The sequence below is a fragment of the Arthrobacter sp. Y81 genome (assembly GCF_002929335.1).
GTDB lineage: Bacteria > Actinomycetota > Actinomycetes > Actinomycetales > Micrococcaceae > Arthrobacter.
In genome coordinates this window covers 1-56,123 of record NZ_PJIL01000011.1, presented here as the reverse complement: position 1 = coordinate 56,123, position 56,123 = coordinate 1, and the positions used below count along the sequence as shown (strand labels likewise).

At 66.6% G+C, this 56,123-nt stretch carries 52 protein-coding genes (1 of these 52 running past the window's edge); 31 read left to right on the top strand and 21 right to left on the bottom strand.

The genetic code is table 11. The features are described 5' to 3' along the window. Both CXQ91_RS15235 and CXQ91_RS15230 read left to right on the top strand, forming a co-directional pair. On the top strand, positions 1–838 hold the 3' portion of the coding sequence (locus tag CXQ91_RS15235; RefSeq protein WP_104174744.1) for an MFS transporter. The gene continues 527 nt to the left of window position 1, outside the view; the window shows 838 of its 1,365 coding nt (coding positions 528–1,365); its start codon lies beyond the left edge, outside the window; the stop codon is at positions 836–838. A 42-nt stretch (positions 839–880) separates the two neighbouring features. Further along, complete coding sequence (locus CXQ91_RS15230; protein WP_104174743.1) at positions 881–2,452, top strand: long-chain fatty acid--CoA ligase; 1,572 nt, start codon at positions 881–883, stop codon at positions 2,450–2,452. A 101-nt stretch (positions 2,453–2,553) separates the two neighbouring features. Here CXQ91_RS15230 and CXQ91_RS15225 read toward each other — a convergent pair whose 3' ends face one another. Continuing rightward, positions 2,554–3,177, bottom strand: coding sequence for a LysE family transporter (locus tag CXQ91_RS15225; protein WP_104174742.1), 624 nt, complete (start codon positions 3,175–3,177; stop codon positions 2,554–2,556). A gap of 161 nt (positions 3,178–3,338) precedes the next feature. After that, the gene (locus CXQ91_RS24515) at positions 3,339–3,539 is read right to left on the bottom strand and encodes a hypothetical protein (protein ID WP_146072351.1); all 201 of its coding nucleotides are present in this window, start codon (positions 3,537–3,539) and stop codon (positions 3,339–3,341) included. Between the two features lie 79 nt (positions 3,540–3,618). On the opposite strand from CXQ91_RS24515, the gene CXQ91_RS15220 reads away from it, so the two are divergent. After that, positions 3,619–4,143 (top strand): PKD domain-containing protein, encoded by a 525-nt coding sequence (locus tag CXQ91_RS15220; RefSeq protein ID WP_146072350.1) that lies wholly within the window; start codon positions 3,619–3,621, stop codon positions 4,141–4,143. A 42-nt stretch (positions 4,144–4,185) separates the two neighbouring features. Here the strand turns inward: CXQ91_RS15220 and CXQ91_RS15215 are convergent, their stop codons facing one another. Continuing rightward, a complete protein-coding gene (locus CXQ91_RS15215) occupies positions 4,186–5,001 on the bottom strand; it encodes a class I SAM-dependent methyltransferase (protein WP_104174740.1) in 816 nt (271 codons plus the stop codon). A gap of 128 nt (positions 5,002–5,129) precedes the next feature. Here CXQ91_RS15215 and CXQ91_RS15210 point away from each other — a divergent pair, with 128 nt between their 5' ends. Beyond that, positions 5,130–6,416: an APC family permease gene (locus CXQ91_RS15210; protein ID WP_258074016.1), complete on the top strand. Its 1,287-nt coding sequence runs from the start codon at positions 5,130–5,132 to the stop codon at positions 6,414–6,416. Here CXQ91_RS15210 and CXQ91_RS15205 read toward each other — a convergent pair. After that, a complete protein-coding gene (locus tag CXQ91_RS15205; protein WP_258074015.1) occupies positions 6,310–6,873 on the bottom strand; it encodes a MarR family winged helix-turn-helix transcriptional regulator in 564 nt (187 codons plus the stop codon). The two genes, CXQ91_RS15210 and CXQ91_RS15205, sit on opposite strands and share 107 nt — an antisense overlap. Positions 6,874–7,037: 164 nt before the next feature. Here CXQ91_RS15205 and CXQ91_RS15200 point away from each other — a divergent pair, with 164 nt between their 5' ends. Continuing rightward, positions 7,038–9,254 carry an efflux RND transporter permease subunit gene (locus CXQ91_RS15200; RefSeq protein ID WP_104174737.1) on the top strand — a complete coding sequence of 739 codons (2,217 nt, stop codon included), beginning with the start codon at positions 7,038–7,040 and terminating at the stop codon, positions 9,252–9,254. 22 nt (positions 9,255–9,276) lie between these two features. Here the strand turns inward: CXQ91_RS15200 and CXQ91_RS15195 are convergent, their stop codons facing one another. Further along, complete coding sequence (locus CXQ91_RS15195; RefSeq protein ID WP_181038905.1) at positions 9,277–10,206, bottom strand: NAD-dependent epimerase/dehydratase family protein; 930 nt, start codon at positions 10,204–10,206, stop codon at positions 9,277–9,279. A 182-nt stretch (positions 10,207–10,388) separates the two neighbouring features. On the opposite strand from CXQ91_RS15195, the gene CXQ91_RS15190 reads away from it, so the two are divergent. The 11 genes from CXQ91_RS15190 (at position 10,389) to CXQ91_RS15140 (ending at position 22,424) form a co-directional block, all read left to right on the top strand. Continuing rightward, positions 10,389–11,195, top strand: a complete 807-nt coding sequence (locus CXQ91_RS15190) for a TetR/AcrR family transcriptional regulator (protein ID WP_146072349.1) — start codon at positions 10,389–10,391, stop codon at positions 11,193–11,195. A 179-nt stretch (positions 11,196–11,374) separates the two neighbouring features. Further along, positions 11,375–12,706, top strand: a complete 1,332-nt coding sequence (locus CXQ91_RS15185) for an extracellular solute-binding protein (RefSeq protein ID WP_258074013.1) — start codon at positions 11,375–11,377, stop codon at positions 12,704–12,706. Positions 12,707–12,788: 82 nt separating this feature from the next. Beyond that, positions 12,789–13,742, top strand: coding sequence for a carbohydrate ABC transporter permease (locus CXQ91_RS15180; RefSeq protein WP_104174736.1), 954 nt, complete (start codon positions 12,789–12,791; stop codon positions 13,740–13,742). 2 nt (positions 13,743–13,744) lie between these two features. After that, a complete protein-coding gene (locus tag CXQ91_RS15175; protein ID WP_104174735.1) occupies positions 13,745–14,644 on the top strand; it encodes a carbohydrate ABC transporter permease in 900 nt (299 codons plus the stop codon). Positions 14,645–14,708: 64 nt separating this feature from the next. Then, on the top strand, positions 14,709–16,244 hold the full coding sequence (locus CXQ91_RS15170) for an alpha-N-arabinofuranosidase (RefSeq protein ID WP_104174734.1): 1,536 nt from the start codon (positions 14,709–14,711) through the stop codon (positions 16,242–16,244). Between the two features lie 208 nt (positions 16,245–16,452). Then, entirely contained in the window at positions 16,453–16,932 is a 480-nt protein-coding gene (locus tag CXQ91_RS15165; protein WP_181038904.1) for a hypothetical protein, read from the top strand. A gap of 385 nt (positions 16,933–17,317) precedes the next feature. Continuing rightward, positions 17,318–19,186 carry a molecular chaperone DnaK gene (gene dnaK / locus CXQ91_RS15160; RefSeq protein ID WP_104174733.1) on the top strand — a complete coding sequence of 623 codons (1,869 nt, stop codon included), beginning with the start codon at positions 17,318–17,320 and terminating at the stop codon, positions 19,184–19,186. Positions 19,187–19,188: 2 nt separating this feature from the next. After that, positions 19,189–19,875 (top strand): nucleotide exchange factor GrpE, encoded by a 687-nt coding sequence (locus CXQ91_RS15155; RefSeq protein ID WP_181038903.1) that lies wholly within the window; start codon positions 19,189–19,191, stop codon positions 19,873–19,875. A gap of 161 nt (positions 19,876–20,036) precedes the next feature. Further along, complete coding sequence (locus CXQ91_RS15150; RefSeq protein WP_104174732.1) at positions 20,037–21,023, top strand: DnaJ C-terminal domain-containing protein; 987 nt, start codon at positions 20,037–20,039, stop codon at positions 21,021–21,023. Between the two features lie 34 nt (positions 21,024–21,057). Further along, positions 21,058–21,480, top strand: a complete 423-nt coding sequence (locus CXQ91_RS15145; protein ID WP_104174731.1) for a heat shock protein transcriptional repressor HspR — start codon at positions 21,058–21,060, stop codon at positions 21,478–21,480. 110 nt (positions 21,481–21,590) lie between these two features. Next, positions 21,591–22,424, top strand: coding sequence for an alpha/beta fold hydrolase (locus tag CXQ91_RS15140; RefSeq protein WP_104174730.1), 834 nt, complete (start codon positions 21,591–21,593; stop codon positions 22,422–22,424). A 43-nt stretch (positions 22,425–22,467) separates the two neighbouring features. Here the strand turns inward: CXQ91_RS15140 and CXQ91_RS15135 are convergent, their stop codons facing one another. Further along, positions 22,468–23,403, bottom strand: a complete 936-nt coding sequence (locus CXQ91_RS15135) for a ketopantoate reductase family protein (protein WP_104174729.1) — start codon at positions 23,401–23,403, stop codon at positions 22,468–22,470. Between the two features lie 244 nt (positions 23,404–23,647). On the opposite strand from CXQ91_RS15135, the gene CXQ91_RS15130 reads away from it, so the two are divergent. Next, on the top strand, positions 23,648–24,034 hold the full coding sequence (locus tag CXQ91_RS15130) for a hypothetical protein (RefSeq protein ID WP_104174728.1): 387 nt from the start codon (positions 23,648–23,650) through the stop codon (positions 24,032–24,034). Between the two features lie 34 nt (positions 24,035–24,068). On the opposite strand, the gene CXQ91_RS15125 is transcribed toward CXQ91_RS15130, so the two are convergent. Continuing rightward, positions 24,069–27,548: a DEAD/DEAH box helicase gene (locus CXQ91_RS15125; protein ID WP_104174727.1), complete on the bottom strand. Its 3,480-nt coding sequence runs from the start codon at positions 27,546–27,548 to the stop codon at positions 24,069–24,071. 177 nt (positions 27,549–27,725) lie between these two features. Here CXQ91_RS15125 and CXQ91_RS15120 point away from each other — a divergent pair, with 177 nt between their 5' ends. Then, positions 27,726–28,685 (top strand): hypothetical protein, encoded by a 960-nt coding sequence (locus CXQ91_RS15120; RefSeq protein ID WP_104174726.1) that lies wholly within the window; start codon positions 27,726–27,728, stop codon positions 28,683–28,685. 145 nt (positions 28,686–28,830) lie between these two features. After that, positions 28,831–30,789: a glycoside hydrolase family 32 protein gene (locus tag CXQ91_RS15115; protein WP_104174725.1), complete on the top strand. Its 1,959-nt coding sequence runs from the start codon at positions 28,831–28,833 to the stop codon at positions 30,787–30,789. Here the strand turns inward: CXQ91_RS15115 and CXQ91_RS15110 are convergent. The 4 genes from CXQ91_RS15110 to CXQ91_RS15095 form a co-directional block, all read right to left on the bottom strand. Then, complete coding sequence (locus tag CXQ91_RS15110; protein ID WP_104174724.1) at positions 30,762–31,751, bottom strand: carbohydrate kinase; 990 nt, start codon at positions 31,749–31,751, stop codon at positions 30,762–30,764. The two genes, CXQ91_RS15115 and CXQ91_RS15110, sit on opposite strands and share 28 nt — an antisense overlap. A gap of 70 nt (positions 31,752–31,821) precedes the next feature. Beyond that, positions 31,822–32,616, bottom strand: coding sequence for an ATP-binding cassette domain-containing protein (locus tag CXQ91_RS15105; RefSeq protein ID WP_104174723.1), 795 nt, complete (start codon positions 32,614–32,616; stop codon positions 31,822–31,824). Beyond that, a complete protein-coding gene (locus CXQ91_RS15100) occupies positions 32,613–33,659 on the bottom strand; it encodes an ABC transporter permease (RefSeq protein ID WP_104174722.1) in 1,047 nt (348 codons plus the stop codon). Before CXQ91_RS15100 ends, CXQ91_RS15105 begins: the two co-directional genes overlap by 4 nt. Before the next feature lie 112 nt (positions 33,660–33,771). After that, the gene (locus tag CXQ91_RS15095; protein ID WP_104174721.1) at positions 33,772–34,890 is read right to left on the bottom strand and encodes a substrate-binding domain-containing protein; all 1,119 of its coding nucleotides are present in this window, start codon (positions 34,888–34,890) and stop codon (positions 33,772–33,774) included. A gap of 165 nt (positions 34,891–35,055) precedes the next feature. Here CXQ91_RS15095 and CXQ91_RS15090 point away from each other — a divergent pair, with 165 nt between their 5' ends. Then, positions 35,056–36,051 (top strand): LacI family DNA-binding transcriptional regulator, encoded by a 996-nt coding sequence (locus tag CXQ91_RS15090; protein WP_104174720.1) that lies wholly within the window; start codon positions 35,056–35,058, stop codon positions 36,049–36,051. Between the two features lie 72 nt (positions 36,052–36,123). Next, positions 36,124–36,417: a putative quinol monooxygenase gene (locus CXQ91_RS15085; protein WP_104174719.1), complete on the top strand. Its 294-nt coding sequence runs from the start codon at positions 36,124–36,126 to the stop codon at positions 36,415–36,417. A gap of 75 nt (positions 36,418–36,492) precedes the next feature. On the opposite strand, the gene CXQ91_RS15080 is transcribed toward CXQ91_RS15085, so the two are convergent. After that, positions 36,493–39,135 (bottom strand): GH32 C-terminal domain-containing protein, encoded by a 2,643-nt coding sequence (locus CXQ91_RS15080; RefSeq protein ID WP_104174831.1) that lies wholly within the window; start codon positions 39,133–39,135, stop codon positions 36,493–36,495. A gap of 186 nt (positions 39,136–39,321) precedes the next feature. Next, entirely contained in the window at positions 39,322–40,548 is a 1,227-nt protein-coding gene (locus CXQ91_RS15075; RefSeq protein ID WP_104174718.1) for a pyridoxal phosphate-dependent aminotransferase, read from the bottom strand. A gap of 137 nt (positions 40,549–40,685) precedes the next feature. Between CXQ91_RS15075 and CXQ91_RS15070 the strand changes: the two genes are divergently transcribed. Continuing rightward, positions 40,686–42,416, top strand: coding sequence for a cell wall metabolism sensor histidine kinase WalK (locus CXQ91_RS15070; protein ID WP_104174717.1), 1,731 nt, complete (start codon positions 40,686–40,688; stop codon positions 42,414–42,416). 34 nt (positions 42,417–42,450) lie between these two features. Here CXQ91_RS15070 and CXQ91_RS15065 read toward each other — a convergent pair whose 3' ends face one another. After that, positions 42,451–42,795 (bottom strand): hypothetical protein, encoded by a 345-nt coding sequence (locus CXQ91_RS15065; RefSeq protein ID WP_258074012.1) that lies wholly within the window; start codon positions 42,793–42,795, stop codon positions 42,451–42,453. 178 nt (positions 42,796–42,973) lie between these two features. Here CXQ91_RS15065 and CXQ91_RS15060 point away from each other — a divergent pair, with 178 nt between their 5' ends. From CXQ91_RS15060 to CXQ91_RS15050, 3 genes are all read left to right on the top strand, one after another. After that, entirely contained in the window at positions 42,974–43,615 is a 642-nt protein-coding gene (locus CXQ91_RS15060) for a protein tyrosine phosphatase (RefSeq protein ID WP_104174830.1), read from the top strand. A gap of 130 nt (positions 43,616–43,745) precedes the next feature. Further along, positions 43,746–44,303 (top strand): RNA polymerase sigma factor, encoded by a 558-nt coding sequence (locus CXQ91_RS15055; RefSeq protein WP_104174716.1) that lies wholly within the window; start codon positions 43,746–43,748, stop codon positions 44,301–44,303. Next, positions 44,296–45,114, top strand: a complete 819-nt coding sequence (locus CXQ91_RS15050; RefSeq protein WP_104174715.1) for a hypothetical protein — start codon at positions 44,296–44,298, stop codon at positions 45,112–45,114. The genes CXQ91_RS15055 and CXQ91_RS15050 overlap by 8 nt, the downstream gene beginning before the upstream one ends. A 47-nt stretch (positions 45,115–45,161) precedes the next feature. On the opposite strand, the gene CXQ91_RS15045 is transcribed toward CXQ91_RS15050, so the two are convergent. After that, on the bottom strand, positions 45,162–45,695 hold the full coding sequence (locus tag CXQ91_RS15045; protein WP_104174714.1) for a hypothetical protein: 534 nt from the start codon (positions 45,693–45,695) through the stop codon (positions 45,162–45,164). A gap of 215 nt (positions 45,696–45,910) precedes the next feature. Between CXQ91_RS15045 and CXQ91_RS15040 the strand changes: the two genes are divergently transcribed. The 3 genes from CXQ91_RS15040 to CXQ91_RS15030 are packed head-to-tail and all read left to right on the top strand — an operon-like array spanning position 45,911 to position 48,403. Then, the gene (locus CXQ91_RS15040; RefSeq protein WP_104174829.1) at positions 45,911–46,411 is read left to right on the top strand and encodes a sigma-70 family RNA polymerase sigma factor; all 501 of its coding nucleotides are present in this window, start codon (positions 45,911–45,913) and stop codon (positions 46,409–46,411) included. Continuing rightward, entirely contained in the window at positions 46,408–47,187 is a 780-nt protein-coding gene (locus CXQ91_RS15035) for an anti-sigma factor (RefSeq protein ID WP_104174713.1), read from the top strand. The genes CXQ91_RS15040 and CXQ91_RS15035 overlap by 4 nt, the downstream gene beginning before the upstream one ends. A 31-nt stretch (positions 47,188–47,218) precedes the next feature. After that, complete coding sequence (locus CXQ91_RS15030) at positions 47,219–48,403, top strand: pyridoxal phosphate-dependent aminotransferase (RefSeq protein WP_104174712.1); 1,185 nt, start codon at positions 47,219–47,221, stop codon at positions 48,401–48,403. Here the strand turns inward: CXQ91_RS15030 and CXQ91_RS15025 are convergent. Further along, entirely contained in the window at positions 48,393–48,872 is a 480-nt protein-coding gene (locus CXQ91_RS15025; RefSeq protein ID WP_104174711.1) for an SRPBCC family protein, read from the bottom strand. The genes CXQ91_RS15030 and CXQ91_RS15025 overlap by 11 nt on opposite strands. Before the next feature lie 32 nt (positions 48,873–48,904). Then, positions 48,905–49,663, bottom strand: coding sequence for a DUF1206 domain-containing protein (locus CXQ91_RS15020; protein WP_104174710.1), 759 nt, complete (start codon positions 49,661–49,663; stop codon positions 48,905–48,907). 318 nt (positions 49,664–49,981) lie between these two features. Here CXQ91_RS15020 and CXQ91_RS15015 point away from each other — a divergent pair, with 318 nt between their 5' ends. Together CXQ91_RS15015 and CXQ91_RS15010 are read left to right on the top strand one after the other, a co-directional pair. After that, complete coding sequence (locus CXQ91_RS15015) at positions 49,982–51,559, top strand: hypothetical protein (RefSeq protein ID WP_104174828.1); 1,578 nt, start codon at positions 49,982–49,984, stop codon at positions 51,557–51,559. 71 nt (positions 51,560–51,630) lie between these two features. After that, positions 51,631–52,077, top strand: a complete 447-nt coding sequence (locus CXQ91_RS15010) for a hypothetical protein (protein ID WP_104174709.1) — start codon at positions 51,631–51,633, stop codon at positions 52,075–52,077. Positions 52,078–52,085: 8 nt separating this feature from the next. Here the strand turns inward: CXQ91_RS15010 and CXQ91_RS15005 are convergent, their stop codons facing one another. From CXQ91_RS15005 to CXQ91_RS24510, 3 genes are all read right to left on the bottom strand, one after another. Further along, positions 52,086–52,481 carry a hypothetical protein gene (locus CXQ91_RS15005; RefSeq protein WP_104174708.1) on the bottom strand — a complete coding sequence of 132 codons (396 nt, stop codon included), beginning with the start codon at positions 52,479–52,481 and terminating at the stop codon, positions 52,086–52,088. 6 nt (positions 52,482–52,487) lie between these two features. Continuing rightward, positions 52,488–53,477: a tRNA (guanosine(46)-N7)-methyltransferase TrmB gene (gene trmB, locus CXQ91_RS15000; protein ID WP_258074011.1), complete on the bottom strand. Its 990-nt coding sequence runs from the start codon at positions 53,475–53,477 to the stop codon at positions 52,488–52,490. A gap of 87 nt (positions 53,478–53,564) precedes the next feature. After that, positions 53,565–53,963: a hypothetical protein gene (locus tag CXQ91_RS24510; RefSeq protein ID WP_146072348.1), complete on the bottom strand. Its 399-nt coding sequence runs from the start codon at positions 53,961–53,963 to the stop codon at positions 53,565–53,567. 127 nt (positions 53,964–54,090) lie between these two features. Here CXQ91_RS24510 and CXQ91_RS14995 point away from each other — a divergent pair, with 127 nt between their 5' ends. Then, positions 54,091–55,404 (top strand): MFS transporter, encoded by a 1,314-nt coding sequence (locus CXQ91_RS14995; protein ID WP_374953664.1) that lies wholly within the window; start codon positions 54,091–54,093, stop codon positions 55,402–55,404. Between the two features lie 116 nt (positions 55,405–55,520). Here the strand turns inward: CXQ91_RS14995 and CXQ91_RS14990 are convergent. Beyond that, positions 55,521–56,123 (bottom strand): ABC transporter substrate-binding protein (locus CXQ91_RS14990; protein ID WP_181038902.1); only part of this gene is annotated, 603 nt, incomplete at its 5' end.

Below are 56,123 nucleotides of genomic sequence, written 5' to 3'. Positions count from 1 at the left end.
CACGTTCATCATGGGAGCGTTCTCTTCACTGCCGAACGACCAGTTCCTCGCCTGGGGCTGGCGCGTGCCGTTCCTCCTCTCCTTCGTGCTGCTGGGCGTGGGCATGTTTGTCCGCCTCAAGGTCTCCGAGAGCCCCATCTTCAAGGCCGCGCTGGAGCAGGAGCAGCGGGAGCAGGCCGAAGGGACACCAGGGACCGGCGGCGCTGCCCCGGCCCGCCGTGAGATTCCCCTCCTCCAGGTGCTCCGCCGCCCCAAGACGCTGGTCTTCACCATGCTGGCCGGAGCCGCGGGGTTCGCCCTGCAGGTGGTGCTGGCAACCTTCGCGGTGACGTTCGCCGTCTCCAAGGGCGCCGACCGCCAGGGCGTGCTCTACGCCTACGCCGCAGCCTCCCTGGTCTCCATCGTTTTTGTGGTCCTGGGCGGCAGGCTCTCGGACAAGCTGGGCCGGCGGCCGGTGATGGTGGGCGGGCTCGTGCTGTTCATCGCCTACCTCGTGCCGATGTTCCAGCTGCTGTCCTCCAACAACATCATGCTGATCTTCGTGGCGTTCGCCGTGGGCCTGATGATCCACTCCACACTGTTCGGCCCGCTGGCGGCCTTCGTCTCCGAACAGTTCGGCACCACGTCCCGCTACACGGGCGCATCGCTGGGCTACCAGCTGGCAACGCTGCTCGGTGCAGGGTTCACGCCCGGCATCGTGGCGCAGATCTTCAAGGATTCCGGCCAGAACACCGGTTCCGTGGTCTGGTACCTGGCCATCATGTCGGTGGTCTCGATCGTCTTCATCCTGCTGACCCGGGAACCCAAGAACAACGATCTCGAGACTGTCCGGCCCTGATCCGGCCGCCAAGGACTACCGTCTAATTAGAAAGGATTTGCCGTGGAAAATTTTGGCATCGGCTCGTGGCTGCAACGGCGCCGCCCGAAGTCGGGCAACAAGACAGCAATCATCGCCGGGGACCGGGAGCTCAGCTACGAGCAGCTGGCCGAACGCTCCGCCCGGCTCGCCAACGCCTTCCGGGACCGCGGCGTGGGCCGCGGGGACCGGGTGGCCTACCTCGGGGAGAATGATCCGTCCTTCCTGGAGACACTCTTCGCCTGCGGCACCCTGGGCGCCATCTTCGTCCCGCTCAATACACGGCTGGCCCCGCCCGAAATCCAGTTCCAGCTGCAGGACTGCGATGCCGTCCTGCTGGTGCACGCGGATAGCCTGTCGGAACTGGCGGTCCGCGGCGGTGCAGGGACCGCGGTGCGCCGGCGGATCGCCGTCGACCGTTCCCCCGGTGACACCCGGGAGGAAGGCACGACGGCGGCAGAGGACTATGAGGACGTCGTCGCGTCCGGCGCCGAGGTAGCCCCGGACGAGCCGGTGGGCCTGGACGACGGCGCCATGATCCTCTACACCTCGGGAACCACCGGGCATCCCAAGGGCGCCCTGCTGACGCACGGCAACATCACCTGGAACTGCATCAACGTGATTGTCGATTTCGACTTCGCCTCCACGGACGTTGCCCTGATGATCTCCCCGATGTTCCATGTGGCGTCCCTGGACATGGGCGTCCTGCCCACGTTGCTGAAGGGCGGCACCGTGGTCCTGGAGCCCAAATTCGATCCCCTCCGGACCCTGCAACTCATCGAACGGCACCGGGCCACCACCATCAGCGGGGTGCCCACCACCTACCAGATGCTCTGCGAACATCCCGCCTGGGACGCCACGGATCTCAGCTCCCTGAACAAGCTGACCTGCGGCGGGTCCGCCGTGCCGTTGCGCGTCCTGGATGCCTACGAGAAGCGCGGGCTGCGGTTCTCGAACGGCTACGGGATGACTGAGACGGCACCGGGTGCCACCACGCTGCCGGCGGCACGGTCCCGGGACAAGGCCGGATCATCCGGACTGCCGCACTTCTTCACGGACGTCCGGATAACCGACCTGGCTGATCCGGATGAAGGCTCCGCGGAACCGGGCACGGTGGGTGAGATCCAGATCAAGGGCCCCAACGTCATCCACGAATACTGGAACCGGCCCGACTCGACCGCCGACTCCTACACCGGGGACGGCTGGTTCAAGTCCGGCGACATGGGCTACAAGGATGACGGCGGCTTCGTCTTCATCTCGGACCGGCTCAAGGACATGATCATCTCCGGCGGCGAGAACATCTATCCGGCCGAGGTGGAGCAGGCCATCACGGAGCTCGACGCCGTCGGCAGTGTGGCGGTAATCGGTGTGCCGGACGAAAAGTGGGGCGAAGTGCCGCGGGCCGTGGTGCTCCTGCGGGACGGGGCGCAGCTGAGCGAAGAGCAGCTGCGGGCACACCTGGACGGCCGCCTGGCCCGCTACAAGATCCCCAAGTCGGTGGTGTTCGTGGACGAGATGCCCAGGACCGCGAGCGGCAAGATCCGGAAAGCGGACCTGAGGAAGCTCACGCCCGCGAACGGACAGTTGCAGCCGTAACCAAACAGCCCGAACCCGGATCCTGGCATGGATCCGGGTTCGGGCCGTCTGGTCTTAAAGCGCGAACGGACAGTTGCGGCCCCGCTTTTGTAACCCTGCTGCTAGTGGATCAGGGCGAGCATGATCCCGACGGCCACGAACAGCACGCCGAACGTCCGGTTCAGGATCTTCTGCCCGCGCGCGTTGTGCGTGAACCGCTGGAACGATTTGGCCGCGGCGGCGAAGAAGAACCACATGACCAGGATGTCGATGATCACCACGGTGGCAGTCAGGACCAAATACTGGGGCAGCAGCGGCTGTTCCGGCCGGATGAACTGCGGCATGAAGGCCAGGAAAAAGATGATGGCTTTGGGGTTCAGCAGATTGACCCACAGGCCGCGGCGGAACATGGAGGGGGCCGGTTCGTTGCGGAGTTCGGCCGCTTTCTCCTGGTCCAGGTCGGGCTTGTGCAGGAACTGCCGGATGCCAAGGTAGACCAGATAGGCGGCCCCTGCATACCGGATCACGTTGAATGCCACGGGGGAGCTGGCCACCAGGACGCCCACGCCCAATGCCACGATCAGCACGTGGACCACCAGTGCAGCCTGCTGGCCCAGGATTCCCCAGATGGACCGCCGGAATCCCGAATTCAGCGAGTTGCTCATGGTGTTGATGGCACCGGCCCCGGGAGTGAAGCTGATCAGGACGCCGGCGCCGGCCAGGGCCAGCCAAAGGGAGGATTGCACCAATCCAGTTTAGGGGCGGGATGCGTGGGGTAATTCTCTCGCTACTGGAGCCGTCCGCGGCTGCAGACGATGGTCTCCGCTACAGACATACGGGCCGTGCGAAGCTACGATTCATTCAGCCGCCCTCGGTTTCCCGGGTGCAGCGGCACAAGGCTGCTTCGCTATGGTGCCGCCCATGACTTGGGGGAGTCGATGAACAGGATTGTCGGAACCATTTTCGCAGGAGCGGTCCTGATGGCGGCGGCCTCCTGCGCGCTTCCTGATGCAGCGTCCAGGCAGAGCCCGGAGGAGCAAACGACAGCGGCCTCCTCCAGCCCGGCCCGGGGTCCGGCCGCCACCCAGGGTCCGATTACGGACATCATGAACAAAGGGGCCGCGGCGGACTCTGAGCCCGCTGCACCACTCCCTCAGGCGGCGTTCCGCCACCCTGACTATTACGCCATGCCAGGCCAGAAGATCACCTTCGACGTCTCCCCGTCCTTGCCGGCGGGGGTCAGTGCTGCGCGATACGAATGGGACTTTGACGGCGACGGCGTGATTGACGAGGTCGGTCCGGTTCCGGTGGCGGCGCATACGTTCAATCAAGCGTTTGAAGGAACCGCGGAAGTCAGGATCACCTTCTTCACGGGAGGGTCGTCGACGGCGTCCGCCGCCGTGCACATCGGACGGGGACCCAGGGACGGGCTGCCGGCGGCGCCCCTCAACGTCACCGTTGTAGTCACTGCGGACGCCGGAGACGTGAGCACCGTCCAAATTTCATGGGAGCCGAGCGGAACGGATGAACCCTACCGCTGGGGCCTGACCGTGGACGGCATTCCGGCCGGGATGGTGGAGGGCAACGAGCGGACTGCGTCCATGACGGATGTCCACCGGGGCAGGGCGGTCGAAATCGGGGTCGTCGGGTTCACCGCCGGCATGGGAATAGGAGAGTCCGCGAGCGTGACGCTTCCCGCACGGGAAGGCTAGCCCGGTCCGCCGGAAGCCGGGTCCCGGATCGAGCCGATGAAACTAGGCCCGCGCGATGATTTCGCCGTTGGGGATCAGGAACCAGCCGTCGTCCGTGGAGCCCCAGCGGTGCCATCCCGCCGAGATCCGGGCCAGGTCCGCCGCGTTGGCGAAGCCGTATTCCAGGGCCTGGTCCGCGAATGCCGAGTGCAGCACACGCTCGCCCCAGACCCGGGCCTGCCATCGGCGCTGCTGGCCGGTGGCATACAGCCAGTTGCTGCTGGTGGGTGCCACGTCGGTGAACCCTGCGGCCTGCGCCCAGGAGACCAGCCGGCGGCCGGCATCGGGCTCCGCGCCGTTGCGCCGGGCAATGCGCTGGTAGAGCTCCATCCACTCGTCCAGTTCCGGGATGGCGGGGTACCAGCTCATCCCGTGGAAATCGGCGTCCCGCACTGCCACAATGCCGCCCGGTTTTGCCACCCGGCGCATCTCGCGCAGGGCCTCGACGGGATCCGTCAGGTGCTGGAGCACCTGGTGGGCGTGGACGACGTCGAACGTTTCGTCCTCGAAGTCGAGGTCATAGATGTTGCCGGCCAGGAACTCGACATTCTCCACCCCGCGCTCGGAGGCAAGGGCGGTGGCGTGGGCGATCACATCCGGGGAGCGGTCCAGCCCGGTCACGTGCCCCGGCGCCACCAGGCCGGCGAAATCGCAGGTGATGCTGCCCGGTCCGCAGCCGACGTCCAGCACGGACGCCCCCGGTGTGAGGTAGGGGATGACGAACGCGGCTGAATTCTCGGCGGTCCGCGAGGCATGGGCACGGACCACTGACTCGTGGTGGCCATGCGTGTACACATCTTCAGGCTGCTGCGCACTCATAAGGAAACGCTACAGCGCCGTGGGGGAAAATGCGCGGCAGCCGGGCGGAACGAAAACAGGCAGTTTATGGTGCCTCGTCGTCAGTTTCCCCGCTTCTGCGGCCCGACGTTCTGCGGAAGATTGGAGGAGTGGGAAACAACAAATCCAGCAATCCGGCAGGGCTCGGGCTGTTCAGGGCAACAGGCATCTACGTGGGAGCAATCCTCGGATCGGGCATCCTGGTGCTCCCGGCCATCGCCGCCCGGGAAGCGGGCCCGGCCTCGCTGCTCGCATGGGCCGCCCTGCTGGTGTTCTGCACGCCCGTCGCCTTCAGTTTCGCTGAGATGAGCCGCCAGGAGCCCGACGCCGGCGGGATCGCCCACTTTGTCACCAGGGCCTTCGGGCGCCGCGCCTCCGTGGTGGCCGGCTACCTGTTCTACTTCGCCATCCCGTTCGGCGCGCCCGCCACCGCGGTGATCGGCGGCAACTACATCGCCAATGCGCTGGGCGGCGGACACGGGACCGCGCTGGTGGCCGCGGCGCTGCTGCTGGCGGCCGGATTCGCGAGCAACGCCGTCGGAATCAAGCTGTCCAGCCGCCTCCAGCTGGTGCTGATGGTCCTGCTCGTGGCGCTGCTGGCGCTCGCCGTTGCCGTGGCCGCACCCTTTGCCAAAGCGGAGAACTTCCAGCCCTTCGCGCCGCAGGGCTACTGGGCAGTGGGCGGAGTGGCGAGCCTGCTGTTCTTCTGCTTCGCGGGATGGGAGGCGGTGACGCACCTGGCGGCCGAGTTCCGGGATCCCGGCCGAGACCTCAAGCGCGCCACGTGGCTGACGCTCGTCGTCGTTGGGGTGGTGTACATCGGCGTCGTGGCAGCCTCGGTGGCCGTGCTGGGCCCGGCCCTGCCCGGAAGCCCGGTGCCGGTCGCCGACCTGCTCGAAAAGGGGCTGGGGCCGCTGGCGGCCCCGCTGACCGCGGTTGCCGCGGCTGTGCTGACGTTCGGCCCGCTCAACACATTCATCGCCGGCGCGAGCCGGCTCGGTGCCCGGCTGGCGGCCGACGGCGTGCTGCCGCCGGCGATGGCGCGCGGCGGCGGGCCGGGCGAGGTGCCTTCCGTGAGCCTCGCTGTCCTGGCCGGGATGACATTCCTGTCCTTCGGGGCGGCGGTCGCCGGGCTGGCCAGCATGCAGTTCCAGATCGGCGCTGCCTCGGCGTGCTTCACAGCCGTGACGGCCTTCGGCCTCGCGGCGGGCACCCGGCTGCTGCGGCCCGGAACGCCGGCCTGGTATGGCGTTATCGTCGCTGCGGGGGTGATGCTGCTGATCCTGCTGTTCAGCGGCTGGGCGCTGGCGGTTCCGGCGCTACTGGCCGCGGCTGCGGTGTGGTCGGGGGCGCGGTTCCTGCGGGTTCCTGCGCGGCCGCTTCCTGTGCTGCGCTGATAGTCGCCCCGATCATGGATTCCATGAAGCGGGCGGCGACGTCCAGCTCCGCCGCGGTGAACTCCGCCATGGCGGCGCCCATGTGGCGGGCGAGCGGCAGGAACATGGCGCCGCCGTCGCGGTAGGCCTTGGGTGTCATGCGAAGCTGGACCTGCCTGCGGTCGGCTCCCTGGCGTTCGCGCACCACGTGTCCCGAGCCGTAAAGCCGGTCGATCAGCGCCGTGGTGGCCGGCGAGCTGAGGTTCAGTTCCTTCCGGAGCACGCCGGGGGTGACGATCTGGTCCTTGGCCGTGTGCCGCATGATCACGGCCAGGGCGTTGAGGTCCGTGCGGTGCATGTCATTGCGCGCACCGGCGGAGTCCACATACCGGTTGGCCTCAAGGGTGAACTCCTGCAGCAGCCGGACAAGGCCCTGGGGTGCAGCCGGTTCGGGCCGTTCGGATGACTCTTCTGACACGGCGACCCTCCTTCTGCAGTGGCTTCGCAAATGCTCCGGCCTAGCGAAGATTCTCTCACTCAAAGCCCGTCCGGCACGATTTCCGGCCTTCACTTATCTCTATGATAGAGATAGTCTATTGTGGAGTTGATTCTACCCGGCCGAGGCAAACACCAGAAGGACACATGAAACAGAGACATCCCGGCGCTGCGCGCGTTCCGTTCTGGCTCCGCTGGCTGGTCCCCGTGTTGCTGGTAATCACCTGGCTGGCTATCGCCGGCGTCGGCGGCCCCACCTTCGGCCGGCTCGACGAAGTGTCGTCCAACGACCAGGCTGCGTTCCTGCCCTCAGGTGCGGAAGCCACGGAGGCCCAGGACTGGCAGGCAAAGTTCAGGGACTCGGATGAGATCCCGGCCGTCATCGTCGTCGAAAGCGGTTCCGCCTTCACTCCTGCGCAGCTGGGCGAGGCCGCCGTCCTCAAGGGCAAGCTCGAGGAAGTGCAGGCAGGCAGCGCGGTCGTCGGCCCCATCCCGTCGGAGGACGGCAAGGCGGTCCAGTTTGTTGTACCTATATCTTCCTCGGGCGAGGTCAAGGAGATCGTCCAGGAGCTTCGCGATGAGGTGCAGGCTTCGGCTCCGGAGGGAATGCAGACGTTCGTTACGGGTCCCGCGGGGCTGACCGCGGATCTGGTGAGCGCCTTCGCGGGCATCGACGGCATCCTGCTGCTCGTTGCCCTTGCCGCCGTGTTCATCATCCTGCTGATCGTCTACCGTTCCCTGCTCCTGCCCATCGCGGTGCTTTTCACCTCGGTGTTCGCGCTGTGTGCGGCCATCCTGCTGGTGTTCGGCATGGCCAAGCTCGGCTGGATCCAGCTAAGCGGCCAAAGCCAAGGCATCCTCTCCATCCTGGTCATCGGTGCCGCGACGGACTACGCGCTGCTGTACGTGGCCAGGTTCCGGGAGGCGCTGACTCACACCTCCAACCGCACCGCCGCAGTCCTAACTGCCTGGAAGGCCTCCTTTGAACCCATCCTGGCCTCCGGCGCCACGGTGATCATCGCCCTGCTGTGCCTGCTGTTCTCCGACCTCAACTCCAACAAGGCGCTGGGCCCGGTGGCGGCCGCCGGCATCCTGTGTTCGCTCTTCGCGGCCCTCACGCTGCTTCCGGCCCTGATGGCATTGCTGGGCCGTGCCGCCTTCTGGCCGTTCCGCCCCAAACTGGTGCCCGAAACCGAGCGTGAACCGCAGCTGGTCACCGGCCTCGAAGGCCAGAAGGGGCTGTGGCGCGCCACCGGCTCGCTGGTCTCCCGCCAGCCCCGGACCGTCTGGGTGGCCTCCGTGCTGCTGCTCCTGGTGGCTTCCGGCGGCATCCTGCAGCTCAAGGCCAACGGTGTGCCGCAGACCGACGTCATCCTGACGGCGTCCAACGCGGTGGACGGCCAGGACGCCCTGGCGCGCCATTTCGACGCCGGCTCCGGCAGCCCCGTGGTGATCGTCGCTGACGCGGCGAAGGCGGAGGATGTGCTGGAGGAAACCAAGGCGACGGACGGCGTCGGCGACGCCTACCTGCTGGCGGACGGCGGCGTCCCCATCATCAGCGGTTCGCAGGCCGCGCCTGGCGCACCCACGGCGCCCGGCGTCCGGGACGGCAAGGTGCTGATCAACGCGACCCTGAACTATGCGGCGGACTCCGGTGACGCCGAGAACGTTGTGGTGAAGCTGCGCGAGAACGTCAAAGCGGTCGACGACGGCGCCTTGGTGGGCGGCGTGACGGCCACGGCGCTGGACACCAACACCACGGCCCAGCGGGACCTGGTGACCATCATCCCCGTGGTGCTCGCCGTCATCCTGGTGATCCTGATGCTGCTGCTGCGCTCGGTGCTGGCCCCGGTCCTGCTGGTGGCCTCGGTGGTTCTTTCCTACGCCGCCGCCATGGGCGTGTCCGCCCTGGTGTTCAACAACATCTTCGGGTTCCCGGGCGCCGACGCCACGGTGCCGCTGTTCGGCTTTGTGTTCCTGGTGGCGCTGGGCGTGGACTACAACATCTTCCTGATGAGCCGGGTCCGCGAGGAGTCCCTCAAGCACGGCACCAGGCCGGGAATCCTGCGGGGCCTCGGCGTGACGGGCGGCGTCATTACCTCCGCGGGCGTGGTGCTCGCCGCAACGTTTGCGGCGCTGGGCGTCATCCCCATCATGTTCCTGGTCCAGCTCGCCTTCATCGTCGCGTTCGGTGTCCTGCTGGACACTGTTTTGGTGCGCTCGCTGCTGGTCCCGGCCCTGTCCTATGACCTGGGCCGTCGGATCTGGTGGCCCGGCAAGCTCAGCGGGCCGGAGCCGGATAAGGCGGTACAGCTGGACGCCGGCACCCAGGAACCCGAACCGGAGGCCGCCGGCCGCCGCTAGGCACGGCCGACCGTCCGGAGCCTCAATCCTGCGCCCGCCACCAGTCCACCGTGGCAGCCGCTGCCTCCGGCAGGGGAGTCGGATGCAGGCCCAGGCTGGCTTCGCTCACCCGGGAGTCCATCACGAACGGCCGCTCGAACTGGTAGAGCATCTCGGCAACCTCCCGCATTCCGGGGGCGAACACACCGATTATCCGCAGCAGCCAGCCGGGGATGGCGCCAACTTTGGGGGCAGCCACGCCGCCGGCTTCCGCGAAGGCGAAGGCGAGCTGTCGCTGGGTGAGGGCCGGGCCTGTGGGGGCATGCCACACCCGGTTCCACAGCCCCGGCGTCTGCGCCGCCCGGATCATGGCTGCGGCAAGGTCCGGTATGTACGTGAAGGAGTGGGGCTGGTCCGCGCTGCCGATCACCAGCAGCCGCTTTCCGGCCAGCACCGCCGGCACGATGCGTTCGCCGGCGTGGGAGGTCCGCACCCGCGGACCGAAGAAGTCGCCCGCCACGACGCTCACGGTGTTCGTGGGGGAGGCTGCACGTGCCTTCAGTAGTTCGGTGCGCACACCGCGCTTGCCGCCCTGCGCCTCCCGGGGGCTGCCTTCAGCCATGACGGCATCCGGCTGGCTGTAGGAATACAGGCTTTCAGGAAATACGACGACGGCGCCCGCCTTACCTGCCGCCGCCAGTACGGCCTCCTCGGCTTGCGGGAGTTCCTTTCGCCACGCTTCCGCTGCGTAGGCGGAGCCGTGGATGCAGTGGAACACGGCCGCCGCCCCGTCAAAAGCCTCGCCAAGCAGCCCGGGGCTGGAAACGTCCACGGACATCCTGTCGATGAGGGGGTGCTCGGGACCGCTGCCGGAACGGGTCAGGATCCGCACCCGTTTGCCTTGGCCGGCAAGTTGCTCCGCGACGGTCCAGCCAACGGGACCGGCGCCGGTGACCACATACATTTCGGGCATTGGCTTCTCTTTCCTCTGGAATGTCATTCTGCTCTTCATCGGGCAGTCTGCGGTTGGCCCGCCAGCCTGCTCTCGCTCAAGAGAGCAGTGCTCTCGAAACAAGGATGCTCCTGGAGGGCCGGCATGTCAAGAGCACTGCTCTCAATTGTTGACAGTGCTCTGATACGTGGAATGCTGGACGCATGCCAGTCCCTGATTCCTCCGCCCCCGCACCCGGCCATCCCCGCTCGGCCGGCGCGGCCGCCGGCGAAGCCATCGCACCGGCGCCCCGCACGCCGCGGGAGCGCGCCAGGGCGCAGACCATCGCCGATATCGTCCGGCTGGGCCGGGAGCACCTGGCCGTCCACGGCGCCGCCGCGCTGTCGCTCCGGGCCGTGGCCCGTGACCTTGGTGTTGTCTCTTCCGCGGTGTACCGGTACGTGGAAAACCGGGACGAACTGCTGACACTTCTGCTGATCGACGCCTACGGCGAGCTCGGTGACGAGGTGGATGCCGCCGTCGGCCGCGTGGCGGAAGCGGACTTCATGGGGCGTTTTCAGGCGCTGGGCCGCGCCGTCCGCGGCTGGGCCGTCCGCGAGCCCGCCCGCTATGCTCTGCTTTTCGGCAGCCCGGTACCGGGATACCGGGCCCCGGCTGAGCGCACTACCGGACCGGGGACCCGGGTGATCTTTAGCCTGATGGCCATCTTCGACGCCGCCTGGCGGGCAGGCGCGCTGGGCGCCGAGGCGGCGCCGGCTGACGGGGCGCCCGCAGGTGGGGTTCCTGTGGTTCCCGGCCTCCTCGCGCCAGACCTGCTCGCCATCCGGGAGGAGTTCGGCCTGGCCATGCCCGATGACCTGCTGGCGCGCGGGGCACTGGCGTGGACGTCGCTTTTCGGAGCCGTCAGCTTCGAAGTCTTCGGGCAGTACGGAGCAGGCACCTTCTCGGCCCCGGACGCGCTTTTTGAACATCATCTCCGGGTGCTGGGCGGACTGGCCGGGCTCGGCTAGGGGGCCAATGTGGCCGCAAGGACCAGCGGTTTCGTACCAATTGTGAACGCTAACAATAAAGTCTTGTCTGCGCTTCTACAACGATGTAAAGTGTGGTCCAGCCCACGGTCGCGCAGACCGGCTTCCGGTCATCCGAAGGCGGCTACAAGTTTTGTCCGGCTACGTCCAAAGGAGTGACGGTGAAGCATCAGGATTTCGGCAGTACCCATTTGAACCGCAGGCAATTGCTGCTGAGCGGAGGTGCCCTGTTCGGCGGGCTCGCCCTCGCCGGTGGCCTGACCGGCTGCGGCGGTGCAGCCCAGGCCGCCGCGGACGACATCCGCTTCTGGCACCTACTCTCCGGCGGAGACGGCATCAAGATGATGGCCATGATCGACAAAGCCAACGCGGACCACACCGACTTCAGGATCAAGCCCACTGTGCTCGCCTGGGGCGCGCCGTACTACACCAAACTGGCCATGGCATCGGCGGGCGGGCGGCCGCCCGAGGTGGCCATAATGCATGCGGCCAGGGTGCCCGGCTACGCTCCCGGCGGCCTGCTGGATGCCTGGGACCTGGACCTGCTGGCGGAGTTCGGGGTGCGGCCGGAAGACTTCGGCCCGAGAATCTGGGAGAAGAGCCAGTTCAACGGCAAGGTGTTTTCGCTGGCCCTGGACTCGCACCCGTTCGTGATGCTCTACAACACGGACGTGGCGGGCAAGGCAGGCGTGCTGGGGAACGACGGGAAGCTGGCAAGTATTTCCTCGCCGTCACAGTTCCTTGAAGTAAGCCGTGAACTGCAGCGCGTCACCGGCAGGCACGGGCTCTCCTACGGATACCTGGGCGACGGCGCGCAGATGTGGCGTCTGTTCTATACCCTCTACCGCCAGCACGGCGCGGACTTCGTCCTGGATCCCGGCAAGCCCGCCCAGGTGGAGCGGGATGTGGCCATCGACTGCCTGGAGTTCATCAAGTCCCTGCTGGATAACACCATTTCCACAAGAAGCGGCGACGGCGGCACGGCCATCGCGGAATTCGCCAGCCAGGGGTCGGGGCTGCTTTTCACCGGCGTTTGGGAACTGCCCACCATGAAGACGGCGGGTGTTCCGCTCGGAGCAAGCACCATCCCCACCCTGTTCGGAACGCCGGCGGCCTTCGCCGACTCGCACTCGTTCGTGCTGCCGCACCAGGCGAAGCTCGACGAATCCAAGCGCCGCGGTGTGTACCAGTTCGTTGCGTCGATGCTCAAGGGTTCCCTGAGCTGGGCGGAGGCCGGCCACATTCCGGCCTACCAGCCGGTGGTGAAGTCCAGAGAGTACGCGGCATTGGATCCGCAGGCGGACTATGCGAACGCGGCGGACATCATCAACTACGATCCCGAGGCCTGGTTCACGGGCTCCGGATCCGACTTCCAGAGCTATTTCGCCGAGAACGTCCAGAACGTGTTCCTCGGACGGGACAAGGCCACCGACGGTTGGGACGCCTTCATGAAGCGCATCAACGCGGTCCTCGCCATGCCTAACCCGGTGTGAGCACCGACCCCGGCAGTACTGCCGGAGCACGCATCGCCGAATCCCGATTGAGCACCGCCCCGTTCGTGACAAAGGAGTCCTCATGAGCACCGCCCCCACAACCGCGCCCGCCGGGAAATCAACCCGCAGCCGGCGCGACGACATCCCAGCGCCCGCGGCGAAATCTTCCCGCTCCAGGCGAGACAACATTCACGGCTGGGCCTTCGCTGCCCCGTTCCTGGCCTTCTTCCTGACGTTCCTGGTCTGGCCCATGATTTCCGGGGCCGTCATGAGCCTCACCGGAAAGTCGCTCACCGGCGCCAACAGCGGGTTCATCGGCCTGGCCAACTACACCGAGGCGTTCGCCGACCAGGACATGTGGCGGTCACTGGGGAACACCCTGTACTTCACGCTGATCAGCACCGTGCCGCTGGTAGTCATCGCCCTGGCCCTGGCAGCACTGGTCAACATGGGCCTTCCCGCGCAGTGGCTGTGGCGGCTCTCCTTCTTCTCCCCGTTCCTGCTCGCCTCCACCGTGGTCTCGCTCTTCTTTGCCTGGATGTACAACCCGGAGCTTGGGCTGTTCAACGATTTGCTCGCCAACCTGGGCATTCCGCCGGTGGCCTGGCTGAACGACCCGTCCGTGGCGATGTGGGCCATCGTGATTGCGACGGTCTGGTGGACCGTGGGCTTCAACTTCCTGCTGTACCTGGCCGCGCTGCAGAACATCCCGCAGCAGCACTATGAAGCGGCATCGCTCGACGGCGCCGGCGGCTGGCGGCAGTTCTTCTCCATCAGCCTTCCCCAGCTGGGCCCCACCACAGTGATGATCGTTATCCTGCAGATCCTCGCGTCCCTGAAGGTCTTTGACCAGATCTACCAGATGACCGAAGGCGGACCGGGCGGAGCGACCCGCTCCATCGTGCAGTACATCTTCGAGGCCGGATTCACGGGCTACCGGCTGGGCTACTCCGCAGCCATTTCCTACATCTTCTTCGGCCTGATCCTGCTCATCGCACTCGCCCAGGTCTTCACCGCACGGAAAAGGAGCGCCTAGCCATGGCCACCACCACACTTTCCAAGCCTGCACTCCGGCCCAAGGGCTCCGCCGAAACCGTGCCAAACCGCCGGCCGAAGACGCCGCTTTCCCGCATCCTGGCCACCGCCGTCGTCTCGGTCCTCGCTGTGGCGTGGCTCGTGCCCTTTGCCTGGGCCACCGCCACCGCACTGAAGACCGAAACGGATGCCGCGTCCACCCCCATCAGCTGGATCCCGGCGTCGGGCTTCACCTTCGATGCCTTTGCCAAAGTGCTGCAAAGCGGCAACATCCCCACCTGGACGCTCAACTCACTGTTCACTTCCGCGGCGATCACCGCCATCACGCTGGTGATTTCCGCGTCCGTGGCCTACGCCATTTCGCGGATCGACTTCCGCGGCAAGAAAATGCTGATGGGTGTGATCGTGGCCTCCATCATCATTCCGCCGCCGGTCCTCATCATCCCGCTGTTCCAGCAGATGCAGTCGCTGAACCTGATCGACACGTACTGGGCGCTGATCCTGCCGCAGGTGATCCACTCGCCCATGGTGTTCGTGCTCAAGAAATTCTTCGACCAGATTCCGCGTGAACTCGAGGAAGCAGCCCTCATGGACGGCGCGGGCCGGCTGCGGATCTTCACCACAATCGTGCTCCCGCTGTCCCGACCGATCCTTGCCGCCGTGGCCATCTTCGTGTTCATCGGGGCGTGGAACAACTTCCTGTGGCCGTTCATTGCCACGAACGAGAGTTCCCTCCTCACCCTGCCTGTGGGCCTGCAGACCATCAAGAGCGCCTACGGCATCCAGTACGCCCAGAACATGGCCTCGGCCCTGCTGGCCGCACTGCCCCTGATCGTGGTGTTCCTGTTCTTCCAGCGGCAGATCATCCGGGGCGTGGCCACCACCGGCCTGGCCGGCACCTAGGCCATCGCCGGACCTCAACACCCTGCGCCATCCACACCAAGCCAAACACCAGGTCAGGAGCAAAATGTCCCGCGCACGAATCACCATTGACCGCGACTTCACCGTAGGTGAAGTTCCCCGCCGGATCTTCGGATCCTTTGTTGAGCACATGGGCCGCTGCGTCTACACCGGCATTTACGAGCCGGGCCATCCCCGCGCGGACGACCGCGGTTTCCGCCGCGACGTCATGGACCTCGTCAAGGAACTCGGCGCCACTGTCGTCAGGTACCCCGGCGGAAACTTCGTCTCCGGCTACAACTGGGAGGACGGCATCGGGCCGGTCGCGGACCGGCCCCGCCGGCTGGACGGCGCCTGGCACACGCTGGAAACCAACGCCTTCGGACTGCACGAATTCGTGGACTGGTCCCGTGAAGCCGGGGTTGAGGTCATGGAAGCCGTCAACCTCGGCACCCGCGGCGTCGATGCCGCCCGCGAACTGGTGGAATACGCCAATATCCCGTCCGGCACCCGGCTGTCCGACCTGCGCCGCAAGAACGGGCATGAGGACCCCTTCAACATCAAGCTGTGGTGCCTGGGCAACGAGATGGACGGGCCGTGGCAGATCGGGCACAAGACTGCCGAGGAGTACGGCCGGCTGGCGCAGGAAGCGGCGAAGGCCATGCGCTTCGTGGATCCGGACATTGAACTCGTGGCCTGCGGCAGCTCGAACTCGGGCATGCCCACGTTCGGCGCGTGGGAGCAGACCGTCCTGACCCACACCTACGAACAGGTGGACTATGTCTCGCTGCACGCTTATTACCAGGAACACGATGGCGACGCCGGCAGCTTCCTGGCCAGCGCCGTGGACATGGACTACTTCATCGAATCCGTGATCGCCACGGCGGACGCCGTCCGGGCCAAGGGCAAGCACAAGAAACACATCAACCTCTCGTTCGACGAATGGAACGTCTGGTACACCCGCCCCGGAGATGCCGACAGCCCCGCGGAAGTGGGCAAGCACGGCTGGCGCGAGCACCCCCGCGTCATCGAGGACCAGTACAACGTGACGGACGCCGTCGTCGTCGGGACCTTCCTCAACTCCCTGCTCCGGCACGGGGACCGCGTCAAGATCGCCAACCAGGCGCAGCTGGTCAACGTGATCGCCCCCATCCTGAGTGAGGAAAACGGGCCCGCGTGGAAGCAGACCATCTTCCACCCGTTCGCCCGCATGGCCGAGCTGGCCCACGGCCAGATCCTCCGGCTGGCGGTCGATTCGGATAAGTACAGCAACGCCAAATTCGGCGACGCCGACCTCGTGGACGTCAGCGCCACATGGAACGAGGAGACGGGGCGCATCGCGCTGTTCCTCGCCAACCGCGGGCTGGAAGAAGCGGCGGACATCGAAGTGGTGCTCCGCGGCTTCGAAGCCCGGCAGGTGGTTCGGGCCGAAGTCCTCTGCGTTCCTGACGGCGCCGACCGTTTCATCACCAACACGCAGGAGAACCCCGGCGCTGTCGGCCTCACCCCGCTGGAGGGGGTCAAGGCCGCCGGGGGCGAAGTCCGCGCGAGCCTGCCCGCCCTTTCGTGGGCGGCCATCGAACTGGAGGTCGTGCGCAACTGAGGTGAACTGCTGACACAGTGACGGACGACGGCGGGCGGCACGTTTTCGTGGCCGCCCGCCGCATGCTTGCGGGCGGCACGAGCGGGAAGCGGCGCCTGGGAACGGGCCGGGGAACGGGGCCCGTTCGGCCCTGTTGGACGGCTGGGCGGATGGATAGACTGCCCCTGCGCCCGTCCGGGCGTCCGATGCTTCCAGGAGGGATCCGTCAGTGTCAGAGAACAGTGAATTTGAAGCACAAAAGCAGCCCCGCACCGAGCCCGCGCCGGCAGACGAAGCGGACAGCGGCCAGTACGTCGACGGCGACTACGGCAAAGCGGGAATTGCTCGTGAGGACGAAATGACGGCCGGCGACGGCGAGTATCCCGAGGGTGATTACGGAGCGGCCGGGGCTGTCGAGGAACCGGCCGGCGCCGTCGAAGGAGAGTACGAGGCCGGCGACTACGGCAAGGCCGGCACGGCGGGGGAGAACCTCGTCACGGTTGAGGAAGCCGAGTATCCGGACGGCGACTACGGTGCGGCTGGCACGGCCGGCGCTGTGGGTGCTGCGGGCAACGGCACGGCGGGCGCTGCCGGGAGCGCCGAGGGCATTGAGAGTGTGCCCGCGGAACACCGGCTCGTCGAGGATGAAGAGCCCGTGGAAGACGAGGCCGACGAAGAGGACGAGGATCAGCCGCGCGACCCCGCCTGAAGAAGCCCGCCTGAAGAATCCTGCCTGCACCCGCCCTGCCCCGTGGCTGGTTTCCAGCTGGCCGGGGCTTGTCCGCGCGTCCTGGCCTTGAACGTTATGAACCGCGGACAAGCCTAGGAAACTGCCCGGGACCCGTTCACGCACAGCGAAACCCGACCGCGGCCGCCGTCGTAATGCCTGTAAACCGCTGGACTTCCGGGTCCTTCGCCGGGATCCCACGCCGTCGGAATCCAAAGTTGAGTCGATCTGACTCAACTTTGGATTGACTTAAATCCGGGCATGGGTAAAGTTGAGTGTAGATCGCTCAATCAGTGGGCGTGCCTGAATTTCGGCCAGCCCGGACACCGGGCCCGGGATCGTTTCCAAGGAAAGAAGGAAGCAACACATGTCACGTGCAGTAGGTATCGACCTCGGAACCACCAACTCCGTCGTCTCCGTTCTCGAAGGTGGCGAGCCCACCGTCATTGCCAACGCCGAGGGTGGCCGCACCACGCCGTCCGTCGTTGCGTTCTCCAAGTCCGGCGAAGTCCTGGTCGGCGAGATCGCCAAGCGCCAGGCCGTCAACAACATCGACCGCACCATCGCCTCCGTCAAGCGCCACATGGGCACTGACTGGTCCGTGGCGATCGATGACAAGAAGTACACCGCGCAGGAAATCTCCGCCCGCATCCTGATGAAGCTGAAGAACGACGCCGAGTCCTACCTGGGTGAAAAAGTCACCGACGCCGTGGTCACGGTACCGGCCTACTTCAACGATGCCCAGCGCCAGGCCACCAAGGAAGCCGGAGAAATCGCCGGCCTGAACGTCCTGCGCATTGTCAACGAGCCCACCGCGGCCGCCCTGGCCTACGGCCTGGACAAGGGCAAGGAAGACGAACTCATCCTCGTCTTCGACCTCGGCGGCGGAACCTTCGACGTCTCCCTCCTCGAGGTGGGCAAGGACGAAGACAACTTCTCCACCATCCAGGTCCGCTCCACCGCCGGTGACAACCACCTCGGCGGCGACGACTGGGACCAGCGCGTCGTTGACTACCTGCTGAACCAGCTCAAGGTCAAGGGCATCGACCTGTCCAAGGACAAGATCGCCCTGCAGCGCCTGCGCGAGGCCTCCGAACAGGCCAAGAAGGAACTTTCTTCCTCCACCAGCACCAACGTCTCCCTCCAGTACCTCTCCGTCACCCCCGACGGCCCGGTCCACCTGGACGAGCAGCTGACCCGCGCCAAGTTCCAGGACCTCACCAAGGACCTGCTGGACCGCACCAAGAAGCCGTTCCAGGACGTCATCAAGGAAGCCGGCATCAAGCTCTCCGAGATCGACCACATCGTCCTGGTGGGCGGTTCCACCCGTATGCCCGCCGTGTACGAACTGGTCAAGGAACTGGCCGGCGGCAAGGAGCCCAACAAGGGCGTCAACCCGGACGAGGTCGTCGCCGTCGGCGCCGCACTGCAGGCAGGTGTCCTGAAGGGCGAGCGCAAGGACGTGCTGCTGATCGACGTCACCCCGCTGTCCCTCGGCATTGAAACCAAGGGCGGTGTCATGACGCACCTGATCGAGCGCAACACGGCCATCCCCACCAAGCGGTCCGAGACGTTCACCACGGCTGACGACAACCAGCCGTCCGTGGCCATCCAGGTCTTCCAGGGCGAGCGCGAGTTCACTCGCGACAACAAGCCGCTGGGCACGTTCGAGCTGACCGGCATTGCTCCGGCTCCGCGCGGCGTCCCGCAGGTCGAGGTCACCTTCGACATCGACGCCAACGGCATCGTGCACGTCTCCGCGAAGGACAAGGGCACCGGCAAGGAACAGTCCATGACCATCACCGGCGGCACCGCCCTCTCCAAGGAAGACATTGACCGCATGGTCAAGGACGCCGAGGAGCACGCAGCCGAGGACAAGGCCCGCCGCGAGGCAACGGACACCCGCAACACGGCCGAGCAGCTCGCCTACTCCGTGGACAAGCTCATCATCGACAACGCCGACAAGCTGCCCGAAGAGGTCAAGACCGAGGTTCAGGCCGACGTCGACGCCCTCAAGAAGGCCCTCGAAGGCACCGACGACGCCGCGGTGAAGACCGCGTTTGAGAAGCTGCAGGCTTCCCAGACCAAGCTCGGCGAAGCCATCTACGCGCAGGCCGGTTCGCCGGACGGTGCCACGGGTGCTGCAGGCGCTGAGGGTGCTACCGCCGGCGGCGACAAAGCTGCTGATGAGGACATCGTCGACGCCGAGATCGTTGACGAAGAAGAGAAGAAGTAATCATGCCGCATCACGGTAACGAGGAAGAGCACAGCTCTTCCAAAGACCATGGCCGCGACAGCCGAGAGAACGAGAGCCAGGAGAACGAGCCGCAGAAGCCGGTGATCCACGACAACCGCAAGGTTGATCCGAAGACCGGCAAGGCCCGCCACCCAGACCAGGAACACGCCACGGCAGGGGGTTCCGGTTCGGGGGACGCATTGTCCCAGGCAGAGGACATCCTCAACAGCGTTGAGGTTCCGGCCGAGCAATCGGTGGCCCAGGGCGTAGGTGCGGAGGAGGCGGAGGAACTCAGGAACGATCTCCGCCGCCTGCAGGCCGAGTACGTCAACTACCGCAAGCGCGTGGAACGCGACCGTGCCGTGGCAGGGGAGATGGCCGTCATCGGCGTCCTGAACTCGCTGCTTCCGGTATTGGACGACGTTGACGCCGCCCGCCAGCACGGGGACCTGGCCGACGGCCCGTTCGCCGCGATCGCCGCCAAGCTGGAGAACGCGCTGAAGACCTACGGCCTGGTCCGCATCGATGAGACCGGGGTGGAGTTCGATCCCACCATCCACGAGGCCCTCATCCAGCAGCCCGGCCAGGACGTCGAAATCGACACTGTCAGCCAGGTCCTGCGCTCCGGCTACAAGTCCGGCGAGCGGGTCCTCCGGGCAGCACAGGTTATTGTTGCAGTCCCTGCATAAGTAGCCCAAACATAGCGCGAAGCAGGTGATGGGCCCCGGGAGTGGCATCGGGCCTGCCGGAGCGTGGTGGCTTGGTCCGCAAGGACCAAGCCACCACGCGAAAGGGGCGGGGGCCCATCACCTGCGTAGCGCATTTTGTAAGAACTTGAAAGGAAACGCCATTGGCTAGCCAGGACTGGGTCGACAAGGATTTCTATAAGATCCTTGGAGTCGCCAAGGACGCTTCCGACGCCGATATCAAGAAGGCCTACCGGAAGCTTGCGCGCCAGCACCACCCGGACACGAACGCGGGTGACGTGGCTTCGGAGAAGAAGTTCAAGGACATCTCCGAGGCCTATTCGGTGCTTTCGGATCCCGATGAGCGCCAGCAGTATGACGCGATCCGTGCCATGGGCGGCGGCGCGCGGTTTGCTCCCGGCGGCGGGGGCGGAGCGCCTGGCGGTGCCGGCTTCGAAGATCTCTTCGGCGGTCTGTTCACCGGTGGCAGCGGCCGTCACTCCGGTGGCTACAGCACCTCTGGCGGCATTCCGCCGGAGTTCGCCGACCTCTTCGGCGGACAGTTCGGCGGACCCGGCTCCGGAGCCGGGTTCCAGCGCGCGCCGCAGAAGGGTGCCGACCGCACGGCGACCACTACCATTTCATTCGCCGGCTCCATCCGCGGCACCACCATCGGCCTGCGCGAACCTGAAGGCGACGTCATCGACGTCCGTGTTCCGGCAGGCATCAAGGACGGCCAGAAGGTCCGCGTCCGCGGCAAGGGCCAGTACGGTCCCGCCGGCAACGGCGACCTGATGGTCACCGTCAACGTCAAGGGCCACGACTTCTACACGCGCGACGGCGACAACCTCCGCATCCACGTTCCGGTCTCCTTCCCGGAAGCGGCCCTGGGCGCTGACATCGAGGTGCCCACGATCGACGGCGAGAAGGTCAAGGTCCGCGTTCCCGCAGGAACGCCGTCCGGACGCACACTGCGTGTCAAGGGCCGCGGGGTCAAGCACGCCAAGGCCACCGGCGACCTGCTGGTGACCATCGACGTCGTGGTTCCGCAGAAGCTGACCAAGGAAGCGGAGGAGGCCGTGAAGGCTTTCGCCGCAGCCACCGCCGGTCAGGACGTCCGCGCCGGCCTGGCAGCCAAGGCGCGCCTCTAGGGTTTCGGGGGCAGGGTTTAGGGAGAGGGCGGGCATGGACATTGGATTCGATCAGCCGATCTTCGTCATCTCGGTGGCGGCTGAACTGGCAGACATGCACCCGCAGACGCTGCGGCAGTATGACCGCCTGGGCATCGTCTCGCCCAGCCGCGCGCCCGGAAAATCCCGGCGGTACTCCCAGCGTGACGTCAACATGCTCCGAGAGGTGCAGCGGCTCTCGCACGAGGGGGTGTCGCTGGAGGGAATCAAGCGGATCCTGCAGCTGGAGAACCAGGTGGCTGCGCTGCAGCGACGCGTGGGCGAGCTGACAGAGGAACTGGGCCGCCGCCGCACGCCGCTGGACTCGCGCATTTTCGCTGCCGGGACCGCGGGCGACGTGGTCAGCCTGGCGCGCGGCCAGCGTCCCCGCGCCCGCTCCCAGGCCGTTGTGGTGTGGCGCCCGCACCCCACCGACTGACCCGCAGACGGGCACGGTGGCTTTGCCTTGACAGGCGAAGCGTGCCGGAACAGAGTGGATGGTCACGCCTGTTCGCTGCCAGTCTTCATTGCCCCGGAAGGAACGCCCTCATGGCCTTTGTCTCTGTCGGAAAAGAAAACAGCACCACCGTTGAGCTGTACTACGAGGACCACGGACAGGGACAGCCGGTGGTCCTCATCCACGGGTACCCCCTCGACGGCGCCTCCTGGGAACGGCAAACGGCCGTGCTGCTGGAGGCCGGCTACCGGGTGATCACCTACGACCGCCGCGGGTTCGGTAAATCCAGCAAGCCCACCGAGGGCTACGACTATGACACCTTTGCCGCGGACCTCAATTCCCTGCTCACCGAGCTCGACCTGACCGACGCCGTGCTGGTGGGCTTCTCGATGGGAACCGGCGAAGTGGCCCGCTACATCAGCACCTACGGATCGGCCCGCGTGTCCAAAGCCGTGTTCCTTGGCTCCCTGGAGCCCTTCCTGCTGAAGACGGAGGACAACCCCGACGGCGTTCCCCAGGAAGTCTTCGACGGCCTGCTCGGCGCCGTGAAGGAAGACCGCTACGCCTTCTTCACGGAGTTCTTCAAGAACTTCTTCAACACCGACGACACCCTGGGCAGCCGCCTCAGCGAAGAAGCGCTGCGGGCCAGCTGGGCCACCGCGAGCAAGTCCTCCGCGCACGCCTCCGTGGCTGCGCAGCCCACCTGGCTGACGGACTTCCGCGAGGACATCCCGAAGATCGACGTTCCCGCGCTGATCGTCCACGGAACGGCGGACAACATCCTGCCCATCGACGTCACCGGCCGCCGCTTCAAGGAAGCGCTGCCCGCCGCGGACTACGTGGAGATCGAGGGTGCCCCGCACGGGATGCTGTGGACGCATGCGCCGGAAATCAACGAGGCACTCCTGGCGTTCCTCAAAAAGTAGGAACGCCTCAGCCTTCCCGAGGCTGCATTACCGGAGCGGCACGCTAGCTGGTTGCGGCGTGGACCCTGAGTTGCATCAGGGCGAGGTCGATCAGCGGCGTGCCGGTCCCGAGGAGGCGTGCCCGCCGGGTGAAGTCGCCCAGCAGGTGTTCCGTCTCGCCGGGGAGGCCGGCAACGACGTCGCGGTAGAGGGACGATGTGAAGGTGGATCCCGGCTGCGTAAGCATGCTCAAGGACTGCTCCGTTTCATGCTCCGGTACCGGATAGCCGGCCGCGGCCGCGACGGCACCGGCTTCGGCCAGGACGGAGTGCACGAACTCCTTGCCGCCGGGCACTGCGACGATGGCGCCCACCGGTCCCCGCATCAGGCAGGTCACGGTGCCGGCAGAGACGATGAATACCCATTTGTGCCACATGGATGCCAAGGCATCCGCTGTGGCCGAGGCCTTGAACCCGGGCACGGTGAAGAGCTCCACCGCCTGCAGGACGCGGTCACTCGGCGGGCCGTGCTGTTCCCCGACCGTGAGTGTCGCCAGCGGATTCATCTGCAGGATGTCGCCGTCGTCAGTGACGGTAGTGACCACCTTGACGATCCCGCCCAGGACCCGATCGGTGCCGAATGCAGCGACCAGCGTGTCCATGTGGGCCAGGCCGTTGAGGAACGGAATAATCACTGTCTCCGGCCCCACCGCCGGTGCCACGTCGGCCAGTGCCCGGGGGAGGGCTGAGGCTTTCACTGTAACCAGCACCAGATCGTAGGGGCTGTTGAGGTCCGCCGCGGTGACAAGCGCAGGTTCGATGACGTCCTCTTGTCCCAGGCCAGTGATGCGCAGACCGCGCCGGCGCAGGGTGGCGGACCGCCCCTCGCGGACCAGGAAGGTCACGTCCCGGCCGGCCTGCGCCAGGCGCGCGCCGAAGTATCCGCCGGTGGCGCCGGCACCGACAACCAGGATCCTTTGGGCGTTCGGCTGGCTGTTCATAGTGCTCCTCGGTGGTGCGGGCGCCGGACTGAGTACCCGGGAGGGCTCCCCGGCGCCCGGACAGGCAGAATAGAGTACACGCTACTCGTGACGGACCGGAGCGGCAGCCGCTTGAATGGAGCACAGCTGGGTCTCACAGCTTGATTCTGGTCTCTCTGGGGGTTTTCCTTATGCGTGTTCTCTGCAGTCCCGATGTGTCAGTTCCGCGCCCTGCCCAAATTGGCGGCGTCCGATGAGCGCGGGAATGGAATCAGTTGCCATGTTCGCGGGCTCGATGTCCGGGCAGGTCCTGCTGTCCCTCGGCCAGGCCATGGTGGTGGTGTGCCTCTGTTTTGACATGGTGCGAGCCCTGTCCGTGCCCAGGTCGCACCGGCGCTACGTGGCCAGTACCATTTTCCGCACACTGGCCGTGCCGTCCGTCCTGGTCATGGGCATCAGCGTGCTGGTTGACGCCGTCTTCTGGTCCTGGATGGACGTTGCCATGGGCGTCTTCGTCATGGTGATGATCGTCTTCCGCCTGCACCACGACAAGGACGAGGACAACTGGTGGAAGGGCAAGGGCACGAAACTCGCCCGCTGGGCCCGGAAGCAGCTGTCGTCCGGACGGTCCCTCGCGCCCGCAATGGGCTGACCGTCCGGCGTTGAAAACGCCGGCAGTCAAACCCTCAGTCGTTGAACAGGCCGGCCAGGTCCTCAGCCGTCAGGGAACCGCCGGAGAGCGCATCGCCCTCCATCACGTCCGCAAACAGCTGCGACTTCTTCGCCTTCAGGGCCATGACCTTTTCCTCGATGGTGTCCTTGGCAACCAGGCGGTAGACCATCACATTCCGTGCCTGCCCGATCCGGTGGGTGCGGTCCACGGCCTGCGCCTCGGAGGCCGGGTTCCACCACGGGTCCAGCAGGAACACGTAGTCCGCCTCCGTCAGGTTCAGGCCGAAGCCGCCGGCCTTGAGGCTGATCAGGAACACGGGGGCGGAGCCGTTCTTGAACTCGTTCACCACATCGGTACGGTTGCGGGTGCCGCCGTCGAGGTAGCAGAACTCGATCTTCTCCTCGACCAGCCGCTCACGGACCTTGCCCAGGAACCCGGTGAACTGGCTGAAGATCAGTGCCCGGTGCCCCTCGGCCACAAGGTCCTCCAGCTGCTCGAACAGCACGTCCAGCTTGCTGGACCGGACCCCGGACAGGGAAGGATCCACCAGGGATGCGTCCAGGCTGAGCTGGCGCAGCAGCGTCAGCGACTGGAAGATGGTGAAGCGGTTCTTGTTGACGTCGTCGATGAGGCCCAGGATCTTCTGGCGCTCCCGCTGCAGGTGGGTCTGGTACACCTTCTGGTGCCGCGGGTTCAACACCACCTCGAGGATCTGCTCCTGCTTCGGCGGCAGGTCGTGGATGACCTGCTCCTTGGTGCGGCGCATCATGAGCGGACGGACCCGACGGCGGAGCTTGTCCAGCTGCCCCTTGTCGCCGTTCTTTTCCACCGGCTTCTGGTAGTACTCGGCGAACCGCTTGGGGCTCGCGAACAGGCCCGGCGCCACAATCGAGGTGAGGGCCCAGAATTCCATCAGGTTGTTTTCCAGCGGCGTGCCGGTGATGGCCAGCTTGAACGCCGCCGGCAGCTTCCGCGCGCACTGGTAGGCCTTGGACTGGTGGTTCTTCACGAACTGGGCCTCGTCCAGCACCAGGGCCGCCCATTCGCGGGACGCGTACGCCTCGTAGTCGATCCGGAACAGGGCGTAGGACGTGATCACGATGTCCGCGCCGGCCATGGCCTCGGCCGGGTCCACGCCGTTCTTCGCAAACGTCTCGCCGATGGCCCGGACGGTGAGGCCGGGAGCGAACCTTGCGGTTTCAGCTTCCCAGTTGCCCACCACGCTGGTGGGGGCCACGACCAGAAAAGGTGCGGAGCCCGGTACGGCGGCCGCACTCGGTACGGCGCCGTCGGAAGCCTGCGTCCCGTCAGCAACGGTGCCCTCCGGAACCCGGGTTGCTTCCTTCGCCGCGCAGATCAGCGCCAGCGCCTGGACGGTCTTGCCCAGGCCCATGTCGTCAGCCAGCACCCCGCCGAGCCCGTGCCGGTAGAGGAAGCTCAGCCAGTTGAAACCCTCCAGCTGGTACGGGCGCAGCTCGGCATTCAGCGTTGCCGGCAGGGGCAGCCCTTTGATGCCGCCCTCGAGCAGCCCGCCCACGGCTTCGCGCCAGGCGGCGGCCTGCTCGTCCACAATGCCCAGGTGCGCCAGCTCGTCCCAGAGGCCGGCCTGGAACCGGCTGATCTGCAGGGGTGCATCCTTGTTGTCCTGTAGTGAACGGGCTTCGTCAATGAGGGCGCGCAGCTGATGCAGTTCGGGCAGGTCCAGGGAGAAGTACGCGCCGCTGGGCAGGAGCATCCGGGTTTCACCGGCCGCCAGCGCGGAGAACAGCGCGGCGAAGGACACCGGCTGGCCCTCAAGGGTGATCACAATGCCCAGGTCGAACCAGTCGCGGCTGTCCGTGGCCTTGGTGGAGATGGCCACAATGGGGGCTTCCTCGGCCTCGCGGTAGTCGGCTATGTCGCCCGCGGTGTCCACCACGACGTCCGGGGTGTTGCGGAGCCGCGGCAGCACTTCCTCGGTAAAGGCCAGGGTATCCAGCCCGCTCAGCTCTGCGGACGCCGCCAGCCGCGGGGTGCCCCAGCCGCCCGTGGCGGATTCGCCCAGCTTGGGTACAACTTCCCAGGGCTGGCCCACGGACTCGAGGATGCGGGCTTCGGTGGGGTCGTCCCGGTAGCCGTGGTCGCCCGGGTGGCGCCACAGGGGCTGCGCCGTGACCAGGTTCCCGGACTTGTAGTGCCATTCCCAGTGCAGGCGCACCTTGTGGTCGGTGCCGTAGTTTGCCAGCAGGGACAACGTGGGAACGGCCAGCGTGGGCAGCTCCACGGACTCGTCCGAGGCCGTGACCCGGGCGGCCTGCTTGAGCTTGGGGTAGAAACCGGTGAGGAAGCGGGTCTCGTCCTGGGCCGGAATGTGCAGGGCGCTGCCGGCCGTGACGAACGTCAGGAGTTCCTCGCTGAGGCCGCTCTCCAGGGGAGCCAGCGTGATGATCGATCCGGTGCCCACGCCCGGAAGGGCGTCCCCTCCGGACGTCAGGAAGATCCCGTGCGCAGGGCGGCCGATGGTCCCCACAGACGCCGGATCAACCACTTCCCCCTCAACGGTGATGGTGGGCGCGAGCGTCAGCCCGCCGTCGTCGGGCGTTTTCCCGTTTGGGACGGCGCCGGCTTCATCCCCGCCGGAAGCGCCGAACCGGGTCAGATTAAGCCCGACGGCGGCAGGGTCCTCCACGAACCGTACGGGTTCCTGGCCGCTGGCGTGCACCAGCGCGACGCCGATCTTCCGCGCCTGGGCGAGCAGGCTCCAGAAGTTCTTTCCGGCGTAGGTGTTCAGTCCCAGCCAGGGCGCGGTGGAATTGTGCTGGCGGTTGGCGAGGGCGGTGTGGGACGCCAGGAATTCCTGCATCCACTCCACGTGCGACTCGTTGCATTCGCGCCGGTAGTTGAGGTAGCTGAGCGTGTTCCAAGAGACGTCGCCGCGGATCCACTTCCCCTTGGCGCCCATGATCACGGGGCGCGCCTTGAGCTGGCGCACGCTGCGGAGCGGATCACGCCGGCCCGTGTAGGAGAAGTGCGGGGCAGGCTCTTCGATGTCGAACTGCAGGGCCAGCGGGATGCCGTTGGTGGACTGGGTGATTCCCGGCCGGGCAATGAGCGGGCCTAGTGCCTGCTCCCAGTCCGGCATCTCCTGCGCGAGCGGCTCACGGGCCAACCGGGTGGCCTCGGCCGGGGCAAGCAGCTGGACGCGGGTGGCCGGATTGTCCTCCGCGGCGAACAGCAGCGCGGCCACGTGCTTGCAGTCCTTCCGCACGGGGCAGCTGCAGACGCCCACGGTGCAGCTCCAGCCGCCCGCCTTCCGGACCAGCTTCGCAGTGGTCGAATAGGGCGCGTCCGAACCGCCGCGGACCTTGCCGAGCATCAGGCCGGTGGCGGCATCGAAGGAAATCCCCGAGACCCGGCTGCCCATGGCGTAGGCGAGTCCGGCCGCGAGGGAGCGGTCGTTGATCGCGGGGGTCTGTATTGCCAGTGCCGCACTCTCGTCCGGTTGGGATGGCATGGTGCGCGCTACTTTCAGCAGGTCAAAAATCTGCAGGTTATCTGATCCATCTTACCGAGCCGGGACAGGCCCTGAAACTTCGCCCAACGTTCAACTCCTCCTCAACCCGCGGACCGGTCCGCGGCATAGCGTGAAAGGGTCCTGAGCACCACCCGCTTTCAGCAGTGAGGATTTCCCATGAGCACCGGTCAGCCCGCCAGCAAGCACCCCGTTGTCCTGACAATCGATAGCGCCGCGGCGGCCAACGAGGACGTTGTTGATTCCAACGTGACGGTGGTCAACGCCATGTACGCGGAACTGCTCGACGCCCCGGAAATTGCGCCGAACGCCCTGCGCAGCTACTACGTTGACTTCTACCTCACCCAGGCGCTGGCCGGCGGCTTCGCGCAGTACGTCTTCACCGTGCCGGAGCGCGAAGAGATCGACGCCTACGTCCGCGAAGGCCTGGAAGGCATGGGCGCCACCGCCCACCTGGCGCTGTTCAACCGCACGGCCGCGGCTTTTGATGCCCTCTCCGAAGACGACGCCGACGCGTACTTGGATGGGGATACAGACGGGGACACTGAGCATTTTGACGACGTCGACGGCGGCGGCGACAGCACCGACGACGCCGACGGCACCGACGACGACGGCGGGAGCGACGGCGACGGCGGGAGCGCCACTGCGGAGGCGGCCCGGTCTGCCGAGGCAGTGCGGGAACTCGAGGGGCTCGACGACGACTTCGAGTCGCTGCTGGAGACCGAGGACATCCTTGCGCTGAACGCCGCATGGCTCCGCAGCCAGGAAGGCCTGCTGGTGCTGGCCGACGAGCAGCTGGAGCTGCACATCGCAGAGCGCGTGGCGCAGATCCCCAACCTGGCCGAACGCCAGGCCGAGGCGGCGGAAGAGGCCCTCGAGAATGCGCCGGAGTTCGAACTGATCATCCGCGAACTGTGCGACGTCGCCGGCCACGAGCTGCAGAAAATCACCATGGGCGATCCCAACTACGAGCACAACGGCGAGACTGTCCTGGCCTGGCACTTCACCACGGACCACGGTGATTTCATCATGGTGGAAGATGACGATGAGGCTTACATGATCAGCCCCTCGACCAAGGAAATTGTTGCGGCGGTTGAGTTCGAAGAGGCTGACGCGTAGGTCCCTCCGCCGGGCTGCGGCGACCGCAGCGGGAACACCGGGGTGCATCCCCTGTAAAATTGAGTGAAATCAGACCAGAATGCGGAACGCCGGCGCCGGCTTTAAACCCGGCGCCGGCGTTTGTGCATCACGATGATCGGTGGACATGTCACTCAGGTTTCTTCCCAACAAACTCACGCCACGGGCCCTGTGGGTGGCGGTGGCCGCTGCCGCTGCCTTGGTGCTGGTGGCGGTGGCCCTGATGGTGGGGTTGGGGTCTCGGCCGGACCCGGGCGGCCCGGCCGAGCAAGCGCTGGCTGACGTCGCCAAGGCGCAGTCGGAAGCCAAGGATGGAAAGGGCCGTTACGGCTCCTTCTGGCTGGCCGGGGGAGACCGCAGCCTGGAGGGCCTGGCGCATCCGCTTCGGACCGACGGCGTCTCCGACCTCCGCACCATCGAATGCACTGACGGCTGGGTGGCCGCCGCCCGGCTGGGCCAGGACGTCTATGTGCGGTCCAGCGTGCGGGACCAGGTGGTGCGGGCAGGTTCCGGGGACATTCCCCGGCCCGGCTGCATCACTCCCGAAGCGGTGGATGCCATGCTGGCCGACCTTGGCGCCGGACCGGAGGTGCCCGCACCGGCAGAATCGGCGTTCGCGCGTCCGGAGGGTGCCTCGGCCTACCGGCCCAGCTACCACATCACGCCCCGGGAAAACTGGATGAACGATCCCCAGCGGCCCTTCTGGCTGGACGGTCAGTGGCACTACTACTACCTCTACAACTCCGGTTACCCCGGGGAGAACGGTACCGAGTGGTACCACCTCACCAGCACCGACCTGGTGCACTGGAAGGACGAGGGGGTGGCCATCGAAAAGTACAAGAACGGCCTTGGAGACATCGAGACGGGCAGCGCCGTGGTGGACCACGGGAACTCCGCAGGGTTCGGCAAGGACGCGGTCATCGCCGTTATGACCCAGCAGGACGAGGGAGTGCAGCGGCAGTCGCTGTTCTATTCCACCGACAAGGGGTATTCGTTCAAGGCCTATGACGGCAACCCGGTGATGGACAACCCCGGGGAGCAGCACTGGCGCGATCCGAAGATCATCCGCGATGAAGCCAACAACCAGTGGGTCATGGCCTTGGCGGAGGGCGGGAAGATCGGACTGTACGCGTCCTCCAACCTGAAGGAATGGCGCTACCTGTCCGGCTTCGAGCGCGAAGGCCTGGGCGTCCTTGAATGCCCCGAGCTCTTCCAGCTCGACGTCGACGGCGACCCGGCCAAGCGGACATGGGTGCTCGCCGCCAGCGCCAACGGGGCCGAGGAGGGAAAGTCCACCGGCGTGGCCTACTGGACCGGAGCCTGGGACGGCACACGGTTCACGCCGTCGGAAGAGAAGCACCAGTGGCTCGACGACGGCTCCGATTTCTACGCCGCCGTGACCTGGGACGACCCGCGGCTCACCGAAAGCCAGCGCATGGGTTCCCGCCACGCCATCGCCTGGCTGAACAACTGGGCCTATGCGCGAAAGCTGCCCACGGAAGACTGGCACGGCGGCGCCGATACGGTGGTCAGGGACATCCGGCTGAAGACCGTCTCCGGCAGGCCCACGCTCGTCTCCACACCCACCAATGCGTTGAAGTCACTGGAAGGCGGGACGGTCACTGTGGAGGACCGGAAACTGACTCCGGACGGTACCGCTGAGCTGCCCGCGCCCGACGGCGGTGCGTACCGGCTTGACCTCACGCTCGAACGCGCGGCCGGGGACGACGGCTCCGAGGCCAAAGTGGAGCTGCTCGCCGACAACGGGGTCTTCGCCACAGTGGGGTATGACTTCGACTCGGAAACCGCGTTCGTCTCCCGTGACGGTGCAGCCAAGGAAACCGCCGGACTCGCACCCGATTACGGCACGGTCCGGCGGGCGGAATCCGCTCCCCGCGAGGGCCGGGTGCAGCTGACAATCTATGTCGACTACAGCTCCGTTGAGGTGTTCGTCAACGGCGGGGAGAAGACCCTGACGTCGCTGGCGTTTCCCGCGGGCGCTCCCAAGGGCCTGAAGGCATTGACCGAGGACGGGACACTGACGCTGAAGTCCTTCAGCTACACGCCGATGGCCGCCGCGTCCTGATCCGCCCGGTGATGGGCGGCCCGGTCCTGGGCAGCCGCGTCCTGGGCCGCCCGGAGTTCGTCGAGGGTGGGCGGGTTGGCGCCGGGCCGGCTGACCGTGATGGCGGCCGCCGCCGATGCTGTCCGGCCGATGGCCTCGAGCACGGAAGGGGCCAGCCCGGCGGTGCCGCGGGTCAGCAGCCCGAGGATCAGGGCGGCCATGTACGAGTCGCCCGCGCCGATGGTGTCCGCCACGGACGTGGTCACGGACGGAATATGAAGACTGCCCTCAGCCGCGCGGAGCAGTGATCCTTCGGCTCCGGCCGTTATGACGGCAAGCCCGGTGCCCAGGGCAAGGATCCTCTCCGCCGTCTGCTCCAGATCCTGCCCCGGGTACAGCCAGCGGGCGTCTTCGTCGCTGAGTTTGACGACGTCGGTCAGGGGGACGAGTTCCTCGAACAGGGACTTCGCTTCACTGTGGCTGCCGAGGAGCGCCGGCCTGATGTTGGGGTCGTAGGTGACCATGCAGTCCCGGTGTGCCTGCTCCAGCAGGGTCCGGACGGCGGCGGCGCCCGGCGCCAGGAACGTGGCGATCGAGCCGGTGTGCAGGACCTTCGGGAAAAATGCCGGCGCCAGCGCCTCCAGCCGCCAGTCGATGTCGAAGACGTAGCTGGCCGAGCCGTCCGCGGCGATCGTGGCCGTTGCCGAGGCAGTGCGTTCGAGGGAACGGGCCCCCGGCAGCAGCACGACTCCGGCGCCGGACAGGTGGGCTTCGATCGCCGCCCCGCGGGCGTCGTCGCCGATTGCCGTCAGCAACCCCGTGCTGACTCCCAGCCGAGCGAGCCCGTAGGCGACGTTGGCCGGCGAGCCGCCGGGGTGCTCCACATCGCCGTCGGGACGGCTGACGACGTCGATCAGCGCCTCGCCGACGACGATGACGTCGGGGCTGTCGGCAGGGGAGGCGTGCGAAACGGGACTGAACATTGGATCTCTTTCGTGAAGCCGTCCGCGGATCCGGTCCGCGGACGGAGCTTTAGTGAAACTACTGCGGCGCTCAGGCCGTGGCCGCGCCGGTCATGATGGCCACCGCATCGGTCATGCTGTGCGACTGCGGCGTGATGGTGGCAGCGCATTTGCCGAGGCGCTGGATGTGGATACGGTCGGCGACATCGAACACGTGCGGCATGTTGTGGCTAATCAGGATGACGGGGAGCCCGCGGTCCCGGAGGTCCCGGACCAGTTGCAGGACCTGGTTGGATTCGCGCACGCCGAGCGCCGCCGTCGGCTCGTCCAGGACCACCACCTTGGAACCGAATGCCGCGGCCCGCGCCACCGCCACAGCCTGGCGCTGGCCGCCGGACAGGTTCTCCACTGGGACCGTCACGTCCTGCAGTGTCGAGATGCCCAGTCGGGTCAGCTCTTCCTTGGCCTTGCGGCGCATGCCCTTGGTGTCGAGGACGCGGAAGATCTTGCCAAGCGGGCCGGGCAGGCGTTCCTCACGGCCCAGGAAGAGGTTGGAGGCCACGTCCAAGGCAGGCGAGACTGCCAGGTTCTGGTACACGGTTTCAATGCCGTGGATGCGGGCGTCCTGCGGGCGTTTGAAGTGGACCTGCTTGCCGGAAACCATGAGTTCGCCCGAGTCCGGAATCTCGGCGCCGGTGAGGCATTTGATGAGCGTGGATTTGCCGGCGCCGTTGTCGCCGATGATGGCCAGGACTTCGCCGGGGTACAGGTCGAGGCTGACCCCGTCCAGGCCCACGACGCGGCCGAAGGTTTTGACGAGGTTCCTGGCCTGCAGGATGGGCTGGCGGAGCCCGGTGCCGGCAGGCTGGAATTGGGTGGCGGTCATGATTTCACCTTTCGGATCCACTGGTCGATGGACACAGCGAGGATGATGAGGACGCCCACGGCGAGGGTCTGGTAGAGCACATCCAGGCCGGCCAGCGAGAGGCCGTTGCGGAACACGCCGACGATCAAGGCGCCCAAAAGGGTTCCCCAGACGGAGCCGCGGCCGCCGAAGAGGCTGGTTCCGCCGATGACGACGGCGGTGATGGAGTCGAGGTTCAGGTCCACGCCGGCGTTGGGGCTGGCGGCGTTGGTCCGGCCGATTTGGATCCAGGCGCCGATGGCCAGGACAGCGCCGGCGGCGAGGTAGACGCTCATGAGGACTTTGTTTACGGCGATGCCGGCCAGCCGGGCGGCTTCCTTGTCGTCGCCCACGGCGTAGACGTGCCGGCCCCAGGCGGTTTTGCCGAGGATGAACGCGATGGCGATGTAGAGCAGCAGCATCACGACGACGCCGGTGGAGATCCGCACCGGGCCCACCGGGAAGGTGGTTCCGGTCCAGGTCAGCAGGTCCGGCATTGCCGAGCCGCGCACGGTGGCCCCGTTGGAGTAGAGAAGGGTCAGTGCGATGAAGATGTTCAGTGTGCCCAGGGTGACGATGAACGGGGGGAGCCGGAACCTGGTGACCAGGAACCCGTTCAAGGCTCCGGCGGCGAGTCCGATGACCAGGCCTGCGAGCAGCGCGACGGGCGCGGGCAGTCCGTTGTTGACGGCGAGTTGGGCCACGACCATGGAGGAGAGGATCATGACGGCACCGACGGAAAGGTCGATGCCGGCGGTGAGGATGATGAGGGTCTGGGCGATGGCCAGGGTGCCGACGACGGAGACCTGCTGCGTAATCAGGGAGAGGTTTTCAACCCGCAGGAACCTGTCATTGAGCAGGCCGAACACGACCACCGCGATCAGAAGGACGAGGGCAGGGCTGACGGCGGGGTAACGGTGGAGGATATTGCGTATCCGGCTAAGCGGGGTCTGTCGGTCGAGGAATTCCTCCGCCAGGTCGGCATGCCCGGCGCTGGGCGGGCCGGCGGTCTGTTGCTGGGTCACGATATGTCCTGATCTTCGATGATGGGTGCTACTGCTAGCTAGCTAGCTCGGGAGAAGAAGTGCGGGGCGGCCTACAGGTTCCGGCCTCCCCGCACTCAGTGAAACTGCGTGGCTACTTTCCCCAGCAGATGTCGGATGCCGCGGTGGTGGTGATGCTCTTGATGCCGTCGGCCGGCTTGTCAGTGACGAGTTCGACGCCGGTGTTGTAGAAGTCCAGGCCCTCGGAGTTGGCGGGCTTCTTGCCGGTCTTGGCCAGGTCAACGATGGCCTTCACGCCCAGTTCGGCCATCTTGACCGGGTACTGCTGCGCAGTGGCACCGATGACACCTGACTTGACGTTGTTCACACCGGTGCAGCCGCCGTCGATGGAGACCACCAGGACGTCCTTTTCCTTGCCGGCAGACTTCAGGGCCTCATACGCTCCGGCGGCTGCCGGTTCGTTGATGGTGTAGACGACGTTGATGTTGGGGTTCTTGGCGAGGAGGGTTTCCATGGCTGTGCGGCCGCCGTCCTCGTTGCCCTGGGATGCCTGGTTGCCGACGAGCTCGTAGTCGCCGCCCTGGCCGCCGGTGTACTTGCCGGTCTTGGCCTCGTCGCCGTTCTTCTTCGCGTCGGCGGTGTCGATGCCGAGTCCGGTGAGGAAGCCCTGGTCGCGGTTGTAGTCGACCGAGACAATCTTGTCATCGAAGAGGTCCACGAGGGCGATGGTGGCTTTTTTTCCGCCGAGCTGGGCCGCGGTCCATTTGCCGATGAGCTCACCGGCGGCGAAGTTGTCCGTGGCGAAGGTGATGTCAGCAGCATCCGCCGGGTCCGGGGGAGTGTCCAGGGCGATGACGAAGAGTCCGGCGTCCTTGGCCTTCTTGAGGGCGTCGACGACGGACGGGCCGTTGGGGGTGATCAGTATGCCCTTGTCGCCCTTGGAGATGGCGTTTTCGATGGCCTGGATCTGGGTGTCCTCGTCACCGTCGGCCTTGCCGGCTGCCAGCTTGAGGTCCACGCCGCCGGACTCGGCGGCCTTCTTGGCGCCGTCCTGCATGGAGACGAAGAACGGGTTCGAGGTGGTCTTGACGATCAGCGAGACGCCGATCTTGTCCGACGACGATCCGCCGGTGGAGCCGGTGGAGGAGGTGTTTCCGCCGCATGCCGTCAGGCTAAGCGTGCCGAGCGTCAGGACGGCGCCGAGGGCGAACAAACGGGTTGCGACGGTCCGTGGGGCTGTGGAACTCAACATTGAATCTCCTGTTTCCGTGGCACGAGTTGTGCCTGACAACGATGTCATGGAAACATGTAACCAAGCTCACACGGTACAGTCAAGGCATAAATCGATAATGAAGGACGAGGTTTGACAACGATGTCTAATCGTTACCAAGCAGAGGCGACGCAGGGCAGGCCCACAATGCGCCACGTGGCGGCGTTGGCCGGGGTTGGCATCAAGACGGTGTCGCGCGTCATGAATGATGAACCGGGCGTTTCCGAGTCCACCCGGCTCCGCGTCCTCGGGGCCTCCCAGCAGCTCAACTACCAACTGGACATGGCCGCAGGAAGCCTCCGGCGGACCGGGCGGCAGACGCTGAGCATCGGCCTGCTGCTGCCCAGCGTGTCCAACCCATTCAGCGGAGAGATCCACCGGGCGCTGGAGGATTCACTCGCTGAACGCGGGATCGCGGTGTTCGCCGCCAGCCTGGACGACGATCCCCAGCGTGAGAAAGCACTTGTCGCCGCATTCCTGGGCCGGCGGGTGGACGGCCTGGTGCTGACGCCGATTGCCAGGAGCCAGGCATACGTCATCCCGGAGCACTCCCGGGACCTGCCCATGGTGTTCATCGACCGCGAACCCGTAGGCATCGACGCCGATGCCGTGGTGACGGACAACGCCGTCGGTGCCGCTACGGCGGCCTCCCATCTGCTGGCCCACGGGCACCGGAAGCTCGCCTACCTGGGCGACCGCACCGAAATCCAAACGGCGCGGGAGCGGAGGCGGGGCTTCATCGAGGAACTGGGGAGGGCCGGCCTCGCCACGTCAGCTGTTCCCGTCCGCGAAGGACTGCATGACGAGGAGTCGGCGCGGCTGGCGGCACTGGAGCTCCTGGCCTCCGATGACCCGCCCACCGCCATTTTTTCCAGCCAGAACCTGGTCACCTTTGGAGTGATGAGGGCGCTCAAGGAGCTGGGTGCCAGCAAACGCGTGGCACTGGTGGGGTTCGACGACTTCACGCTGGCGGACATGATGGAACCGGGGATCACCGTGATTGCCCAGCACCCGGAGCGGATAGGCAATCTCGCGGCCGAACGCCTGCTGGCCCGCATCGACGGCGACAGGATTGCCCCGACAACGTACACCGTGCCGTCGGAACTCATCGTGCGGGGGTCCGGTGAGATCCCGCCGTCCTGAGCGACCGGCCTGGTCCGCTTTTGCCTTGCCCCACACAGCCCCAGTGCAAACACATCCTTGAAAGGGAGCATCATGACCAAAACGCTTTACGCCGAATTCACGGTCAAGCCCGGCAGCGAAGCCCGGGTGGCCGAAATGATGCGCGAACTCACCGAGAAGGTGCGCAGCGAACCGGGCAACGAACTGTTCCTGCCCTACACGCGTGAGTCGAACCCGAGGGAGTACTTCGTCTTCGAGGTGTACCGGGATGAGGCCGCGTTCCAGGAGCACATCAGCGCGGACTACGGTGCGGCCTTCAACGGAGAGCTGGTGCGCCACATCGAAGGGGACGGTTCGGTTCTGACCTGGCTGCAGCCCCAGGCCTAAGGATTTCGCGGGCGAGAGGGCCGGTGCCCGCGGGGGGATCCCGCGCGCACCGGCCCTTTCCTTTGAGTGCTGCAGCTACCTGCTGTTCTTCACCGTACTGAGTGCGGCGGCAAACATGGATGGCTGAAGCGGGGTGACCGTGAGCGACTTGACCCTGGCCGTGCCGCCTTCGGCAAAGAGGGCCACCTGACCGGCACCGGCACCCGGGAACACCTGGTCCGTAATGGTGCGCAGGCCGTTCTGGGCAAAGACCTCCACCGACGCGCGGTCAACGTAGATCCGCAGGGTCACGTTGCCGCTTCCATCAACGGTCACCGGCGCCGAGTCCACCGACGTGAACAGTGGGTGGAAGCCTGTGTTCCCGGAATTGCTCCGGTCCACGTAGACCTCGCCGGCTGCTGCGTCGTAGCCGATCTCAGTGGACGTTGTTCCGTCTCCCAGCACCGTTATGCCGGACTTGGCTGCCGTTCCCGGGGCGAACGTGACATCGATCCTTTGGACATCGCCTGACGCCGCAGCCGGAAGCGGGTGGACGCCCGGTGCAATGCTGCGGGCCGACTTCTCGCTGTAGGAAGATTTGGCGGCCAGCTTGTCCACCTGGCTTGCCGCCTTCTGGGTCAGCCGGGGCCCGTCAGCCGTCTGGGTGAGGCCCACTTCGCGGGGCAGCGACATCGCGCTGCGCCAAGGGGAAGTGGGGACGAGGTTGGCGTAATCCCAGTTGTTCATCCATCCGAGCATGACGCGCTTGCTCTGGGGCATGTTGCCGAAGGAAACCGACGCGTAGTAGTCGCGGCCGTAGTCCAACCAGTCATAGCCCTGCAGCCGGGGCTTGGCCGGCTGTGCCGAAGCAACGAACTCATCGGCCAGGATGTGCCCCCAGCTGAACCGGTTGTTGTCCACGATCCGGATGCTGGCCTGGCGGCCCCTGAACTCCGCGACATTCCACGATGCCCAGTCCAGGACTTCGCTGTTGGTTCCCGTGGCGGACCGGACCACTTGCCCGTCCACCACGAGGTTGACTGTGGTTTCGTCCGAGCGGGGAACGGCCGCGCGGTCGGTCAGCATAACGTGGTCAAGGGTGAGGTGTCCCCACCCGCCGCCCGCCTGGTCCACGACCCTTAGCTGTGCGCTCCGGCCGGCGAACTCCGAAACGTCCCAGCCCTTCCAGTTAAGCGCGCCGGCGTTGTCTCCGCTGAGTGTTCTGACAACGTTGCCATCGATCAGGAGCTGGGCTTCCAGGACTTCCCCGGAGTCAGCGGCGCGTTGCCCGCCGCCGACGAGCATGCTCATGAAGTTTCGGGAGACGGTGAAGGCCGGGGACGTGAGGGTGCCCTGGCGGTCATCACCCGGGGCGCCACCCGCTTCGAAGGTGTTGATCCGTTTGGCCCCGATGAAGTAGTCGCCGCCTGCCGTGGCCGGCTGGAAGGCGGGCTCAAGGTCCGCGGTTCCGGTCCAGCCGGCGTCGGCCAGTGTGCTGCCGTCCGCAACCTCGAAGCCGTTGAACAGCAGGTCTCCGGCCGGGGCATTGTTATCCAGCTTGTCCGAGATGCGGGGATGCTGTCCGCCGCCCACCAGGAAGTTGATGTAGTCACTGCCGACCGTGAACTCCGGTGAACTCATGGAGCCCAGCGGCCAGTCGCCGTCGTTGAAGGAATTGACCAGGCCGGCCCCTGCATAGCCGGTGACCTCGTTCTGGCCGGCCAGGGTTCCCGGCGCCGGTGCGCTGCCGAAGGGCCCGTTCTTCCAGTTTCCAGGTTCGTTGTTGACCGTCCAGCCGCCGTAACTTCCGTCGTTGAAACCCGCCAGCGGAGTCCCGGCCGGGAGGGAATCCACGGGGTCCGTGGTGTCCGCAGTGAACACGGTGCCGTCAAAGTCACCCACGAAGTACTGCCCTGCAGAACCGCCCGCTACGCCGCCGGGATTGATGTTCACCACCATGACCCACTTGACGTTGTCCGGGTTTCCGTCCACGGCCAATGGAAAGAGGTCAGGGCATTCCCATAAGCCGCCAGTTGCGTTTGCCGGCCCGAAGGAGCTCAGTTCGGTCCAGTCCTTGAGGTTATCGGACTTGTACAGGAGCACCTTGTGGTCCAAGGCCTCCACGGCGGTCATCACCCAGTAGCCGCCGCCGTCCGGGGCGTCGTACCAGAAGACCTTCGGGTCGCGGAAGTTGGCTGAGTTGCGGTTGAGGACAGGGTTCTGGCCGTACTTGGTCCAGGTCTGGCCCTGGTCCAGGCTGTACGCCAGGGACTGCGCCTGCAGCCCGCGGTGCGGGGATGCATCCTTGTAGGCGCTGGTAAAAATCGCCACCAGGGGAGGATTTGTCGCGGTGCCGAAGCCGGAGGAGTTGTTTTTGTCCACCACCACGCTGCCGGAGAAGATGTCCTGCTGGTCATCGGTGGGGATCGCCAGCGGCTGCTCCTTCCAATGGACCAGGTCAGCGGACGTCGCATGCCCCCAGGACATGTTCCCCCAGGTGTTCCCGGACGGGTTGTGCTGGTAGTAGAGGTGGTAGACGCCCTTGTAGAAGACCATCCCGTTGGGATCGTTCATCCAGTTCTTCTCCGGCGAGAAATGGACGGCCGGGCGGTACTGCTCTTCACCCGGAGTGGTGGCCGCTTCGGCCGGGATGGCCCCGGCCAAGGCGCCGCCAAGGGCCAGGCCTGCCAGTGCCACGGCGGTGACTGCCCGCAAGCCGATGGTTCGTGTTGTGTGCATAGTGCTGAGGTCGCCCTTCATCGCGCGTGCCTTTCCCAGAAAGACAACGTTGTCAGTGGAGGGAACGCTAAATTAAGTCCACGAGACAAGTCAACGGACTGGTACGCGATAGGCCGGATAAGGCACGGCAGAGCACTGCGGGCAGGACCGTTCCGGCGTTACTGGTCGCCGACGGGCCCGGCCAGCCTAGTCCGCCGCGCTGGTCCGGTACGAGGCGAGGAACGTGGCGATCCTGCGCACGGCTTCCTCAATGTCCTCGACGGCCGGAAGGATGACAAAGCGGAAGTGGTCCGGCCGGGGCCAGTTGAACGCCGAACCGTGTGAGACCAGGATCTTCTGTTCGCGCAGCAGGTCCAGGACGAACTGTTCGTCGCTCTTGAAGGGGTAAAGCTCCGGGTCAAGGCGGGGAAACAGGTACATGGCCGCCGCCGCGGGCACACACGTGACGCCGGGAATGGCGGTGAGCAACTTATGGGCGCGGTCGCGCTGTTCGCGCAGCCTGCCGCCGGGCCGGATCAGGGCCTCGATGCTCTGGTAGCCGCCAAGGCAGGTCTGGATGGCGTGCTGCGCCGGCACGTTGGGGCACAGGCGCAGGGAGGCCAGCAGTTCCAGGCCTTCCCGGTAGGCCAGTGTTGCGGCGAGCGGACCGGTGACGGCCACCCAGCCGGCGCGGTACCCCGGCATCCGGTAGGCCTTGGAGAGCCCGCTGAAAGTCAGGACGCAGACGTCCTCGGCCACCGAAGCGGTGTGGATATGCTGGGCGTCCTCGTACAGGATCTTTTCGTAGATTTCATCCGAGAACAGCACCAAATGGTGCTTGCGGGCCAACTCGGCAAACTGCTCCAGGATGTGCCGCGGGTAGACGGCACCGGTGGGGTTGTTCGGATTGATGATCACGATTGCCTTGGTGCGCTTGGTGATCTTTGATTCGACGTCGGCCATGTCCGGCCACCAGTGCTCGTCCTCATCGCACAGATAGTGCACGGGCTTGCCGCCGGTCAGGGTGACGGCGGCCGTCCACAGCGGGTAGTCGGGCGCAGGAATGAGGATCTCGTCGCCGTTTTCCATAAACGCCTGCAGGCACATGGAAATGAGCTCGCTCACGCCGTTGCCGATGAAGATGTCCTCGACGCCGATCTGCATCAGGCCCCTGGTCTGGTAGTACTGCGAGATGGCCGTGCGGGCCGAGAAGATGCCCTTGGAATCGCTGTAACCCTGCGCCCCGCGCAGGTGGTGGATCATGTCCACCACCACGGACTCGGGGGCCTCCAGGCCAAACGGCGCGGTGTCGCCAAGATTCATCTTGAGGATCCGGTGCCCTTCGGCTTCCATCTCCTTTGCTGCCTGGAGGATGGGCCCGCGGAGTTCGTAGCGGACATTCTGGAGTTTGCTGGAGTGCTGCATCGGACGCATGCTTGATCTTTTCACAGCGCTGATCCCACGACGCCGTCGCGTAGTATTCCCAGCCCGGCGACGTGGCGGGTCTACACTGTGGTCAGCGCCCTTGAAGCAGCCCGGGGGACTCTTTTCTGTGCCGGGGGGACAGAGCCATGAACCGTATCCAGGGATCAACCAGCCCGCTTCGAACGCTGCGGCAGGCAGCGGCGTCCAACGATGACCGATCGCCGGCCGAGGACGTGCCGCTGTCCGATGACGCGCCGCTGATCGAGGGGATCGACCGGATTTTCGGCGGGCTCGGAGTCCGGGGCCGTGTGGTGCTGAGCCAGCTGCCCCTTTCGGTCACCCTGTTGCTGGTTGTGGTCGCTGCCGCGATCTTCAGCCCGGCAACGCTGGCGAATGACACGTTCAGGCTTGCCCTGCTGGCGCATGCCATACTGTTCGGCCTCTGCCTGGCCGTTCCCTGGGGGAGGCTCCACCCCGAAGCATTCACGCTGATTCCCGTCCTCGACTGCGTGGCCATCGGATTTACGCGGCATGCCGGCGGACCCAGCTTCAACATCCTGAGCCTGCTGCTGGTCTTCCCGGTGGTCTGGCTGTCCGTGGGCCGGCACCGCCACCGGGTTGTCCTGGCAGTCCTCGCGGCAGTGCTTAGCACCGTTGTCCCCGCCGCCGCCCTGGGATCGGACCCGGCGCAGGCTTCGATGATCCGGACCATCTTCCTGCCGCTCGTGATGGCCGCGATCGCGGTGACGGCCCACGTCGTGGCCGGCGCTCTGTACCGGCAACGCTTGACACTGGTCCGCAAGGACCGTGACGTGGCTGCAACCCTCGCCGCAAGCGTGCAACATCAGGGGTTGCTTGATGCCGTGCTTTCAACCGTTGATGTGGGTGTCTGGGTGGTGGACCAAGCCGGCCAGGACGTGCTGACTAACAGGGCGATGCGGACTGACCCTTCGTTGGCCCGGCTGACCCGCGCCGCAGGGTCTGCAAAGCTCTTTCACGGTGACAGGACCACCGTTGTGCCGCCGGAGGGGTTCCCTGCCGCGCGGGCTTCCCGAGGTGAGGCGTTCACCCATGAGCTCTACTGGGCCGGTGAGGAAACGGAGCAACGGGCCTATTCCGTCAGCGGCCGCGCCATCCGGTCCCTGGACGGGACCAACACGGGGGCCGTCGTGACCTTCGCCGAGGTGACCGCCCTGATAAACGCCCTGGCGGCCAAGGACAATTTCGTCGCCACGGTGTCCCATGAGCTGCGCACGCCGCTGACATCAATACTCGGCTACCTGGAACTGGTCCTGGACGAACCCGGCCATGAGGACATAGCGCCTGAGCTGCGGATCGTGGAACGGAACGCCGGCAATCTTCTGGGCCTGGTGAATGACCTGATTGCCGTCGCTTCTGAAAGCGTGGAGCTCGTCCTGCGGGATACGGACATCGCAGATCTCCTCGCCGCAGCCGTGGCCGCCAACCAGGCGCGGGCTGCCCTTTGCGGGGTGGCGCTGGTGCTCGACGCGGATGAACCGCTCACCGCCCGGGTGGACCCCGCCAGGATCCAGCAGGTGCTCGGCAACCTGATATCAAACGCCGTGAAGTACTCACCGGACGGCGGAAGGATCACAGCCCGTGCCCGCAGGAACGGCAAGGAACTGGTCTGCTCGATCACCGACACGGGCATCGGCATGACGGAGGAGGACCAGGAACAGGCATTTACCAAGTTTTTCCGTTCGGCCCGGTCCCGCGATACCGCCATTCCGGGAGCAGGCCTTGGCCTTCCCATCAGCAAAACCATCATCGAAGGGCACGGCGGGTCGATCGGCCTCACCAGCGCACCGGGAGAGGGCACCACCGTGACCTTCACCCTTCCCGCTGACCCGCGCTAACGCCCGGACCAGCTGTTCGGACCAGCCGTTCGGTTCAGCTGTTCTGGCGAAGCGCTTTCGCCAGGATGCCCAGTACTTCGTCGTCCACTTCCTCAACGAACTTCCGCCGTGGCGAGTGGAGGGACACGTAACCCTTGCGCATCTGGATCTCGACGCCGAACATCTCCCAGGACACGGCGTACTGCGCGTAGCCCGTGATCCCGTGTTCGTCCCGCATCCAGTCCCGGAGCTCGGAGTCGTTCTTCAGCCCCGCCTCGCGCCCCCGCTCGGCCCACCATCCGGCGTCGTGGCCTGACTTGCGCAGGAGCAAAGCCTGGTTGCTGTCCACCATGGTCTGCCAGGTCTTCACAGCGTTCTTCAGATCGGTCGGCTTGCCCATGGTCAGATCCTAATGCCGCCAGCTGTTACGCGGTCCCCAAAAAGAATTTTGGGGACCGCGTAACTTTTCCGGAACCCGCAGCGATGTAAGGGGAGTGTGGACCGCGTCCGCACCGCTTGAGTGGCCGGATCCAACCTGGCCGTTACTGACACTGTTGTATATGTTTTCGGAGGGTTCCATGTCCTTGTTCACTGTTTTTGCCACTAGCAAGATTGCCGCGAGCGCATTGGCGGCCGGCACGCTGGCGGTCGGTGGCACCGGCGCAGCCGCATTCGCCGGAGCGCTTCCCTCTGACGTTCAGCAGAGCGCCCACGAACTGCTCGGCGCCCCCGCCCCGCACGTCGGCGGCGTTTCCGAGACCGCCTCGGCCGACGCCGACGCCAACGCAGAGGCTTCCGCCACGCCGTCCGCTTCCGCCGATGCCGCCGCTGAGAGCGACAACGCCAAGGCCGAAGCATCGGCAACCGCTGTTGGCCCGGACGCCACCGGCCCCGCCGCTTACGGCCTGTGCACCGCCTTCACCAAGGGTGGCCTGGCAGCATCCTCCACCGGTTTCGCATCGCTGGCCATTGCCGCTGACGGCGAAGCCAACATCGACAGCTACTGCGCCGACGTAGTTGCCGCTGCCAAGTCCGACAGCCACAAGGTTGACGGTGCCGGCTCGGGCGACGCCGCAGCCGACGTCAACACCCCGAAGGTCCCGGAGGTTCCGGAAGCACCGGAACTGCCCACCCAGGCAGCCGTTCCCGCCGCACCGGAACTCCCCGCCGAGGTCCCGGCCCAGCTCCCCGAGCTGCCCACCTCAGCTGGCCGTCCGTAACACAGCCGCCTATGGTGGATCGCGGGACTCCTTCGCTTTGGCAGGAGTCCCGCGGTGCAACATGCGCCAGTCCACAGCCTTCCGGAACCCGGATATGTGACCACGCTGCGTGGCATGGAGGAGCCTGACGGTGCTCGACACATTGGCAGATGAATACGTGCACACGGCCGGGGCCGACCCCGCCGTGCTGTTCACCCTTGTCTACCGAAAGTTCTCCGGCACCGTACTCGGTTACCTGAGGGCCCGCGGCGTGGATGATCCGGAGGCGGTCACCCAGGACGTTTTCCTGGCCTTCTATCCGAAGCTTGACGGCCTGACCGGCGGACTCCAAGGCGCCAAGTCGCTCATCTTCTCAATCGCCCACGCCCGCATGGTGGACCACTACCGCCGCAACGAGCGCACACCGGTCCTCAGTCCTTATGAGTCAGACCTCGACGGACGAAGTTCTGCCTCGGCAGAGGAACTGGCGCTCGCAAAGGTTGATGGCGGAGGTGCCGGAGCCCTCCTCGAAGGACTAAGCCCGGACCACCAGGAAGTGCTTGCACTCAGGGTGGTCGCGGACCTCTCCGTGGAACAGGCCGCTGACGTCATGGGCAGGACTCCGGGAGCAGTCAAACAGTTGCATCGCCGGGCGCTCAGCGCCCTCAGGGAACGCGCCTTAATAGGAAGCCAGGCACATCATGAGTGACATCTCCTCATCCCGGGACCAGCGGATCATCGACGAACTGCTGGCCGACGCTGGCATAGACGACGACGGCGAACTTCGCCCCGTGCTGCTGGAACTGCGTGCCCTGGCTGCCGACAGCCCCAGTCCATCCGCAGCGGTGGAGGCGCTGATGGCACCGGCCGCCATGCTTGCAGCAGCCCCCACTGCGTCCGCCGCATCCGCCAGCGCCGAGTCAACCGCGCCAGCCATTTCCGCCGCCGTTGCATCCGCCGCCCCCACCACCGTCGACGAACTTGCCGCCCGACGCCGGCGCAAAAGCCGCCTTCCGCTCACAGCCCTCACCGTCGCAGCGGCCCTGGCCGCAGGGGGCGCCGCCGCGGCGGCCTCGGATGAAAACTTCCGCCACACCCTGGGCAACGTCGGTCATGCCGTGACGTTCATCGTGGGGACCATGACGCCCGGCGCCGGGGGGAAGACTCCCGCCCAGCCCGCGCCGGATACCGGTGGAACAGTGCCTGGAACGCCCGCGCCTGCACCGACGTCACCGGCCCCATCCCCGGCGGACGGCGGATCAGTCCCCGGCGGGCAGGCCGGCGGGGGCACCCCCGCCGATCCCGCCACACCCTCACCAGGCGCATCCGGGACCCCCGGACTTACGCTGCCCGCAAAACCCGATCCACGGAATCCGGGCTCTATTCCGGGGCATGGCCAGTTGCCCACCGTGAAGCCGCTTCAGTCTCCTCCGGTGAGCCCCGACCCGTCCGGCCTGGTTCCCACGCCACCCGTTGAAGTGCCGACTCCCGAACTGCCCAGTCCGCAGCCGGGCCGCTAGCCACCCAGTCAGCGTGGATCCACGTTGATCCACGCTGACGCTGCGGGCTAGTATCCGCTGGCCGCGGTCTTCACCATCTCTCCTGCCGGGCTGACCAGATACCAGACGTCGTTGACGCCTTGGCCGGTGATGTCCCCGGCGGCCTTGTCCTGGACGTAGTAGTACACGGGAAGCCCGTTGATGGTGACCTGCTTCTTACCTTCCGGCGTCGCGATGGTTTCCACCGTTCCGGTCACGCCGTCAACTGCCGGTGAGTCCGATTCCGTAAGGACCGGCGGCCATGCCGCTATGCAGCCGCCCGTGCACGCACTGGTACCGGAGTCCTTGACGTCCTTGGTGAAAAAATAGACGCTCATGCCGTTGGCATCCACCACGATCTGGCCGGCACCGGATGATGCCGTCTTCAGCTCCGCCGCGCCCGCGGGGACCGGGGACGACGCTGGCGCGGACGTTTCGGCAGGGGCGGAGGCCGACGTCGTTCCTCCCGCAGTAGTGGGAGTCGTTTCGGTGCCGCCGCCACAGGCGGTGAGAAGCACGGCCAGCGCCACAGCTGACAGCCCTGCGCCCAGTTGCTTTTTCATGTCCAGCTCCTTGGATTCGTGCCGGCCAAAACGGTGGGGTCCGGCGCTATCCGGTACGACGTACTTGGGCGGAGAATGGTTCACAGCGGCCGCTCCCTGAACCGTTTGCGCCGCGGCGGCGTCGTAACAGGGGACGGCGGGCGTTCGGCCTGCCGCAGCAGCACGAGGCAGCACACACAATGCAGGGCACCATCAAAACAGCGGGAGGGCCGCGGATGCCGCTCGATGAAGACGTCGTGGCAGCGATCTACCGCGAGCACGGCGCGGCCCTGCGGCGCTTTGTGCTGAGCGCCTCCCGCGATCCGCAACTGGCGGACGACGTGGTTCAGGAGACCGTGCTCCGCGTCTGGCAACAGGCTCCGGAGATTACCGGCAGCCTGCGGAGCTACCTCTTCCGCACTGCCCGGAACATTATGATCGATAACTACCGAAAGGCCCAGCGTCGTCCCATCGAGGCGACAGAGCGGGACGTGGCGGATCCGGCGGAAGCCAGCGAACGGGTTGACGAGCTGCTCAACCGCGTCCTGATGGAGGAAGCCCTGCTGCGGCTAAGCACCGAACACCGGGACGTCCTTGTGGCCCTGCACTACCGCCGCTGCACTGTTACGGAAACGGCCGTGGAGCTCAACATCCCTGCCGGGACAGTGAAGTCCCGCGCGTTCTACGCGGTGCGGGCGCTGCGGACCATCCTTGATGAAATGGGGGTGCAGCGGTGAGCGGCGCGGAAATGCACAAATTGTTGGGGGCATACCTGCTGGGCGGGCTGGAGCCGGCTGAAGCGTCGCGCTTCGAACAGCACCTGACCGCGTGCGCGGACTGCCGCCGCGAGCTGGACGAACTCGCCAGCCTGCCGGCGCTGCTGGACGCCCTACCTGTTGCCGACGCCGTCGCCCTCACGGGCACCGCCTCCGCGGCGCCGGCAACCCCGGGGACCGGCAATGCGGAGGGCAACGGCCTCCCCGCAACCGCCGCCACGCCCGCGGAAGCCACCCCTGCGGGAGCCACATCGTTGGGGGACGTGGCTCCCGCGGGGGACCCCGCCGGCCTGCTGGACGAGCTGGCGGTGCGGCGGCGGAAATCCCGACGGCGGTGGACGGCGTTCGTCGGGGCGGTGGCGGCCGCGTGCCTGGCGCTGGGAGTCCTGGCCTCTCCGCTGTTCAACCAGCCGCCGAAGCCGGACGCGAGCTATTCGGTGGAGGCACCGGGCGGGCTGCAGGTCCAGCTGGCCCTGATGCGGAAGGCGTGGGGGACCGAAGTCTCGTTCACGGGGACGAGCCTGCCCACCCAGGGAACTTTGTCCCTGTGGGTCAAAGGCCAGGACGGCACCGAGGACCGCGCCTGCAGCTGGTCCGCCACGCCCGGCGGCCGCTCCAGGATCACCGGCGCAACGCCCACCCAGATCGGCCGGATCAGCAGCGTGGAACTGCGTAACGAGGGGCAGCAGACAGTGGCTGTCATTTCCATGGTGGACGGCACATCCGGCGCCCATTGACGCGGTCCGTACCCGGTGGGACGCTGGGCACATGGTCCGCGGCAGGACCGGGCGTTTCGCCCGGATTCAGCCCTTCGGCATCGACAGGGTGGCAGCCGCCGTCGGTGGTGATCCCGACGTGCTCCGGATGGAAAACCTGGACACCGACATCGCGCCGCCGCCGTCGGCCATCATCGCCACCCGCGAAGCGGTGGGAGACAAAGCCGCCAACAGCTGGCTGCCCTTCACCGGGATGCTGGCCCTCCGCCAGGCGGTGGCACACCGGCTCCGGCAGCAAACAGGGCTCTCCTACGATCCGCGCTCCGAGGTGGTGATCACCGGCGGAGCGCTGGCGGGAATGCTCAGCGTCCTCCTGGCCACCGTGGACCACGGGGACGAAGTAATACTCACTGATCCCACCTACGCGGGAATGATCAACCGCGTCCGGCTTGCCGGGGCTGTGCCGGTATTCGTCCCGCTGATGGTGTCCGGCGGGCGCTGGCGCCTGGACCCGGGGCGGCTGGCAGCCGCGGTCTCCGCCCGGACCCGCGCCATCCTGCTGATGAGCCCGTCCATGCCCTCCGGCCACGTGTTCAACGACGCCGAGTGGGGCGCCGTCCGCGACGCCTGCCAGCACGCGGACTGCTGGCTGCTGTACGACGCCGCCATGGACCGGATCCTGTTCGACGGACTGCCGCACCGCCATCCGGCGTCGTTCCCCGAGCTGGCGCACCGCACCATCACCCTGGGCGGCGTGTCCAAGAACTACCGCATGATCGGCTGGCGCGTGGGCTGGGTGGCGGGTCCCCCGGAGGTCATGGGGGATATTGCCCTCGCCGCGATCTACAACACCGCGGTGGCCAGCGGCTTCGGCCAGGCAGGTGTCCTCGCCGCGCTGACCACCGCCGACGACGGCATCGCCGGTGCCGTGCGGGAGTGGGAGTCGCGCCGGGACCTGGTTGCCAGTGAACTGGCCGGGCTTCCCATCGTGATACCCGAGGGCGGCTGGTCCCTGCTGCTCGATGCCGAGGCGCTGGGGATGCGGGCGCCGGAACTGTCCCGGCGGCTCCTCGAAGCGGGCCGGATCGCCGCGACGCCCATGACGGCGTGGGGCCAGGACGTGGCCCCGCGGTACGTGCGGCTGGTCTACGCCACCGAACCGATGGACCGGCTGCACGGCATCGGGGCGCGCGTCCGGGCCGCCCTCGAGGACTCCGAGCGCGTGCTCAGGCGTTGAGGGCGCGGAACTCCGCCACGAGCTGCGGGTCCTCGCAGGCCCGGGCGAAGGCTTCGATGCGTTTTTCGATCTCGCGTCCCAGCAACCAGCCGCCGATCCGCTCCGCCACGGGCCGCAGCCACGCCGGCCGGCAGGAAAAGGTGTACTTCCAGACTGCGCGGGTGCCGCCGTCGGCCGGGGTGAACCGCCACCCGCCGCCAAAGTTGCCGAAGAACCACGGACCGGAGACCATGGTCATGCCCACATTCCGGGGCGGCGCGTAGGAGACGTATTCGCTCACCATCACCAGCCCCATCTTCGAGACCGTGCGGGTGCGGACGCCCTTGCCGGCGGCCCGGGCGCCGTCCAACCAGCCCTGGGCCGAAATGAAGGGATCCCATTTCAGCCGGAAGTCGCCGGTGGTCTGCGAGAACGCAAAGGCAGTTTCCGGATCGAGTCGGATGAAGCGTTCGGCGCGTACCTGGGGCATGCGTCCACCCTAGCCCGGAGGGCACGGACGGCTCACATTTTGGCCAGTTTTGCCCGTGCCACTTGGAACACGCCATAGGCAATCAGGCCGATGCCGACGGCGGCCAGCAGGTACAGCCCGAACGGCTGGTCCCGCAGGGCCTTCAGGCCGCCGTCGAGCCCGGTGGATTCCTCCGGGTGCGCCCGGACGGTTGCTATGACAATCAGCAGGCCCACCAAGAGGAGGGCAAAGCCCTTCGCAAGGTAGCCCACCACGCCCAGCACACTTACGGCGGTGCGCTGCGTGCCCGGTGCAGGCATCCTGAGGTGCTTTTCGAACGATTTGCGGATGCCGCGGATGCCGTACACAATTCCGGTGATCGCTACGGCTGCGCCAATGACGATCAGCAGCGCAACACCGCCCGGGGCCCTCATCAGGGCAACGGTGAAGTCGCTGGTGGTCTGGCTGTTGTCCCTGCCGCTCCCGATGGCGAACGAGGCAAGCGTGACGGCGAAGGCGGCGAAAACCATGGCCTGCCCGGCAGCCTTGAGCTTGCGGAGGGTTTTTTCGCGTTTCGGCAGGTTGCTGTAGTCGAAAACTGCGTCGCTGGCCTGCCAGATGGCCAGAGCCACACAGGCGGCGAAGCTGCTCCACAGCAGGAGGGGCCCGGCTGGCTGGCTGGCAAGCTCCTGCACGGCACCGCTGACATCCGCGTGGCCCTGCCCGCCCATGGCAAGGCGGATGGCGATGGAACCCACCAGGAAATGAAGGAGGCCGCTCACGGCGAACCCGGCGCGGGCCATGAGCTCCATCGGCCGCGAATTGGTGACTTCCTCAGCCGTACCGGCGGCCGATCTCAGTTCTTTTTTAATGTCCGGTTCCTCGCGCAGTTCTCGTGGCCGCGGGCTTGTCCCGCCGTGGTGTTAAAGGCCAATCGTGCCACGGGAACCGGATCCGGAACAGCTCCCTTTCCGGCAGCTTTTCCGGTGTCCCCTCCGGCACCGTGCACGCTGGACAGGGACCCCGCGGGGCCGTATGGGGAGTGATGCCCATGGCGCGCCCCGTAGTGACATGGCACGATGTGGACCAGCCGCCACCCTCGCAACGGCACCATTCTCTGGGGAGACACCATGACCTTTTACGGTGCTGACGTCAGTCAGCTTCGCGCCTTGGCCAAAGCCGCAGACAAGGCTGCGTCGCTGCTCAGCACCAGTGCTTCCTCGCTGCAGAGCCAGATTCTTGCCGCTCCCTGGAAGGGCAGCGACGGGGAGCGATTCCGGCAGGAATGGACGGGCAGCCACCGCCCGAGCCTGGAGCGGGTGGTGGCAAGCCTCCGGCAGAACTCCAAGGTCCTGCTGCAGCATGCCGCGGAGCAGGAAAAATCCTCGGAGGCCGGCTCGGGCGGCACGGGTGCGGGGCCGGGCGGGCTTGCCGGGCTTTTCGAGCAGATGAAGAACTGGGTGCAGGAAAAGCTGGAGGCCGCCCGAGAGGCCGCCGAGCACCGCGCCGACCTCCAGGACCAACTGGACAAGATGTCCGGAGCCAGCCCCGAAGAACAGGCCAAATGGTGGGACAGCCTCTCCTCGGCGGACAGGAAGTACCTGATCGAGGGGGAGGGCCCTGACGGTCCGCTGGCCAAGGACCTGATGGCCATGGACGGCGGGATCCCCGAGTCCGCACAGGACCTGGCCCGGAAGCACCTGCTGGAGCTGGCCAAGGAGGACATTCCCGTCTATACGGAGACGGGCAAGGCGTCCATTGAGGCCCGCGTCCTCTGGGTCCACGGCGGCGCCGAGGTGGGCACCGAAGTGGTGGAAAACGCGGACGGCTCGGCCACTGTGAAGGTGTACGGCAACATGGGCCTGGGCGTGAACGACGCCACGGGGTCCGCCGGTGCCACGCTCACGGGCGAAGTGGCCCGCGAGTACACGTTCGACAGCGTCGAAGAGGCCATGGCTGCCCGCAACCAGATGTACGAGGACCTTCCGCCGGACAGCGTGGGCGAGATCAAGGACGTGGCCGGAAACCCGCCGGACTACATCCTGGACACCCTGAACGAGGCGGCCTCGGATAACGGCTCCAGCGGCCACGAGGACAAAGCCAAGGGATCGTTGAGCCTGGAGGCGGGGGCGGAGTCCACCGATGCCGCCGGTTCCGCGAAGCTGGAACTGGCCTATGAGAAGAACCTGACCGACGGGACCGCCAAGGGCAGCGTGGAGGTTTCCGCCGAGGGCAACCTGGACCTGGACGGGCGGACGTTCGAGGCCTCCGGCAAGGGCGGGCTGGAGCTCAACATGGACAAGGACAACAACATCAGTTCGGTGTCGCTGTCCATGGAGGGCACTGTGGCGCAGGGCGTCAAGGAAGGCATGGACGTCAAGGCGGGCAACATCGAATCCAGCGTGAGGGCAGGTACCCAGGGCTCGGTTAAGATCGACATCGATTACACGCCGGAGAACAGCGCCTTGATCGACAGCTACATGAAGAACGTGGCCCTGGGGAACAATGGGGCAGCCGCCCAGGACGCCGCCAGGCTCTACGAGGCGGGCTCGGCCACCGTCCAGGTGAACAGTGTGGTCACGGCGTCCAACGAGGCCGGATTCGACATCAAGGCCGGCGAGGTCAAGGTCAGCACGGAGAACCAGGTCACCACCAACGTCAGCACGTACCAGAAGGTTCCGAACGACACGAAGCTGTCCCGGCTGTAATTCCGCCGCCTGCCCATAAACGCCCCCTTCCCAACAAAATTGCGTTACCGCTGAAGGAGCAACCACCAGCCATGACAGTTCACATCGAATCCCCGCTCGGTTTCACGGCGGACTTCCCCGACCACACCCTGGTCCTGGACGACTCCACCGCCGGTCCCAACACAGAGCAGTACGGGCTGCTGGGGGACATCCTGGTCACGGTCATCACGGATGACGCCTCCGTTGAGGGCCCGGCCCAGGCCAACGGCTGGGCACACCTGATGGCAAGCCATTATCTTGACGAGCGCGGCGGAAACCTGCTGACCGAGGGCGAACTGAACCTTCCCGGCAAAGCCGCGTACGCCGTCGTCGTCGGTTATGACGATGCGCGGGGCGACGCGAAAGCGGCCGCCACGGTGGGGGTATGGGAAAAGGGCCGTTTCATTGGCGTGGTGGTCATCTGGCCGTACGTTGACCCCCAGCTCGAGCCGCGGATCGGCCTGCTCAAAGACGTGGTCGGCGCCATCCGCGTGAACTGACGCCCTGCTTAGCCGAAGGTGAACCAGGGCCCGGCAACGCCGGCCCACGTCCAGAGGCCGCCCGTCAGGTTGAACGCGGTGAACGCCAGGCCAAGCAGCCCGGTAATCCGCCCGGCGCTCATCCGGCCCGACCGCTTGATGGCCACGATTCCCGTAATGACCGAGGTCAGGACCAGCCCCGCCAGGATGCCCACCAGGACAATGAGCATGACCCAGTACCCGCTGGTGTCCCGCACGGGGACGTTGGCCAGGAGGGGTTCGGCGGCGGCCACGATGAACGTGGACAGGCTGAACATGGCCGCAACCGGTGCCAGCACGGCGGACGTCAGGCAGGTGATGCCGGCCGCCAGCCCGCGCGAATCAGCGGATCGGCGCTGCGGAGTCGCGGGCTGTACGGAGGCCATGCTGCATCATAGCCGCCGATAGCACAGATCGAAGATGAGGCGACCGGCCTCGTGGGCCTTGTTTTCGAAACTCGTCCGGATGCGCCCCTCGAACCGCGGTGCCCAGCCGCCGGTCTCGTCCACGCCCTCGTTCGGGCCCGTGTGTTCGGTGCTGACCGGGGCGCGGCCCTCCTTGACGGGCGCGCCGCCAACCAGGGACTCGACGCCAGACTGCCACACCTGGGTGAGGGGGCTTTCGGGGCCCCTGCGCTCGCCGTCGTGCAGGTTCACGAAGTCGGCGGAGCCGGCCATGACATCGCGGACGTGCACCGCGTAGTTGGACCAGTCCGTGGCTACGCGGAACAGGCCGCCGGGTTTGAGCGCCGTGGCAACGAGCGCGGCGAACTCGGGCTGGATCAGGCGGCGCTTGTGGTGGCGGGATTTGTGCCAGGGGTCGGGGAAGAAGACCCAGACCTCGCTGACGGACCCCGCCGGCAGCATGGTGGCCAGCACCTCCGGCGCGTTGGCCTCGACCACGCGGACGTTGCTGAGCTTGCGGCTGTTGATCTTGATCATGGTGTTGGCCAGGCCCGGGGTGTAGACCTCCACGGCCAGGAAGTCCCAGTCCGGGTTCTCCTCGGCAGCATGGCAGACGGCGTCGCCCAGGCCCGAACCGATCTCCACGATCAGGGGCGCCGTGCGGCCGAACTCCGCCTCGGCGTCGAAGACATATTCCGGGTGCACGGAGGTGTTGGCGATGTGCCGCGGGACGTCAACCGCCCAGCGGTCCGAGTGCTCCTCCCAGGCCAGCTGCCGGCGTCCCTGCAGGCGGGTTCCGCGGCGCACGAAGCTGACGGGCCGGCCGCCGTAGGTCCCGAAGGAGGCCTGGCTGCCGGGGGTCACCGGGCGGGCTGCCTGCGGCTGTTCCGGAGCGGCATCCGGCGACGGGGCAGACTCCGGTCCTGCTTCCGGCGTCTGCGCGTGCGTCGGGTCGGGGGTTTCTGGGGATTCACTCATCATTTCCAGAATAGTGGACACCATCAGGGAAGCCGGGCCGGCCGGCCGGCCCGGCGCCTGAGCCGGCCGGAGCGGGGACGGGCGCGGTCAGAACAAAATCATGAAATCGCCGTTCCGGAGCACCAGCGCCATTGCGGCGGCCACTTGCAGTCCGGAGATCCACAGGCTGGCGGCGGCGGCCGTCCAGCTGTTTGACCCGGGCGGGGATCCCCGGACTGCAGCGACGCCCAAAGACACCGCCAACAGTCCAAATATCATCGGGAGGCTCCACAGGACCAGCGGGGCAACCCACGTCAGCGAACCAGGGCCTTCAGCAGGCCTCGTAAACAGTGCCGTCAAGAGGCTGATCGGGGCGGTTACGATCATGCTCGCGGGCGCAATGAGACTAAAAACCAGGCTGGTGATGCCTGCACCATTGCCGCTGCCACGCCGTGGCTGGGCGGACGATGACCCAGCAGGTGAAACGTTCGGTTGCGGAAAGCTCATGGTTCCTCCTGTGCCGGATATGCGGGTCCTGTGGCGCCAGGACGTGGTCAGCCCAGACTAGGGACGGCCGGGCGGGGCCGCAGCCGGGATTCGGCCCTATGTGGATAACTCCTGCGAGAATGGGCCGGTGACCGAAGCCAACAACGCAGCCGCGAACGCAGCCCCGAAAACAACAGCGCCCGGCCGCGTCCGCAGGGACGCTTCCGGCACTCTGGTGGACGCCGAAGTCGACGAGCTGCCCGCCGCCGAGCCCACCCGCGTCAGCGGACCCCGCGGGCTGATCTACCTCGCCGTGTGCCTGGTGCTGATCGGGCTGAACCTGCGGACGGTGTTCTCCAGTTTCGCGGCGGTCCTGCCGGAAATACGGTCCGACGCCGGCCTGCCGGGCTGGGCGGTGGTGGTCCTCACTACCGTGCCGGTGACCCTGCTGGGAGTGTTCGCCCCGCTGGCGCCGGTACTCGCCCGGCGTTTCGGCGCCGAGCGCGTGCTGCTGGGGGCCATGGCCGTGCTTACCGCTGGCCTGCTGCTCCGCCCGGTTGAACTGCCGGGCGCCGGCCACCTGCCCGCGCTGCTTGCCGGAACAGCGGCCTGTGGCGCCGCCATTGCCCTCTGCAACGTGCTGCTGCCGGGGCTGGTGAAACGCGACTTCCCGCACCGGCTGGGGCTGATGGGCGGGCTGTACACCACCGCCATCTGCGCCTCGGCCGCCCTGGGCGCCGGCTTCACGTACCCGGTGTTCGCCGCGTCGGGGGAGTGGACAGCGGCGCTGTGGTTCTGGGCGCTGCCCGCCGCCGTCGTACTTTTCCTGTTCCTGCCGCTGGCCGTCCGGCAGCGGCACCCGCGGCACCAGGCCGTTGCCGACGGCGTCAATGTGTGGCGTTCGCCGGTCGCCTGGCAGGTCACCATCTTCATGGTGCTGCAGGCCATGATGTCCTTCAGCGTGTTTGCCTGGCTGGCACCCATCCTGCGCGAGCGCGGAGTGGACGGCGGGACGGCCGGGCTGATCGTCTCCGCCTCCATCGTGCTGCAGATGCTGGGGTCCCTCTTCGCGCCGGCGCTGGCCGCAAGGTTCCGCGACCAGCGGGCGATCAACACAGTGGTGGCGCTGATGACCGGCGGCGGCTTCGCGCTGAGCATTTTCGGTCCGCTCGACTTCATCTGGGTCTGGACCGGGCTGCTGGGCCTCGGGCAGGGCAGCCTGACCGCGGTGGCGCTGACGATGATCATGCTGCGGACAAGGGACGGGCATACGGCCGCCCACCTGTCGGGCATGATGCAGGGCGTGGGCTACGGCCTCGGTTCCACGGGCACGCTAATGGTCGGGCAGCTGCACCAGGCCACCGGCTCCTTCGCCGCGGCCGGCGCGCTGTTCCTGGTGGTGGGGGCGCTCGCCGCCGTGTTCGGATTCAAGGCGGGACGGGACCGTTTCATCGGCGGGTGACGCTCGACGGCGGGTAGTCCGCGGGAACACCAGAGGCACCTGCCGGGGAGTTCCGGCAGGTGCCTCTGGTGTTTTGGTGCGCTGGTTCAGTCCTTCGGGATCCGTCCCTGGCTGACTTATTCCTTGCCTAGGCCGGCGGCGCTGACCTTGTCCCCGCCGGTTTCGGCGGTGACGCTGTTCAGGGCGGTGAGGTCGAAGATGCCGTTGATGTCCGCCTGCTTGGTGGTGCCGGCGTCCACACCGTCCTGCAGCAGCTTCTTGTAGGCACCGGCCAGCGGGTCCACCGAGAAGACGATGTTCTTCAGCGACCGCTCAATGACGTCAGGCTTCAGCTCGGCACCGGACGCGTCCTTCAGGGCAGCGTTGATGATGGTGGATTTCTCGTCCGCAGCAGCGGAGTTGAGCCACTTCACGGACTCGGCGTGGCCCTTCAGGAGGGCTTTGACGGTGTCCGGGTGGTCGGCGGCGAACTTCTTGTTCACGATCAGGATGGTGGTGGGGAACTCGCCGGGCTTTCCGGTCAGCGACCCGTCCCACAGGTCCTTCTCATCGACCAGGACCTTCGCACCGGCCTGCAGCACCAGCCGGGAGGCCCAGGGCTCGGGCAGCCACGCGCCGTCGAGCTTGCCGTCCTGGAACAGCTTCAGCGTCTGCGCGTTCTCGGTCGGGTTGATCGCCACATCGCCGCTGCCGTCGGTGTTGGTCTTGTAGCCCTGCCC

What these genes read in the sequence shown, in the direction of transcription:
- CXQ91_RS24515 (WP_146072351.1), bottom strand. Translation starts at nt 3,539, where the DNA reads ATGATGTCCGTAATCGGACCCTGGGTGGCGGCCGGACCCCGGGCCGGG.
- CXQ91_RS15220 (WP_146072350.1), top strand. Translation starts at nt 3,619, where the DNA reads ATGCCAGGCCAGAAGATCACCTTCGACGTCTCCCCGTCCTTGCCGGCG.
- CXQ91_RS15215 (WP_104174740.1), bottom strand. Translation starts at nt 5,001, where the DNA reads ATGAGTGCGCAGCAGCCTGAAGATGTGTACACGCATGGCCACCACGAG.
- CXQ91_RS15200 (WP_104174737.1), top strand. Translation starts at nt 7,038, where the DNA reads ATGAAACAGAGACATCCCGGCGCTGCGCGCGTTCCGTTCTGGCTCCGC.
- CXQ91_RS15195 (WP_181038905.1), bottom strand. Translation starts at nt 10,206, where the DNA reads ATGCCCGAAATGTATGTGGTCACCGGCGCCGGTCCCGTTGGCTGGACC.
- CXQ91_RS15190 (WP_146072349.1), top strand. Translation starts at nt 10,389, where the DNA reads ATGCCAGTCCCTGATTCCTCCGCCCCCGCACCCGGCCATCCCCGCTCG.
- CXQ91_RS15180 (WP_104174736.1), top strand. Translation starts at nt 12,789, where the DNA reads ATGAGCACCGCCCCCACAACCGCGCCCGCCGGGAAATCAACCCGCAGC.
- CXQ91_RS15175 (WP_104174735.1), top strand. Translation starts at nt 13,745, where the DNA reads ATGGCCACCACCACACTTTCCAAGCCTGCACTCCGGCCCAAGGGCTCC.
- CXQ91_RS15170 (WP_104174734.1), top strand. Translation starts at nt 14,709, where the DNA reads ATGTCCCGCGCACGAATCACCATTGACCGCGACTTCACCGTAGGTGAA.
- dnaK (WP_104174733.1), top strand. Translation starts at nt 17,318, where the DNA reads ATGTCACGTGCAGTAGGTATCGACCTCGGAACCACCAACTCCGTCGTC.
- CXQ91_RS15155 (WP_181038903.1), top strand. Translation starts at nt 19,189, where the DNA reads ATGCCGCATCACGGTAACGAGGAAGAGCACAGCTCTTCCAAAGACCAT.
- CXQ91_RS15145 (WP_104174731.1), top strand. Translation starts at nt 21,058, where the DNA reads ATGGACATTGGATTCGATCAGCCGATCTTCGTCATCTCGGTGGCGGCT.
- CXQ91_RS15140 (WP_104174730.1), top strand. Translation starts at nt 21,591, where the DNA reads ATGGCCTTTGTCTCTGTCGGAAAAGAAAACAGCACCACCGTTGAGCTG.
- CXQ91_RS15135 (WP_104174729.1), bottom strand. Translation starts at nt 23,403, where the DNA reads ATGAACAGCCAGCCGAACGCCCAAAGGATCCTGGTTGTCGGTGCCGGC.
- CXQ91_RS15130 (WP_104174728.1), top strand. Translation starts at nt 23,648, where the DNA reads ATGGAATCAGTTGCCATGTTCGCGGGCTCGATGTCCGGGCAGGTCCTG.
- CXQ91_RS15125 (WP_104174727.1), bottom strand. Translation starts at nt 27,548, where the DNA reads ATGCCATCCCAACCGGACGAGAGTGCGGCACTGGCAATACAGACCCCC.
- CXQ91_RS15120 (WP_104174726.1), top strand. Translation starts at nt 27,726, where the DNA reads ATGAGCACCGGTCAGCCCGCCAGCAAGCACCCCGTTGTCCTGACAATC.
- CXQ91_RS15115 (WP_104174725.1), top strand. Translation starts at nt 28,831, where the DNA reads ATGTCACTCAGGTTTCTTCCCAACAAACTCACGCCACGGGCCCTGTGG.
- CXQ91_RS15110 (WP_104174724.1), bottom strand. Translation starts at nt 31,751, where the DNA reads ATGTTCAGTCCCGTTTCGCACGCCTCCCCTGCCGACAGCCCCGACGTC.
- CXQ91_RS15105 (WP_104174723.1), bottom strand. Translation starts at nt 32,616, where the DNA reads ATGACCGCCACCCAATTCCAGCCTGCCGGCACCGGGCTCCGCCAGCCC.
- CXQ91_RS15095 (WP_104174721.1), bottom strand. Translation starts at nt 34,890, where the DNA reads ATGTTGAGTTCCACAGCCCCACGGACCGTCGCAACCCGTTTGTTCGCC.
- CXQ91_RS15090 (WP_104174720.1), top strand. Translation starts at nt 35,056, where the DNA reads ATGCGCCACGTGGCGGCGTTGGCCGGGGTTGGCATCAAGACGGTGTCG.
- CXQ91_RS15085 (WP_104174719.1), top strand. Translation starts at nt 36,124, where the DNA reads ATGACCAAAACGCTTTACGCCGAATTCACGGTCAAGCCCGGCAGCGAA.
- CXQ91_RS15080 (WP_104174831.1), bottom strand. Translation starts at nt 39,135, where the DNA reads ATGCACACAACACGAACCATCGGCTTGCGGGCAGTCACCGCCGTGGCA.
- CXQ91_RS15075 (WP_104174718.1), bottom strand. Translation starts at nt 40,548, where the DNA reads ATGCGTCCGATGCAGCACTCCAGCAAACTCCAGAATGTCCGCTACGAA.
- CXQ91_RS15070 (WP_104174717.1), top strand. Translation starts at nt 40,686, where the DNA reads ATGAACCGTATCCAGGGATCAACCAGCCCGCTTCGAACGCTGCGGCAG.
- CXQ91_RS15065 (WP_258074012.1), bottom strand. Translation starts at nt 42,795, where the DNA reads ATGGGCAAGCCGACCGATCTGAAGAACGCTGTGAAGACCTGGCAGACC.
- CXQ91_RS15060 (WP_104174830.1), top strand. Translation starts at nt 42,974, where the DNA reads ATGTCCTTGTTCACTGTTTTTGCCACTAGCAAGATTGCCGCGAGCGCA.
- CXQ91_RS15050 (WP_104174715.1), top strand. Translation starts at nt 44,296, where the DNA reads ATGAGTGACATCTCCTCATCCCGGGACCAGCGGATCATCGACGAACTG.
- CXQ91_RS15045 (WP_104174714.1), bottom strand. Translation starts at nt 45,695, where the DNA reads ATGAAAAAGCAACTGGGCGCAGGGCTGTCAGCTGTGGCGCTGGCCGTG.
- CXQ91_RS15040 (WP_104174829.1), top strand. Translation starts at nt 45,911, where the DNA reads ATGCCGCTCGATGAAGACGTCGTGGCAGCGATCTACCGCGAGCACGGC.
- CXQ91_RS15030 (WP_104174712.1), top strand. Translation starts at nt 47,219, where the DNA reads ATGGTCCGCGGCAGGACCGGGCGTTTCGCCCGGATTCAGCCCTTCGGC.
- CXQ91_RS15025 (WP_104174711.1), bottom strand. Translation starts at nt 48,872, where the DNA reads ATGCCCCAGGTACGCGCCGAACGCTTCATCCGACTCGATCCGGAAACT.
- CXQ91_RS15020 (WP_104174710.1), bottom strand. Translation starts at nt 49,663, where the DNA reads ATGGAGCTCATGGCCCGCGCCGGGTTCGCCGTGAGCGGCCTCCTTCAT.
- CXQ91_RS15015 (WP_104174828.1), top strand. Translation starts at nt 49,982, where the DNA reads ATGACCTTTTACGGTGCTGACGTCAGTCAGCTTCGCGCCTTGGCCAAA.
- CXQ91_RS15010 (WP_104174709.1), top strand. Translation starts at nt 51,631, where the DNA reads ATGACAGTTCACATCGAATCCCCGCTCGGTTTCACGGCGGACTTCCCC.
- CXQ91_RS15005 (WP_104174708.1), bottom strand. Translation starts at nt 52,481, where the DNA reads ATGGCCTCCGTACAGCCCGCGACTCCGCAGCGCCGATCCGCTGATTCG.
- trmB (WP_258074011.1), bottom strand. Translation starts at nt 53,477, where the DNA reads ATGAGTGAATCCCCAGAAACCCCCGACCCGACGCACGCGCAGACGCCG.
- CXQ91_RS24510 (WP_146072348.1), bottom strand. Translation starts at nt 53,963, where the DNA reads ATGAGCTTTCCGCAACCGAACGTTTCACCTGCTGGGTCATCGTCCGCC.